This window comes from Oleiphilus sp. HI0066, assembly GCF_001635725.1.
Window position 1 is genome coordinate 1 of the sequence record NZ_LWFH01001333.1, and the last position, 46,843, is coordinate 46,843.

Annotated in this window: 50 protein-coding genes and 2 pseudogenes; 28 read left to right on the forward strand and 24 right to left on the reverse strand. The window is 43.5% G+C overall.

Annotated elements, in window-relative coordinates; translation table 11 throughout:
- The first annotated feature begins 198 nt into the window (after window positions 1–198).
- From mnmG to glmS, 15 genes are all read left to right on the forward strand, one after another.
- Window positions 199–2,097, forward strand: a complete 1,899-nt coding sequence (gene mnmG / locus A3738_RS19670) for a tRNA uridine-5-carboxymethylaminomethyl(34) synthesis enzyme MnmG (protein ID WP_068482998.1) — start codon at window positions 199–201, stop codon at window positions 2,095–2,097.
- Between the two features lie 2 nt (window positions 2,098–2,099).
- Window positions 2,100–2,753: a 16S rRNA (guanine(527)-N(7))-methyltransferase RsmG gene (gene rsmG / locus A3738_RS19675; protein WP_197472271.1), complete on the forward strand. Its 654-nt coding sequence runs from the start codon at window positions 2,100–2,102 to the stop codon at window positions 2,751–2,753.
- A gap of 19 nt (window positions 2,754–2,772) precedes the next feature.
- Complete coding sequence (locus A3738_RS19680; protein WP_068482994.1) at window positions 2,773–3,567, forward strand: ParA family protein; 795 nt, start codon at window positions 2,773–2,775, stop codon at window positions 3,565–3,567.
- Window positions 3,568–3,578: 11 nt separating this feature from the next.
- Window positions 3,579–4,448, forward strand: a complete 870-nt coding sequence (locus A3738_RS19685; protein WP_068482990.1) for a ParB/RepB/Spo0J family partition protein — start codon at window positions 3,579–3,581, stop codon at window positions 4,446–4,448.
- Between the two features lie 91 nt (window positions 4,449–4,539).
- Window positions 4,540–5,010 carry an ATP synthase subunit I gene (locus A3738_RS19690; RefSeq protein WP_082878361.1) on the forward strand — a complete coding sequence of 157 codons (471 nt, stop codon included), beginning with the start codon at window positions 4,540–4,542 and terminating at the stop codon, window positions 5,008–5,010.
- A gap of 42 nt (window positions 5,011–5,052) precedes the next feature.
- On the forward strand, window positions 5,053–5,931 hold the full coding sequence (gene atpB / locus A3738_RS19695; RefSeq protein WP_068482987.1) for a F0F1 ATP synthase subunit A: 879 nt from the start codon (window positions 5,053–5,055) through the stop codon (window positions 5,929–5,931).
- 54 nt (window positions 5,932–5,985) lie between these two features.
- Window positions 5,986–6,225 carry a F0F1 ATP synthase subunit C gene (gene atpE, locus A3738_RS19700; protein WP_068453646.1) on the forward strand — a complete coding sequence of 80 codons (240 nt, stop codon included), beginning with the start codon at window positions 5,986–5,988 and terminating at the stop codon, window positions 6,223–6,225.
- A gap of 59 nt (window positions 6,226–6,284) precedes the next feature.
- Window positions 6,285–6,755, forward strand: a complete 471-nt coding sequence (locus A3738_RS19705) for a F0F1 ATP synthase subunit B (protein WP_068482983.1) — start codon at window positions 6,285–6,287, stop codon at window positions 6,753–6,755.
- Window positions 6,756–6,771: 16 nt separating this feature from the next.
- On the forward strand, window positions 6,772–7,308 hold the full coding sequence (locus A3738_RS19710) for a F0F1 ATP synthase subunit delta (RefSeq protein WP_068481440.1): 537 nt from the start codon (window positions 6,772–6,774) through the stop codon (window positions 7,306–7,308).
- Between the two features lie 31 nt (window positions 7,309–7,339).
- Window positions 7,340–8,884, forward strand: a complete 1,545-nt coding sequence (gene atpA / locus A3738_RS19715) for a F0F1 ATP synthase subunit alpha (protein ID WP_068482980.1) — start codon at window positions 7,340–7,342, stop codon at window positions 8,882–8,884.
- A 58-nt stretch (window positions 8,885–8,942) separates the two neighbouring features.
- Window positions 8,943–9,803 carry a F0F1 ATP synthase subunit gamma gene (atpG, locus tag A3738_RS19720; protein ID WP_068482977.1) on the forward strand — a complete coding sequence of 287 codons (861 nt, stop codon included), beginning with the start codon at window positions 8,943–8,945 and terminating at the stop codon, window positions 9,801–9,803.
- 53 nt (window positions 9,804–9,856) lie between these two features.
- On the forward strand, window positions 9,857–11,254 hold the full coding sequence (atpD, locus tag A3738_RS19725) for a F0F1 ATP synthase subunit beta (RefSeq protein ID WP_068482973.1): 1,398 nt from the start codon (window positions 9,857–9,859) through the stop codon (window positions 11,252–11,254).
- Between the two features lie 58 nt (window positions 11,255–11,312).
- Window positions 11,313–11,729, forward strand: coding sequence for a F0F1 ATP synthase subunit epsilon (locus tag A3738_RS19730; protein WP_068475520.1), 417 nt, complete (start codon window positions 11,313–11,315; stop codon window positions 11,727–11,729).
- 131 nt (window positions 11,730–11,860) lie between these two features.
- Entirely contained in the window at window positions 11,861–13,228 is a 1,368-nt protein-coding gene (gene glmU / locus A3738_RS19735; RefSeq protein ID WP_068483020.1) for a bifunctional UDP-N-acetylglucosamine diphosphorylase/glucosamine-1-phosphate N-acetyltransferase GlmU, read from the forward strand.
- Between the two features lie 38 nt (window positions 13,229–13,266).
- Entirely contained in the window at window positions 13,267–15,099 is a 1,833-nt protein-coding gene (gene glmS, locus A3738_RS19740; protein WP_068482970.1) for a glutamine--fructose-6-phosphate transaminase (isomerizing), read from the forward strand.
- On the opposite strand, the gene A3738_RS19745 is transcribed toward glmS, so the two are convergent.
- From A3738_RS19745 to A3738_RS19760, 4 genes are all read right to left on the reverse strand, one after another.
- Window positions 15,100–16,176: a diguanylate cyclase gene (locus tag A3738_RS19745; RefSeq protein ID WP_082878362.1), complete on the reverse strand. Its 1,077-nt coding sequence runs from the start codon at window positions 16,174–16,176 to the stop codon at window positions 15,100–15,102.
- On the reverse strand, window positions 16,094–16,570 hold the full coding sequence (locus A3738_RS19750) for a PAS domain S-box protein (protein ID WP_068474684.1): 477 nt from the start codon (window positions 16,568–16,570) through the stop codon (window positions 16,094–16,096). Before A3738_RS19750 ends, A3738_RS19745 begins: the two co-directional genes overlap by 83 nt.
- A gap of 85 nt (window positions 16,571–16,655) precedes the next feature.
- Window positions 16,656–17,258, reverse strand: a complete 603-nt coding sequence (locus A3738_RS19755; RefSeq protein WP_068482967.1) for a DUF938 domain-containing protein — start codon at window positions 17,256–17,258, stop codon at window positions 16,656–16,658.
- A complete protein-coding gene (locus A3738_RS19760; protein WP_068482965.1) occupies window positions 17,258–17,707 on the reverse strand; it encodes a hypothetical protein in 450 nt (149 codons plus the stop codon). Before A3738_RS19760 ends, A3738_RS19755 begins: the two co-directional genes overlap by 1 nt.
- Window positions 17,708–17,881: 174 nt before the next feature.
- On the opposite strand from A3738_RS19760, the gene A3738_RS19765 reads away from it, so the two are divergent.
- Window positions 17,882–18,505 carry a FlgO family outer membrane protein gene (locus tag A3738_RS19765; RefSeq protein WP_082878363.1) on the forward strand — a complete coding sequence of 208 codons (624 nt, stop codon included), beginning with the start codon at window positions 17,882–17,884 and terminating at the stop codon, window positions 18,503–18,505.
- Window positions 18,506–18,547: 42 nt separating this feature from the next.
- On the opposite strand, the gene A3738_RS19770 is transcribed toward A3738_RS19765, so the two are convergent.
- Window positions 18,548–19,258 (reverse strand): FlgO family outer membrane protein, encoded by a 711-nt coding sequence (locus A3738_RS19770; RefSeq protein ID WP_068482960.1) that lies wholly within the window; start codon window positions 19,256–19,258, stop codon window positions 18,548–18,550.
- A gap of 12 nt (window positions 19,259–19,270) precedes the next feature.
- Window positions 19,271–19,867, reverse strand: a complete 597-nt coding sequence (locus A3738_RS19775; RefSeq protein ID WP_082878364.1) for a FlgO family outer membrane protein — start codon at window positions 19,865–19,867, stop codon at window positions 19,271–19,273.
- Window positions 19,868–19,977: 110 nt separating this feature from the next.
- Here A3738_RS19775 and greB point away from each other — a divergent pair, with 110 nt between their 5' ends.
- The 3 genes and pseudogenes from greB to A3738_RS32685 all read left to right on the forward strand — a co-directional run.
- Complete coding sequence (gene greB / locus A3738_RS19780) at window positions 19,978–20,451, forward strand: transcription elongation factor GreB (protein ID WP_068482957.1); 474 nt, start codon at window positions 19,978–19,980, stop codon at window positions 20,449–20,451.
- Window positions 20,452–20,556: 105 nt separating this feature from the next.
- On the forward strand, window positions 20,557–21,087 hold the full coding sequence (locus tag A3738_RS29490; protein ID WP_197472272.1) for a lipid A-modifier LpxR family protein: 531 nt from the start codon (window positions 20,557–20,559) through the stop codon (window positions 21,085–21,087).
- A 221-nt stretch (window positions 21,088–21,308) separates the two neighbouring features.
- A pseudogene (locus A3738_RS32685) lies at window positions 21,309–21,569 on the forward strand (lipid A-modifier LpxR family protein); the annotation flags it as partial.
- A gap of 24 nt (window positions 21,570–21,593) precedes the next feature.
- On the opposite strand, the gene A3738_RS19790 reads toward A3738_RS32685, so the two are convergent.
- Window positions 21,594–22,214: a hypothetical protein gene (locus A3738_RS19790; protein WP_156493610.1), complete on the reverse strand. Its 621-nt coding sequence runs from the start codon at window positions 22,212–22,214 to the stop codon at window positions 21,594–21,596.
- A gap of 228 nt (window positions 22,215–22,442) precedes the next feature.
- On the opposite strand from A3738_RS19790, the gene A3738_RS19795 reads away from it, so the two are divergent.
- A complete protein-coding gene (locus A3738_RS19795; RefSeq protein WP_156502539.1) occupies window positions 22,443–22,742 on the forward strand; it encodes a hypothetical protein in 300 nt (99 codons plus the stop codon).
- An 18-nt stretch (window positions 22,743–22,760) separates the two neighbouring features.
- Here A3738_RS19795 and A3738_RS19800 read toward each other — a convergent pair whose 3' ends face one another.
- The 9 genes from A3738_RS19800 to ftsY all read right to left on the reverse strand — a co-directional run bounded on the left by A3738_RS19800 (window position 22,761) and on the right by ftsY (window position 31,322).
- Window positions 22,761–24,143 carry a HAMP domain-containing sensor histidine kinase gene (locus tag A3738_RS19800; protein ID WP_068501310.1) on the reverse strand — a complete coding sequence of 461 codons (1,383 nt, stop codon included), beginning with the start codon at window positions 24,141–24,143 and terminating at the stop codon, window positions 22,761–22,763.
- 40 nt (window positions 24,144–24,183) lie between these two features.
- Window positions 24,184–24,867, reverse strand: a complete 684-nt coding sequence (locus tag A3738_RS19805) for a response regulator transcription factor (protein WP_068501313.1) — start codon at window positions 24,865–24,867, stop codon at window positions 24,184–24,186.
- A gap of 9 nt (window positions 24,868–24,876) precedes the next feature.
- Window positions 24,877–25,680, reverse strand: coding sequence for a co-chaperone DjlA (djlA, locus tag A3738_RS19810; RefSeq protein WP_068501315.1), 804 nt, complete (start codon window positions 25,678–25,680; stop codon window positions 24,877–24,879).
- A 75-nt stretch (window positions 25,681–25,755) separates the two neighbouring features.
- The gene (gene hyi, locus A3738_RS19815) at window positions 25,756–26,535 is read right to left on the reverse strand and encodes a hydroxypyruvate isomerase (RefSeq protein ID WP_068501318.1); all 780 of its coding nucleotides are present in this window, start codon (window positions 26,533–26,535) and stop codon (window positions 25,756–25,758) included.
- On the reverse strand, window positions 26,528–27,421 hold the full coding sequence (locus A3738_RS19820; RefSeq protein ID WP_068501322.1) for an NAD(P)-dependent oxidoreductase: 894 nt from the start codon (window positions 27,419–27,421) through the stop codon (window positions 26,528–26,530). Before A3738_RS19820 ends, hyi begins: the two co-directional genes overlap by 8 nt.
- Window positions 27,422–27,489: 68 nt before the next feature.
- The gene (gene rpoH, locus A3738_RS19825; RefSeq protein ID WP_068482772.1) at window positions 27,490–28,344 is read right to left on the reverse strand and encodes an RNA polymerase sigma factor RpoH; all 855 of its coding nucleotides are present in this window, start codon (window positions 28,342–28,344) and stop codon (window positions 27,490–27,492) included.
- A gap of 122 nt (window positions 28,345–28,466) precedes the next feature.
- A complete protein-coding gene (ftsX, locus tag A3738_RS19830) occupies window positions 28,467–29,432 on the reverse strand; it encodes a permease-like cell division protein FtsX (protein ID WP_082878368.1) in 966 nt (321 codons plus the stop codon).
- Window positions 29,425–30,099 carry a cell division ATP-binding protein FtsE gene (gene ftsE / locus A3738_RS19835; RefSeq protein WP_068480398.1) on the reverse strand — a complete coding sequence of 225 codons (675 nt, stop codon included), beginning with the start codon at window positions 30,097–30,099 and terminating at the stop codon, window positions 29,425–29,427. Before ftsE ends, ftsX begins: the two co-directional genes overlap by 8 nt.
- Before the next feature lie 11 nt (window positions 30,100–30,110).
- Complete coding sequence (gene ftsY, locus A3738_RS19840) at window positions 30,111–31,322, reverse strand: signal recognition particle-docking protein FtsY (RefSeq protein WP_156493586.1); 1,212 nt, start codon at window positions 31,320–31,322, stop codon at window positions 30,111–30,113.
- 134 nt (window positions 31,323–31,456) lie between these two features.
- On the opposite strand from ftsY, the gene rsmD reads away from it, so the two are divergent.
- Window positions 31,457–32,053: a 16S rRNA (guanine(966)-N(2))-methyltransferase RsmD gene (gene rsmD / locus A3738_RS19845; protein WP_068501325.1), complete on the forward strand. Its 597-nt coding sequence runs from the start codon at window positions 31,457–31,459 to the stop codon at window positions 32,051–32,053.
- Here rsmD and A3738_RS19850 read toward each other — a convergent pair.
- A complete protein-coding gene (locus A3738_RS19850) occupies window positions 32,050–34,011 on the reverse strand; it encodes a hydantoinase/oxoprolinase family protein (RefSeq protein WP_197472275.1) in 1,962 nt (653 codons plus the stop codon). The two genes, rsmD and A3738_RS19850, sit on opposite strands and share 4 nt — an antisense overlap.
- Before the next feature lie 31 nt (window positions 34,012–34,042).
- Between A3738_RS19850 and mutM the strand changes: the two genes are divergently transcribed.
- Window positions 34,043–34,849, forward strand: a complete 807-nt coding sequence (gene mutM / locus A3738_RS19855) for a bifunctional DNA-formamidopyrimidine glycosylase/DNA-(apurinic or apyrimidinic site) lyase (RefSeq protein WP_068482933.1) — start codon at window positions 34,043–34,045, stop codon at window positions 34,847–34,849.
- A gap of 130 nt (window positions 34,850–34,979) precedes the next feature.
- Entirely contained in the window at window positions 34,980–35,312 is a 333-nt protein-coding gene (locus A3738_RS19860) for a hypothetical protein (RefSeq protein WP_068482930.1), read from the forward strand.
- Window positions 35,313–35,397: 85 nt separating this feature from the next.
- On the opposite strand, the gene cysQ is transcribed toward A3738_RS19860, so the two are convergent.
- Entirely contained in the window at window positions 35,398–36,210 is an 813-nt protein-coding gene (cysQ, locus tag A3738_RS19865; protein WP_068501328.1) for a 3'(2'),5'-bisphosphate nucleotidase CysQ, read from the reverse strand.
- Between the two features lie 58 nt (window positions 36,211–36,268).
- Here cysQ and yrfG point away from each other — a divergent pair, with 58 nt between their 5' ends.
- The 4 genes from yrfG (at window position 36,269) to A3738_RS19885 (ending at window position 39,879) form a co-directional block, all read left to right on the forward strand.
- The gene (gene yrfG, locus A3738_RS19870; RefSeq protein WP_068476024.1) at window positions 36,269–36,925 is read left to right on the forward strand and encodes a GMP/IMP nucleotidase; all 657 of its coding nucleotides are present in this window, start codon (window positions 36,269–36,271) and stop codon (window positions 36,923–36,925) included.
- On the forward strand, window positions 36,922–37,323 hold the full coding sequence (locus A3738_RS19875) for an RNA-binding S4 domain-containing protein (RefSeq protein WP_068476025.1): 402 nt from the start codon (window positions 36,922–36,924) through the stop codon (window positions 37,321–37,323). Before yrfG ends, A3738_RS19875 begins: the two co-directional genes overlap by 4 nt.
- A gap of 16 nt (window positions 37,324–37,339) precedes the next feature.
- Complete coding sequence (gene hslO, locus A3738_RS19880; RefSeq protein WP_068482924.1) at window positions 37,340–38,197, forward strand: Hsp33 family molecular chaperone HslO; 858 nt, start codon at window positions 37,340–37,342, stop codon at window positions 38,195–38,197.
- 149 nt (window positions 38,198–38,346) lie between these two features.
- The gene (locus A3738_RS19885) at window positions 38,347–39,879 is read left to right on the forward strand and encodes a phosphoenolpyruvate carboxykinase (RefSeq protein WP_068483010.1); all 1,533 of its coding nucleotides are present in this window, start codon (window positions 38,347–38,349) and stop codon (window positions 39,877–39,879) included.
- Between the two features lie 427 nt (window positions 39,880–40,306).
- On the opposite strand, the gene A3738_RS19895 is transcribed toward A3738_RS19885, so the two are convergent.
- Both A3738_RS19895 and A3738_RS19900 read right to left on the reverse strand, forming a co-directional pair.
- Entirely contained in the window at window positions 40,307–42,394 is a 2,088-nt protein-coding gene (locus tag A3738_RS19895) for a TRAP transporter large permease subunit (RefSeq protein WP_068482921.1), read from the reverse strand.
- A 186-nt stretch (window positions 42,395–42,580) separates the two neighbouring features.
- Window positions 42,581–43,660, reverse strand: coding sequence for a hypothetical protein (locus A3738_RS19900; RefSeq protein ID WP_068482917.1), 1,080 nt, complete (start codon window positions 43,658–43,660; stop codon window positions 42,581–42,583).
- Between the two features lie 262 nt (window positions 43,661–43,922).
- Here A3738_RS19900 and A3738_RS19905 point away from each other — a divergent pair.
- Window positions 43,923–44,198, forward strand: a pseudogene (locus tag A3738_RS19905) (HU family DNA-binding protein); the annotation flags it as partial.
- Window positions 44,199–44,273: 75 nt separating this feature from the next.
- Here the strand turns inward: A3738_RS19905 and ruvX are convergent.
- From ruvX to gshB, 4 genes are all read right to left on the reverse strand, one after another.
- Entirely contained in the window at window positions 44,274–44,699 is a 426-nt protein-coding gene (ruvX, locus tag A3738_RS19910) for a Holliday junction resolvase RuvX (RefSeq protein WP_068475544.1), read from the reverse strand.
- On the reverse strand, window positions 44,692–45,252 hold the full coding sequence (locus tag A3738_RS19915) for a YqgE/AlgH family protein (protein ID WP_068482911.1): 561 nt from the start codon (window positions 45,250–45,252) through the stop codon (window positions 44,692–44,694). Before A3738_RS19915 ends, ruvX begins: the two co-directional genes overlap by 8 nt.
- Before the next feature lie 42 nt (window positions 45,253–45,294).
- Window positions 45,295–46,158 carry an energy transducer TonB gene (locus tag A3738_RS19920; RefSeq protein WP_082869120.1) on the reverse strand — a complete coding sequence of 288 codons (864 nt, stop codon included), beginning with the start codon at window positions 46,156–46,158 and terminating at the stop codon, window positions 45,295–45,297.
- 31 nt (window positions 46,159–46,189) lie between these two features.
- Window positions 46,190–46,843: glutathione synthase (gshB, locus tag A3738_RS19925; RefSeq protein WP_068763801.1), on the reverse strand; the 654-nt coding region annotated here is incomplete at its 5' end.

Consider the following 46,843-nt stretch of genomic DNA (forward strand, 5'->3'; position numbering starts at 1 on the left):
TTATGATGTTTATTTTAAGTCTTATCTCTAAAATTCTGTGGATAACTCTTTGGATAAAAAGCGAATATTTGCAAAAAATCATTTAAGTTCATAGCTTTAGTTAAATTTGATCAAAAAATATACATTTCATTCTGTTAAAGCGAAGCGTGACTCATTATAATTGCGCGCCCTTTTTTATTCCGTTTTTAGAGGTTATTTGTGGAATATCCAAAGCTTTACGATGTCATTGTTATAGGTGGTGGTCATGCTGGTACTGAAGCAGCTCTCGCTTCAGCACGGACAGGCGCGCAAACATTATTGTTGACGCACAATATCGAGACGCTTGGACAAATGTCTTGTAACCCGGCTATAGGCGGCATTGGTAAGAGTCATCTAGTAAAAGAAATTGATGCTCTTGATGGCGCTATGGCGAAAGCGACTGATTTGGCGGGAATACAATTTCGCGTATTGAATAGTCGAAAGGGACCTGCAGTTAGAGCGACGCGCGCTCAAGCAGATAGAATTTTATATAAAGCTGCGATCAGGGATATCCTAGAGAATCAGCCAAACTTAGATATATTCCAGCAAGCTGCTGATGATCTCGTTGTTGAAGGTGATTCCGTAAAAGGTGTGATCACCAATATGGGCTTAACGTTTAGAGCGGAATCGGTCGTACTGACTACGGGAACCTTTTTAGGTGGTGTCATTCACGTTGGCCTAGAAAATCATAGTGGCGGACGTGCCGGAGACCCTCCTTCTATTGCGCTAGCCAATCGTTTGAGAGAGCTGCCTTTCCGTGTCGGTAGATTAAAAACGGGAACGCCTCCTCGTATTGATGCACGAAGTGTAGATTTCAGCGTAATGCAACGCCAGCCAGGCGACTCACCTACTCCCGTCATGTCCTACATGGGGAATGTAGCGCAACATCCGCGTCAAATTGAGTGTTTTATTACACATACCAATGAGCGTACCCATGACATCATTCGTTCAGGCTTTGATCGTTCGCCTATGTTCACAGGTGTGATTGAAGGGACGGGGCCTCGTTACTGCCCATCGATTGAAGATAAGATTAATCGTTTTGCAGACAAAGACACACATCAGATTTTTGTTGAACCTGAAGGTTTAACAACGCATGAATTATATCCAAATGGCATTTCGACCAGCTTGCCTTTCGATATACAGCTCGCTGCCGTGCGTTCTATTGCCGGATTCGAAAATGCGCATATCACGCGTCCAGGATATGCAATCGAGTATGATTATTTTAATCCCCAAGATCTTAAACATACCCTTGAGACGCGCTTTATCGACGGTTTGTATTTTGCCGGACAAATCAATGGCACCACAGGATATGAAGAAGCTGGCGCACAAGGTTTGCTTGCTGGATTAAATGCTGCGTTGCGAGCTAATGGCAAAGAGCAATGGTATCCGCGTCGAGACGAAGCATACATCGGTGTTTTGGTTGACGACTTAATTACCTCAGGTACTTCTGAGCCATATCGTATGTTTACCAGTCGTGCCGAATATCGATTGCTGCTTAGAGAAGATAATGCAGATCTCCGATTGACTGAGATTGGTCGCAATCTTGGTGTTGTTGGCGATGAGCGTTGGTCTTTTTTCCAAGAAAAAACAGAAGCAATTGCGAAAGAGCAAGCCCGAATTAAGAGTACTTGGGTTCAGGCAAACTCAGAGCAAGCAAATAAGTTGAACGATTTATTACCAAACCCGATTTCGCGCGAATACAGCTTGGAAGAATTATTACGCAGACCCGAAATTGGATATAAAAACATTTCTGAATTAGATCCTGAGCACGTTACTCGAGAAGATGTCGCTGAGCAGATAGAAGTTCAGACAAAGTACGCAGGATATATCTCACGTCAACAAGATGAGATAGATAAGCTGCGTAAGAATGAAAATACTGTGATTCCAGATGATTTTGATTATGAACAAGTATCGGGCTTGTCGAATGAAGTGAAGCAAAAGTTGATGACTCAGAAGCCTACAACGATTGCTCAAGCTTCGCGCATTCCTGGCGTAACACCTGCTGCTATCTCACTTGTTCTGGTGTTCATGAAAAAAGCGAGTATGAAGCGCGCAATATCCGTGAAAGAGACGAATTAGTTGTGGGCCAGATTAATACCGAAGGGTTTTCTGAATGTCTGTTAAACGCTGCAGGTGAAATCGGCATAGAGCTAAGTGTTCAGAACGCAGATAAGTTAGTTGAGTATGTTTCACTACTGTATCGATGGAACTCCACCTACAACTTAACAGCGATTCGCGATCCGAAAGAAATGTTGGAGCGCCATATTATTGACTCGTTAAGCGTTGTTCCGTTTATCACTGAGTCAGAAATCATGGATGTGGGTACTGGACCTGGTTTACCTGGTATTCCTCTTGCGCTACTGTTTCCCAATAGCCAATTTACCTTGGTCGATAGCAATATCAAAAAAACGCGATTCTTGACGCAAGCAGCGATTACTCTGGGGTTAAAAAATGTCGAGGTGCTGCATACGCGAATAGAAAAACTTGTTGGTAAGCGTTTTTTCCCCGCCATAATTTCCAGAGCATTTACTGCTGCAGAAAATTTTGCCAGTTTATGTGGCCCTTGTTTATCAGAAAATGGAAAGCTTCTTGCTATGAAAGGAAGCGAAGTGGAAAATGAAGCAAGTGCACTATCGTCAGAGTATGTTTATCAAGATGTGATAAAGCTAACTGTCCCTGGTTGTGATGCACAGCGTCATTTACTTATTATAGAAAAAGCAAAAACATCAAACTAAGTAAGAAATAGGTAAGCCTGTGGCTCAAATCTTTGCAGTAACTAATCAAAAAGGCGGTGTAGGAAAAACGACTACCAGCGTTAATTTAGCCGCGTCTTTGGCAGCGACAAAGCGAAAGATCCTTTTGATTGATCTTGATCCCCAAGGCAATGCGACGATGGGGTGCGGCATTATGAAGAATGAATTAGATCGCACTGTCTATGATTTACTAACGAAAAAAGCCAAATTTGAAGAGGTTGTTGTAGAAACGACACATGGGCAATTTGATGTTTTACCAGCAAATGGCGACTTAGTGGCTGCAGAGGTTGAGTTACTAAATGAAATTGGTCGAGAGCACCGTCTCCGCTTGGGTTTAAACGAAGTACGTACTAACTACGACTTTATTGTTATAGACTGCCCTCCATCATTAAATATGTTGACGGTGAATGCCTTATCCGCAAGTGATGGCGTGATCATACCGATGCAATGCGAATATTACGCATTAGAAGGTTTGGCAGCCCTTATGACTACAATTGAGCAGATTCGTGAAACGATAAACCCTGATTTAAAAATTTCAGGGATTCTACGCACCATGTACGACCCTCGTAATAGTCTAACTAAAGATGTATCAGAGGAGTTAGAAGAGTACTTTGGTGACCAAGTCTACAAGGTAGCGATTCCTCGAAATGTGAGACTAGCAGAAGCTCCTAGCCATGGTATGCCAGCACTGTATTATGATAAATCGTCCAGAGGTGCTCTAGCTTATTTAGCTTTAGCTGGCGAAATCGTTCGACGTTCTAAGAAAAAAACACAGCCTAATTTGATGGCTGTATAAGAGGAAGTAAATTGGCTAAGAAGCGGGTAATCGGTGAAAAAGGGCTTGGAGCTCTTTTGAAAGGCTCAAATGTAGAAGCCTTAAAAAAATCGACTCATGACGAAAAGCATCTTCGAGAGATCCCTGTCGAGTTGATCCAGCGAGGTAAGTATCAGCCACGCCGCGACATGGACCAACAAGCGCTTGAAGAGCTAGCGGAATCGATTCGACAGCAAGGTATTATGCAGCCGATTGTTGTTCGTCCTATCTCAGAGAGTAAGTTTGAGATTATCGCAGGCGAGCGCCGCTGGAGAGCCTCACAAATTGCAGGTTTAGATCGCGTTCCTACAATTGTTCGAGATGTGCCAGACGAAGCTGCTGTAGCTATGGCATTGATCGAAAACATTCAACGTGAAAACTTAAATGCGATGGAAGAGGCAATTGCATTGCAACGTTTGCAAGATGAATTCGATCTTACGCAACAAGAAGTCGCTGAGGCTATTGGCAAATCTCGTTCAACGGTTACAAATTTATTGCGACTGATGAATTTGAACGATGATGTGAAATTAATGCTAGAGCATGGCGACTTAGAAATGGGCCACGGTCGGGCATTGTTAGCGTTAGCCGAAGAAGATCAGTTATCTGCCGCGAATCAAGTAAATAGTCGATCGATGTCAGTTAGACAAACCGAAGCGCTCGTGCGAAAAATGTTAGAAGCGCCAGCGACGAAAAAAGCAACAAAAGCAGAGAAAGACCCCAATATCTTGCGCCTTGAAACAGATCTCTCTGAGAAGCTTGGCGCAAGCATTGATATTGCTCATGGTAAAGGTGGAAAAGGTAAGTTAGTGATTTCGTACAACTCTCTCAATGAGTTAGACGGCATCCTTTCCCACATAAAATAATAAGAACATCGGCTAAACCGTTAATGGGCAACGAAAAAACTTTATAACGAAAATTATCAATCTAACTTTAATTCGCACTGCCAAGTGTTGAATGGTAGGGGTATTTACCATACAATTGCCGCGCTTTTTTATAGTGCGGAAAAGAACCGTTTTAGGGCATCGTATTCGCTGTTCGCCCAATAAATATTTGGAGTTGAAAATTAAAAAGCCACCATTGATCCAATATTTTGGAATTCAGTGCTTGGTCATGGCCGTTTCAGTCATCAGTTTTTACCTGATTTCTGGTGAGAATAGTGCCTTGTCAGCCTTTATAGGAAGTGTGGTTTTTATTATTCCTCAGCAATATTTTGCATTTAAGTCCTTCAGATATATGGGGGCAAGAGCAGCGGCCAAAACAGTTCAGAGCTTTTACAGTGCGGAAAGTTCCAAATTGCTATTAATCGCAATGGGATTTGCTCTGGCATTTAGTTTTTATAAAGAAGTAGATGTATTTGCGTTAATGACGACTTTTATTGTGCTCGTCTTAACTAATGGGATCTATCCGCTGTTAACAGCCAAATAGACCTTAAACAAGTTTCTTAAAAGTAAGTGTAGGCCCTTAACTATGGCAGGTGAAAACCCAACAACTACCGAGTATATCCAGCACCACTTAACCAATCTCACGTATGGTAAGTTGCCCGCTGGTTATGAACGTTACGATGGTACTGTTTTAGAAGCAGATACTTGGACAATGGCGCACGGCTCAGCAGAAGCTTCTGCTATGGGCTTTAATGCGTTTCACGTGGACAGTTTGGCATGGTCTTTTGGACTAGGTGTCATTTTCTGCGCGTTGTTCGCTCTCGTAGCAAAATCTGTAACTTCTGGTGTTCCAGGACGTCTTCAAAACTTTGTTGAGATTATCGTTGAATTTATCGACAACAATGTTAAAGACATGTTCCATGGTTGTAATCCTTTGGTTGCTCCGCTTGCTCTAACGATTTTCGTTTGGGTATTCCTCATGAACTTGATGGACCTTGTTCCAGTGGACGTTGTTCCTTCGTTGATGATGGCCTTAGGTGTTGAGTACCACAAAATTGTTCCGTCTACGGACCCTAACATCACGTTAGGCATGGCGGTCGCTGTCTTTATCTTGATGCTGTACTACTCAATCAAGATCAAAGGTCTGGGTGGATTTGTTAAAGAATTGACAATGCATCCATTCAATCACTGGTTATTTATCCCAGTAAACTTGTTCATGGAACTGGTTGGTTTGTTGGCAAAACCTTTCTCTTTAGGTTTGCGACTATTCGGTAACATGTATGCAGGCGAAATGATCTTTATTTTGATCGCCGTTATGTACAGCGCGGGACTATTCTTTGGTCTGTTTGGTGGCTTCTTACAACTAGGTTGGGCGATTTTCCATATTCTAGTTATCACTCTTCAGGCGTTCATATTTATGGTTTTAACCGTGGTTTACTTGAGCATGGCTCACGAAGACCACTAAACGAGTTTTACTCACTTCATTTTTAAATTGAAATCTAAAAGATAGGAGAAAAAAATGGAACTAGTAATCATTGCAGCTGCAATTATGCTTGGTTTGGGTGCACTTGGTGCAGCAGTAGGTATGGGTCTTCTAGGCGGCCGTTTGCTTGAAGGCACAGCGCGTCAGCCAGAGCTTGGCCCAATGCTACAAGGTAAGATGTTCTTACTTGCTGGTTTGATCGATGCTATTCCAATCATCGGTGTTGGTATTGCTATGTACTTGATCTTCGTAGTTGCTCCAGGTGTTGGTGCTTAATCCATTAAGGTTTAAGTATTTCTGACTAAGTAAACCGGCAACAAAGCGAGGTTATTGGTGTGAATCTTAATTACACACTTATAGGACAAATAATCTTCTTCGCTGTTTTCGTGTTGTTCTGCATGAAATATGTATGGCCGCCAATCATGGCTGCCATGCAAGAGCGTGAAAAGAAGATTTCCGATGGTTTAGCTGCAGCTGACCGTGCTTCAAAAGATTTGGAACTTGCTCAACAAAAAGCAGATGAAGAATTGAAAGAAGCAAAAACTAAAGCAGCTGAGCTTATTGAGCAAGCGAACAAGCGTGCTAGCCAAATCGTTGACGAGGCTAAAGAAACTGCAAAAACTGAAGGCGATCGTCTTCTGAATGCAGCGCAAGCAGAAATTGAGCAAGAAAAGAATCGTGTACGTGAAGAACTACGTGCAGAAGTATCAGCAGTTGCATTAGCAGGTGCAGAGAAGATTCTTGGCGCAGAAATCGATGCAAGCAAGCACAGCGCGTTACTAGACCAGCTTGCCTCTGAAATTTAACTATTGAGAGTGGATGATGGCAGAGTCAATCACGATTGCCCGACCTTACGCTAAAGCTTCATTTGAAGCAGCAAAAGCAACTGATAGCCTTGACGTTTGGTCAAGTATGCTAGCTGCAGCTTCTGCGGTAGCGAAGGAAGAGAATATGGTTGTTGTTCTCGATCACCCTGCACTAACTAGCAAAGCGAAAGCCGATACATTTTGTGATGTATGCGGCGATGCTTTGAATCAAGAAGCGCGTAACCTGATTCACGTATTATCAGAAAACAATCGCATTGCATTGTTGCCTGAGATTTCAGAGTTATTCGAAGCTTTTAAAGCGCAACTTGAGCAGTCAGTAGACGTAGAAGTAGAAAGTGCATACGACTTGGGTAGTGAACAACAAGAGAAGCTGGCACAAGCATTGAGCAAGAAACTAGATCGTAAAGTAAACCTATCAACAACGACCAATGAGTCATTGTTAGGTGGCGCAATTATTCGCGCGAACGACCTAGTTATTGATGCATCTGTGAAAGGCAAATTAGCCAAACTTGCAGAAGCAGTAAGTGCTTAGGTAGCGGATTCAGATTTGAGGATTTAAAAGCATGCAACAGCTAAACCCAGCTGAAATCAGCGAAATCATTAAGAAGCGCATCGAGCAGCTCGATGTTTCTTCTGAAGCCCAAAACGAGGGCACGATCGTCAGCGTATCTGACGGTATCGTTCTAGTTCATGGTCTTGCCGAAGTAATGTACGGTGAGATGGTTGAATTTGAAAACGGTGTTTACGGTATGGCGCTTAACCTTGAGCGTGATTCTGTAGGTGTCGTTGTATTAGGTGACTACAATGGCCTAGCAGAAGGTCAGAAAGTACGTTGTACTGGTCGTATTTTGGAAGTGCCAATCGGTGAAGCGCTTCTCGGCCGTGTTGTTGACGCACTTGGTAACCCAATCGATGGCAAAGGTCCTATCGAAACAAACATGACGGCTCCTATCGAAGTCGTTGCACCAGGCGTAATCGCGCGTAAGTCTGTTGACGAGCCAGTTCAAATCGGTCTTAAGTCAATTGACTCAATGGTGCCAATCGGTCGTGGTCAGCGTGAGTTGATTATCGGTGACCGTCAAACAGGTAAAACTGCGATTGCAATTGATGCAATCATCAACCAAAAAGGTACAGGCGTTAAGTGCATCTACGTAGCGGTTGGTCAGAAGCAGTCTTCTATCGCAGCAGTAGTACGTAAGCTTGAAGAGCACGGTGCAATGGATCACACCATCATCGTTGCGGCGGGTGCAGCAGATCCAGCAGCAATGCTTTTCTTAGCGCCATACGCTGGTACTACAATGGGTGAATACTTCCGTGACCGTGGTCAGGATGCATTGATCGTATTTGATGATTTGACTAAGCAAGCTTGGGCATACCGTCAAATTTCATTGCTTCTTCGTCGTCCACCAGGTCGTGAAGCATATCCTGGTGACGTATTCTACTTGCACTCACGTCTTCTAGAGCGTGCATCGCGAGTTAGTGAAGAGTACGTAGAGCAGTTCACTAATGGTGAAGTTAAAGGCCAAACAGGTTCTTTGACAGCGCTACCAGTTATCGAAACACAAGGTGGTGACGTATCTGCATTCGTACCCACTAACGTAATTTCGATCACTGATGGTCAGATCTTCCTAGAAACTAACCTATTTAACGCTGGTATTCGTCCAGCGATGAACGCAGGTATTTCGGTATCTCGTGTAGGTGGTGCAGCTCAGACCAAAATTATTAAGAAACTTGGCGGTAACGTCCGTCTAGCACTTGCTCAATATCGTGAGCTTGCAGCGTTTGCTCAGTTTGCTTCTGACCTTGACGAAGCAACTCGTAAGCAATTGGAGCACGGTCAACGTGTAACAGAGCTCATGAAGCAGAAGCAGTATAGCCCGCAGAGCGTTGCTGAAATGGGTGTTGTACTTTACGCAGCCAATGAAGGTTTCCTTGATGATGTACCAGTGAACAAAGTTGTAGCATTTGAAGAAGCATTGCTTTCTTACATGAACGCTGAACAAGCTGATCTTATGAATAAGATCAATGAGAAAGGCGACTACAACAATGATATCGCAGACGGTATCAAGAGTTCTTTGGAGACATTTAAGTCTACCCAAACTTGGTAATTAGATGGGCTTGCCCGTTTAATCGAGTTTTTTAATCAGACTTTATAGGCAACTAACAATGGCCGTTGGTAAAGAAATACGAAATCAAATCTCTAGCGTTAAAAGTACGCAAAAGATTACTAGTGCAATGCAAATGGTTGCAGCTAGTAAAATGCGTAAAGCGCAAGAGCGTATGAGCCAGGGCAAACCGTACGCTGAGAAAATTCGTGCGGTTGTTAGCCACCTGGCAAATGCAACCCCAGAATATCATCACTTATATCTGAAAGATCGTGATGTTAAACGTGTAGGTTATATCGTTGTATCTACTGACCGCGGTTTATGTGGCGGCTTGAACGTTAATTTGTTCAAGAAAACACTAGCCGATATGAAGACATGGGCTGATCAAGAAGTCGAAGTGGACATTTGTGCCGTCGGCCAAAAGGCAATCTCATTCTTCAAAAGTTACGGCGGAAACGTAGTAGCGGCAGTTAGCGGTTTAGGTGAAGAACCTTCTGCGCATGAGTTGATTGGATCAATTAAAGTGATGCTTGACGCTTATGACGAAGGCAAGATCGACCGTCTTTATGTTGTATACAACGAATTTGTGACCACCATGACGCAGCAAGCTGAGTTACATCAGTTGCTACCTTTGAAGGCTTCTGGAGAAGAAGAGCTTCAACATCATTGGGACTACATTTACGAGCCCGACGCAAAAGCTTTGCTCGACGGATTATTGACTCGTTTTATCGAATCTCAGGTGTATCAGGGCGTTGTGGAAAACGCAGCATGTGAACAAGCAGCACGTATGATTGCAATGAAGGCCGCTACGGATAACGCGGGCGAAATGATCAACGAGTTGCAACTGGTTTACAACAAAGCACGTCAGGCAGCAATCACTCAAGAAATTTCTGAGATTGTTAGCGGTGCAGCTGCAGTTTAGCGCACAGCGATTAAGAGATTGATAAAGAATATATTTTTAACGAGGAACCGAACATGAGTAGCGGAAGTATCGTACAAATCATTGGGGCGGTAATCGACGTCGAATTCGCGCGCGATTCAGTACCTAATGTATATGATGCGTTGACTGTTGACGGTGGCGAAACCACTCTCGAAGTTCAACAGCAACTAGGTGATGGTGTCGTTCGTACCATCGCAATGGGTAGCACAGAAGGTCTTAAGCGTGGCCTTAATGTAGCAAACACTGGCGCTCCAATTTCTGTACCAGTAGGTACTGAAACACTGGGTCGTATCATGGACGTACTTGGTCGACCAATCGATGAGCGCGGTGAAATCGGTGAACAAGAGCGTATGCCTATTCACCGTAAAGCTCCTACTTACGCTGAGCAAGCGGCAAGTGCAGAGCTTCTAGAAACAGGTATCAAAGTAATCGACTTAGTTTGTCCATTCGCTAAGGGTGGTAAAGTTGGTCTGTTTGGTGGTGCCGGTGTTGGTAAGACCGTTAACATGATGGAACTTATCAACAACATCGCACTTAAGCACTCTGGTCTTTCAGTATTCGCAGGTGTTGGTGAGCGTACTCGTGAGGGTAACGACTTCTACCACGAGATGCAGGAAGCGGGCGTTGTTAACTTAGAGACTCCTACAGACTCTAAAGTAGCAATGGTTTACGGCCAGATGAATGAGCCACCAGGAAACCGTCTGCGTGTAGCGCTAACTGGTTTGACGATGGCTGAGAAGTTCCGTGACGAAGGCAAAGACGTTCTACTATTCGTAGACAACATTTACCGTTACACACTTGCAGGTACTGAAGTATCAGCACTTCTAGGTCGTATGCCTTCAGCGGTAGGTTACCAGCCAACACTAGCAGAAGAGATGGGGGTTCTTCAGGAACGTATCACTTCTACTAAGACTGGTTCGATCACTTCTATCCAAGCGGTATACGTACCGGCGGATGACTTGACTGACCCATCACCAGCAACAACGTTCTCTCACTTGGACGCAACGGTTGTATTGAGCCGTGACATCGCTTCTAAGGGTATCTACCCAGCGATTGACCCACTTGACTCAACTTCACGTCAGTTGGATCCATTAGTAATCGGTAACGAGCACTATGAAGTTGCTCGTGGTGTTCAAACAGTTCTTCAGCGTTATGCAGAATTGAAAGACATCATCGCGATTCTTGGTATGGACGAGCTTTCTGAAGAAGATAAGCAAACTGTTGCACGTGCTCGTAAGATTGAGCGTTTCTTGTCGCAGCCTTTCCACGTTGCTGAAGTATTTACTGGTTCTCCTGGTAAGTATGTGTCTCTTGCAGATACTATCCGTGGTTTCCAAGGCATTCTTAACGGTGAGTTCGATGACCTTCCAGAACAGGCGTTCTACATGGTTGGTTCTATCGATGAAGCGATCGAGAAAGCGAAGGACATGTAATCTGAGTTATTAGTGTCGTGATAATTATTACGACACTGATTTCTACCGGAGAAGACCTATGGGTACAACTGTACAATGCGACATCGTAAGCTGCGAAGAACAGCTTTTTTCTGGCTCTGTTGAGCTAGTGATTGCGTCAGGTGAGTCTGGTGATTTAGGTATCGCTCCAGGCCACGCAGCGTTGATGACTAGTCTTAAACCTGGTCCAGTACGCGTCGTTAAAGAAGGCGGTGAAGAAGAGGTTTTCTATGTCACTGGTGGTTACCTTGAGGTACAACCAAACGTAGTAACTGTTCTTTCAGATACTGCTCAACGTGCTGATCACATCGATGAAGCGGCCGCCCTTGAAGCGAAAGCTGAAGCGGAACGTGAATTTGCTAACTTAAAAGGCGACATGGACTATAACCGTGTTGCTTTGCAGCTAGCAGAAGCGACAGCTCGTTTGAGAGCGGTACAATACATTCGTAGAAAGTAATTTTCAGCGAGTGCTAAAAAGGCAGCTATAAGGCTGCCTTTTTTATTTAAGAAAAAATAATTGTGAGCGGATCAAAGTTTAAAGTTCACGCTACACTTAATTTTATTAACTAGAAAATCATGGAAGTGGTTATGGATTTACATGTTGTAGTATTGGCCGCGGGAAAGGGCTCTAGAATGAAGTCTGCAAAACCAAAAGTTTTGCACGAATTGGCCGGAAAGCCGATGCTTGAACACGTTTTAGATACGGCACAACGGTTAAATCCAACAAGTCTTCATGTAGTAATCGGACATGGGGCTGATCAAGTACAGAAAGCATTTTCTAATTCTCCATTTCCAATCAATTGGGTTCAGCAAACCGAGCAACTTGGGACAGGTCACGCCGTGGCTCAGGCTGCTGTTAACATAACTTCCGATTCCAAAGTACTCGTATTGTACGGCGATGTGCCACTAATTGGTGTAGATTCGCTTACTGAGCTAGTAGAGATGGCTGATGAAGAAACGCTTGCGCTACTTACTATCGAGCTAGCCGATCCAACAGGTTATGGTCGAATCGTTCGTAATATCGCGCAAGAAGTAACTGCGATTGTCGAGCAAAAAGATGCAACTGACGAACAGCTAGCGATCCAAGAAGTAAATACAGGATTCATGGCATTCAGTTCGAATAATATGAATGTATGGCTTCCACAACTTAGGGCTGATAATGCACAAGCAGAATACTACCTGACTGACTTTGTTGCTTTAGCGGTTAATCAAGGAAAAGAAGTTGAAGCGTGTTTTCCGAATTCTCCAGAAGAAGTTCAAGGCGTAAATGATCGCTTACAACTGTGTGAACTTGAATGTTGGTATCAATCCCAACTTGGTGAAGCCTTGTTAAGAAACGGCGTGAGCCTATTTGATCCAAACCGTATTGATATCCGTGGTACTTTGGCCTGTGGTCAAGACGTAACAATCGATTTAAATTGTATCTTTGAAGGCAATGTTTCAATAGAAGCCAACGTTTCAATAGGTCCTAATTGCTTGATTAAAAACACTACTATTGCCTCAGGTACGGTTATCAAAGCGAATTCAGTCATCGAGGACTCTATTGTTGGATCGGATTGCGATATTGGCCCCTATGCTCGACTCCGCCCCGGAACTAAGCTTTCTGACAACGCTAAAATCGGTAATTTTGTCGAAACGAAGAAAACAAATATTGGCGAAGGTTCGAAAGTGAATCACTTGAGCTATATCGGAGACGCAGAGATTGGCGCGGGTGTAAATATCGGTGCAGGCACGATCACCTGTAACTATGACGGTGTAAACAAATACCAAACAGAACTTGGCGATGATGTGTTTATTGGTTCGAACTCGTCTCTCGTCGCCCCAGTAAAAATTGAGAAGGGTGCAACGGTAGGTGCAGGTTCTGTCGTGACAAAAAATGTCGATGAGCATCAACTCGCTGTAGCGCGAGGTAAGCAAGTAAATATTTCCAATTGGAAAAAACCAACGAAAGACTAGGTTTTCTCAAGGAACGAGTATAAATAAGGGTTTCAAGTATGTGTGGCATTGTAGGAGCGATTGCTCAGCGTGACGTGGCTAATATCTTAGTCGAGGGTTTACGCCGCTTAGAGTATCGAGGTTATGACTCTGCAGGTGTATCTGTGTTATCTCAAGACGGAGAATTTCAACGTGTACGTCGTGTCGGTAAAGTGAAAGCATTAGCCGACGCGCTAACAGAAACTCCTTGCTTAGGTGGTACTGGCATCGCACATACCCGTTGGGCAACACACGGTGAGCCTAATGAACAAAACGCCCATCCACACACATCAAGTAACGAAATTACCGTCGTACATAACGGGATTATCGAAAACTATTTGGACCTAAAAAAAACGCTCATTGGATTAGGGTATATTTTTACGTCCGATACCGATACCGAAGTAATTGCCCATCTTATTCATCATGAACGCAAAACTAGTTCCACTCTTCTAGAAGCATTCCGTCAAGCCATTCGTCAGCTAGTCGGTGCATATGGAACCGTGGCAATGGAAACAGCAGATCCAGATAGATTGGTCGCAGCGCGTTCTGGTAGCCCACTCGTCATTGGTTATGGCATTGGAGAAAATTTCTTAGCGTCCGATCAGCTAGCATTACTTCCCGTTACGAATAGATTTGCCTTTCTTGAAGAAGGAGACATTGCTGAGCTAACTCGCCACAGCGTAACAATTTTTGATCTCAACGATGAACAAGTTGAGCGGGAAGTAAGCGAATCAGATATAACGCATGACGCTGGAGATAAGGGTAAATTCAAACACTACATGCTGAAGGAAATTTATGAGCAGCCTGTCGCTTTGAAGAATACTTTAAATGGACGCGTTGAAAACGGTGCAGTGTTAGCGAGTGCTTTCGGTAACAATGCTAAAGAAATTTTAAAGGATATTGATCACGTTCAGATCATTGCATGTGGCACGAGCTACCATAGTGGTATGGTCGCACGATATTGGTTTGAGCAATACGCTGGCGTGTCTTGTAATGTCGAAATCGCTTCTGAGTTCCGTTACCGCAAATCGTTTGTTTATAACAATGCTTTAATCGTAACTATCTCTCAGTCTGGAGAAACAGCAGATACGCTAGCGGCCCTGCGTTTAGCGAAAGAACTCGGTTATAAATCGAGTCTCACTATCTGTAATGTTCCTGGTTCATCTCTAGTACGTGAATCAGATCTTGCTTACATGATGGAGGCCGGTGTTGAAATCGGTGTCGCTTCTACAAAAGCATTTACAGTTCAATTAGCTGGTTTACTTCTGTTAGTCGCAGCGATTGGAAAACATAAAGCGCTTAACCCAGACCAAGAAAAAGAGATCGTATCGGCACTACAATCGTTACCGAGTAAAATTGACCAAGCTTTAGAGATGGATGCGCAGATTAAACTGCTCGCTGAAGATTTCGCAGATAAACATCATAGTCTGTTCTTGGGTCGTGGAGATCAATATCCGATTGCAATGGAAGGTGCGTTAAAGCTTAAAGAGATCTCGTATATCCATGCAGAGGCCTACGCTGCAGGAGAGTTAAAACACGGTCCATTAGCACTTATTGATGCCGATATGCCGGTGATTGTGGTGTCACCTGATAACGATCTTATGGAAAAGCTTCATTCAAACGTGGAAGAGGTACGTGCTCGCGGTGGCTTGATGTATGTCTTCGCAGATAAGGCATCTAAGTTTGAAAGTGATGCAACAATGAAAGTATTAGATGTACCGCATTGTGACGACACAATCGCTCCGATTCTCTACAGTGTGCCTTTGCAACTACTAAGTTATTATGTCGCAGTGATTAAAGGTACGGATGTAGATCAGCCGAGAAATTTGGCGAAGTCTGTAACGGTAGAATAGTTATGTTAGGTGGGCTGATTTGTCCTCACTTAGATTAGTTACCGCATCAAAAACATGAATAATTGATTGCTCATCGATCATATGAATGTCTTGCGTTTGAACATCCGATACTAGCTTATCAAAGGCATCGGATGTGCCATTAAGTGTGACGATTGGCATCTGTGACCAGTCTTTAAAATACCGATCCGTGATCTTATCAAGATACAGTAACTGTATATTTTGATGCCTGTTGTCTTTTTTGACTCGCTCGAAGCATTTCTCTAAATGCACTTTTTCCCCTTCTAGACGCTGAAGAAAGTGTTCTCCTTTTAGCAGCAATTTACCTGTAATGTGTTGCTTTGAATTATTGATTTCAGATTTTTCTTTAATCTGATTAAGGACATCCAATATGCCTTCTTTAGACACTAATGATTCACTGATATACGTCAGTGAATATAGTTGTTTACAGGTTTTGTCCGCTTCATTGGGTTCGAGTGTGTGAGATATATCAGATCGACCGTTAGCATCACGTAACTTTTCTCTATACATCGCACGGTCTGCATGCTGTATTAGAGACGTGTAGTCTTTCCCGTCAGCAGGAAATGTTGTTGCACTGATCGAAATAGAGTAATCTTCATAAGCAATATTTTTACTTAGCTCACTCGCATACCTTGCGGTAATGAATTTTAGTTTTGAGTTGTTTTTCAACTCAGATATGACAACCACGAACTCATCACCACCGATTCGAGCACATAAGTCTTCTTGACGAGTTAAAGCACTGATTCGTTTTGCGATGCTCTTGAGTACTGCTTCCCCTGCCTCATGCCCGTGTAGATCATTAATTGGTTTGAAGTTGTTCAGGTCAATAAACAAGATTGCGAACAAACGGTTTGATCTATGTGAACTACTGATGAGCATGTTCACGAATTCTTCGAGTTTGCGTCTTGTAGATAAGCCCGTTAACTGATCATGCGTCGCTTCCTTGACCAGCTTTTCGCACAGCGAAACTTCTTTGCTAATGTCGCGCTTTGACTTCCCGGCCGATACCAATGATTTTAGTATCCCCTGTATCAAGGTAATTTTGAATATATTGATCATGATGTTTAGCTAAGTTGTCAGCCATGAGCATGCTGACATTCTTATCTAAAAGTTCTTCTTCGCTATACCCCAATAATCGAGAGCAGCTTGGGTTTATTTGCGTAATTTTTCCTCGTTCATCAATGATGATCAATGCGTCTACGATCGTTTGTAAGATCGCTTGTTGTTCACGTTTATACTTAGTGAGTTCTGCGCCTTGCTCAGTTGATTTTGTAAGAGAGCCCTTCGTAAAGGAACGCTTGACAAGAAAGAATAAAATGAGATGGCAAATGACCACGCTAGCGATAGCCACGTATAACAAGTTCGTGCCTAAAACGTGATGAGCTGCAACAAGCAGGCAAGTAACCGCGACGGTACTAAGAATGAGTAAATGCTTGATGCGTTTCAAAAACATATAACAGTTTTTCTGAGGATGAAGTCCTACTAGCGTAGTCGATAATTACTAATCTATTGTTCTACTGAGCCGAATAATAATGCAGTTAATCTCGAGCTTTCCAAACTAATAAACGGTTGTTGGCTGGCATGGCATAATCTGCTAAGAGACTTAAATCATGGTCTTCAGCAAGTTGGTTGATCGTTTCAAAATCTCGAATTCCCATATGTTCACCCTGCTCTTTCAACCACACATCAAATTGAGCATTGCTATCACTGGTGTAACTGCCGTTGTAATTAAAAGGGCCGTAAACAAATACCATTCCTTTGTCATTAAGAAGTGATGGCAACAAGCTGAAAAATGCTTCAACTTCACTCCCGCTCATTATATGCAGTGTATTTGCAGTAAATACATAATCGTAGCGGTCGACCAATAGTTTTGGGTTAAATGAATTAACGTCTAGCTCGAATGGCGGAAGGAAGTTTTCGTGTTTGGACTCACTGACCCACTCTTCAATACCATCGTGGTACTCAACGCGGTCACTTGTTTGCCAAATTAGTGACGAAAACTTGCCTGACATATAAGCGCCGTGTTGCCCAGTGCCAGAGCCAATTTCGAGTAGATGGCCGCCTTGATCAACATAGGCTGATAGTGTGTCGCTAATGACGGCTTTGTTGTTTTCGCAAGACTGGGAAAAAGGTTTTGGCATTAAGGTCGCTCTACGGTCGTGGTTTTAATCTCAAGAGTCCGGCCCGTGTCATATACAAATTGCTCTTCTATAAAAGGGCTCGGTGTTTCGGGGAATGCATTCTGTTCTGCGTCTTGCCCTTTTCGGGTTTCTGTTTCTTCTCGTTCGATTTTCTTTTGTGATTCCTCGCGTTCTGCTACGCGTTCATATGCAGGTTTATCAGTCCCCTCACCGGAAAACTCGACACTCGTTTTGAGCGCACCAGCGATGGCTGCATCGGAGAGTTCTGGATTGTCGATAGACTCAAGCGACACGGTATCGATTGTTGATTTGGGTGTGAAGGTGAAGTCAAAATCGAACTCTTCATCGAAGCTTTCGTTGAAGTCGTCAAAACTGCCGAACTCACTATCCTCTGACAAGGCAACATTTTGTATGCTAAGGATGATCAAAAAGCAGAATAAACGAGTCATTATGTTCAATTCTATCTGTAGCTAGAAAATTTCAATCATAACAATTGTTGTCACGAGATGTTGAGGTACTCTCATGTTATTGGGTAGTGATATGGCGTATTACTTGCTTTTTGTGAAGACGATATATTATCGCGGAAGTATTTTTCCGTTCAAAAATTACATGGCATAGAAATTATGAAACCGTCTTACTTATTACCCGTTTTGCTTGTGACCGTATTAACGGCGTGTAGTTCAACTAATAATAGTGCACAAAACAATGAAGGCTTATGCGAAAGTAGTACCGGCGACTCCTATCCATGTGATGATTTAGAGATTCCTCAAACGGGCGCGAGTGATGGCGATTTTAGCTATGACACTGGTGGTGCTAATTTCAGGTTGTTACATGAGTATACTGAGCAAATGGCTGGTAATTTGTACGATGATTTAGAGGGAGCTAAATTAAACGGCCTTATTTTGGTTGCGTCATTTGTATACTTTGATACGACTTTGCAAAAGACGAGTTATCTAGGAAATCAGCTTGCGGAATATTTTATTAATGATCTTCAGGCACTTGGGCTTCCTGTTAGTGATCATAAACTGAGAGCAACGATTCAAGTGAATGAGCTTGGAGATTTCGCATTGTCGCGTGATTTAGATGAGTTGAATCCAAACTTAGTGATTGAATATGTTCTTACCGGCACACTCGTGCAAAGTGAGCGAGGCGTTGTGGTGAATGCACGTATTACGCATCACAAGACGAATAAGGTCGTTGCATCGACATCAAAGTTTTTGCCAAATATTGTTGTAGCGAATCTATAAGATCATTAATACTTGTCGAAGAATTTTCGGTGAGCGCAAAACTTAACCGCCTGTAACATGAATCGTTGGAGCTTGATGCCCTCGGGCATTATCCAATATGGCTTGACTTGCTTCTCTAGAAATAAATGCTTGAGCTGAAGAAACAACGGCTTTTGAACTAACGCCGATAATGCGTGCATTTACTATATATCCGCCTTGTTGTTGGGCTAAGGTGCCTGCGATAACAAACTGAATTGGAAGATTTTCAGCAAGTTTGTTCGGATCTTTACTGAAGAAAAAATCACCTGAGTTGGTTACCTGAATATCACTGGTAGATTTGAAATCAATGACAGGAATACCAAATTTGTTCACTTCATGTATGAGTGATTCTGATATTTGTAAGCCAAGTAAATTTGTTTCTTGATAGTTGCTGTCGAGCAATACAAAGGAACTAACTGCGATGGGGGTTTTGTCATTGACGAAACTTAGATTAGCCATCAAATCTTGCATTAAGCCGCGAACAAAATAGTTTACGTCTTTATGTAAAAGCTTGATTGGATGAGGTGTGCCTTCTGTAGCTTTGGTTCGCTGCCCTAAATGTTCTTGTTGCTCTTCACTAAATGAAACGCTGGCTTGTGTTGATGGCGATAATGTTGAGGTCTCTTCATCTTTTGTTTCTACTTCATCAGTATTTGCAATGGCTACAGATTGGCTGAGAGTGAGTAAACCAACACATAAGTGCTTTGAAAGAAAGCGTGGAAGAATGAGTCGCATATCTGTTATCCCTTAGTAAATACCTTGGTAAAGACTGCCAGCTTGATTAGAGGTGCTTGGTGTTGAGCCTGCCCACATCATTCCGATAGGAATGGTATCTGTGGCAGCGGCTACAACTTTTCGACTTGAGACATCAATAAGACGAATATTTACAACGACCGATTGGCCTTGGCTATAGTACGTTCCTGTCAGAAAGTAGTTAGCATCCAAGGTGAGATCTAAATCTTTAAGCGTTCTGGTTAACATGACATCTTGATCATCTGTCATATGAATCGTTTTGGATGTCTTAAATTCAATAACATCTAAACCAGACTGCGCGGCAAGAGTAACTAAGCTTTCTTGAAGTTGTTGCCCTAAGACACTGGCTGGTGGGCGGTTTTTGCCACTTAATTCAGTGATGGGCAAGATAGTGCCGACAGCTACACTTTGACCAAGTGTTAATTCGTCTGATGATGTTAGCAATAATTGGCGAGTTAATTGTTCGACGTGATGATGCAAAGAGCGCTGCGTTTGCTCTAAATCGCTTGTAAATAGACTGTTTTGCGATGTATTCGCGCATGCACTGAGAAGCAAAGTGAAGATTGCTGCAATATAGGCATATAAGGGCATAATGAAGTGCCTGTATGATCAAGTCGGTTTTTATAAAATAACGAGTTAGTGAAAAAGCAAAGCTAATGCCAAGTTAGTTTTTGCAATATTTAAACAAGAGAGAGTTCTGTTTGGCGACTAATTTAATAACAAAAGAAGGGTATTTGGCTTTAAAAGAAGAGCTAGATTATTTATGGCGAGAAGAAAGACCTGAAGTCACCAAAAAAGTTAATTGGGCGGCTTCTCTGGGCGATCGATCGGAGAATGCAGACTATCAATATAATAAAAAACGTTTGCGTGAGATTGATCGTCGCGTTCGATTTTTGCGAAAGCGCATCGAGGCGCTTCGAGTTGTCGAATACGCTCCAGAACAAGAAGGTAAGGTTTTTTTTGGCGCATGGGTTGTTGTAGATAATGATGACGGGGAAGAAAAAAAGTTTCGCATCGTTGGTGTCGATGAAATTTATGATCGACATGACTATATCTCGATTGATTCTCCAATGGCTCGCGCACTGCTTTCAAAACAAGTTGATGATGAGGTTGACGTACGCACTCCTACTGGCACCAATACTTGGTATGTTGTATCCATTTCTTATCCTAGTTAAGCGTTGACCTCTTATTCTTCCTGACTATTCTTATTGCCGTTGGCCTATATCGAATTTAGGTCTGAGACGTCAGTTCTTATTGATAACTAAATAGAGATGATCTCCATGAGGCGTGGTCTAGGCAAGGTTTCTTTCCCATTTTTGTTTGTATTGATGATGCAACTGTCTTGCGTTGCCGTAGCTGAGCAGGATGATGATTTCGATTGGATTGCTGTGACGCTAGATAATGATCTTTTTGTCAGCAATGACAATGGGTATACAAATGGTTTTTATGTCACAGCACTAGATTTATCTGATAACAAAGAATATATGCCCACGAACGATTTTTGGGTGTGGCCGCTGTTATGGACTCTAGATGACTCAGAGGTTGAAGGGGCTGTAAATGTTTATTCTATTGGCCAAACTTTGTTATCTCCGAGTGATATTATGATCGAAGTTTCTGCAGAAAATGAATTGCCCTATGCAGAGCTTTTAACATTTTTCAATACGTATTTAACTGCAAATGTGAATACTGCTGATCGTATTTCGACAACCATAGGCATTATTGGTCCTTGGGCTTTAGGTGAAGAAACACAAAAAACTGTGCATAAAGCTATTGGAGCAGATGAACCTCAGGGTTGGGATACTCAGTTATAAAATGAATTGGTATTTCAGTTTCATCGCTCCAGAGCATGGAGGCAGTTGCACTTCAATGATGGCCGTACCGATATTATTACGGCTGCTTCGATATAAGCTGGGACTATAAGTAGCTCTGTCGAGGGCATGATTGCACTGCGATTCGGGCAAGAGTTAGAGAGATCTTTTCCGACAACATTGTTATCGAGTTCAAGACTCTCTAATCCAGTCGCAGCCAATCAAGGTTGGTTTTTTATCTCGCATTGAATACGGGATATTTGTTTAATCGAATTTTTACCGACGGCAATACCTTTCGAAACAGTCGTTCTATCCCATATGACAAAGAATACTTGGGTGCGTCGGCTGGGCTTACTTTGGAGTATCAGAATTGGGCATTTACGATGGCGTTTTCCGATTCAAATATAATTGCCAATAGTAGAGATAATGAGGCTCTTGAGAATCTAACGAGATTCGGAACCTTCACTATTGCATGGCGTATTTAAATCTCGATCAGATTTAAGGGCGTTTTAATCGCCTACATATTTCCATGTTGCGTCACCTTCATTGCAAAACCGATATTTTCCGCTCAGCATTGCGCTTTTATCATCCAAGATAGAAAGTGATAATACGCGACACCTTGTATTTTGATCAGAGGGTGAGTCGAAAGGAACTGCGACAAGATCAAGCGATGCGTCAGAATAATGAAAGTTCGCTGGCTCCCCGTCTGCTTTGTTATCTAGCGTATCGAATATGTCGTTAGCAATCGCACTGCGTTGTGATGTTGATAGCTCAGCTAATGGAGCTTTAGAAAGTTGCCAGCGATTTCCATTCTGACATAAGGTCCAAAGCATTGTTTGGAAGCGACTATGTTTTGCAGATTTTACGGCAAATTTGACGCGACGACAGGATGTGTCACCTTGTTTGTAGTCCGCAATAATCTTGAATAGAGCTCTAGAACCTTTTTTGCTTTTCCATTCTGCTTTTTCTAATTGTTTGTAGTTGTTAAGGCCGTTCACAACGAATGCTTTCAAAGAGTCTTGCTCTTCGTCATTGAGAGAGCCAATCTCAGTGCTGGATAGAAAATTAATGTTTGACGCTGCGCCCGTCATTGAGAACAGTAAAGAGATAATAAAGATATAAGTACGCATAGGTATGGCTTCCATTTCATCAAACATTGGCTTTGAGGTTTGTAGTAAGCAGTATAGCTTGAAGAATAATCACGGGCAGTAGTTATGCGTGATATTTTTGAGTGAGGCAAATTAGGTTGAAGCGCCTAGGGAAAACTCGTATCGTTCCGGCCATCAGTGCAAACATACCTTTATTTGTTAAACGTATGTGATTTGCACAGTTCAGACGACTTTACACGAGAAAACATCATGAACAGAAAGCTACAACAAATAGGCGAGTTAGTATTTAAACAAGTAGATAACTTAGGCTTTCAGCTTGATAGCATGGGAGTTGAAAATCAGATCAATCGACATACACTGATTGCTGCGATTTTTGCAGGACAAAAACGTGTTGAAGGCGAAGTAGATAGCTTAAAAGCACGCGCGGAAAGCACGAAAGCAAACGTTGAAGAGACATTTTCTGTTGCTGAAAAGCTAGCAAAAAGTGGCTTCGAATTAGTTACCTTTCCCGCGACTTACGCGTTTAAGCGAGTAAAACGCGCGGCATAATTAGCATTTTTCAAATGTTTAAGCAGGTGTAGAAACTTCTATTCCTGCTTGTTCATTTTTAATCTCATTCCCTTCTACGATATCAATTTCAGGCAACTCAAGGGTCACAATCAAACCTGGTTCATTATCGCTAAGTTTAATTTCTCCTTGATGCAGTTCGACAACCGCTTGTACAAGACTCAAGCCTAAGCCATTCCCCGGTTGAGAGCGGCTTTTAGCAACACGATAAAAGCGATCAAAGACTTTGGATCGTTCTTCTTCAGGAATACCAATACCAGAATCTGCAATAGACAACCTTACTAGCTTATCGTGGAGATCGAGCTCAATGGATATATCTCCATCATTGGGCGTGTATTTGATTGCGTTATCGATCAAGTTGCTGACAGTTTGAAAGATTAGGTCTTTGTCACCGTGGATTTCGATATCTTTTTGAACCCTTATGCGAAGCGTTTGTTGTTTATCTTCAGCAACCAATTCATAAAGCTCTGCCGAATCTAACAGTAGGTTGGATAGATTAAAGCGTTTAAAGTTATCAGTACGACCACCCATTTCTAGGCGTGCAATGCGCAGCAGTGCATTGAAGGTGGCAAGTAACTGGTCTGCTTCGGCAACAGCACTCGCGACGAGCTCTCTTTGAACTTCGTTTTCTACTTTTAATAGAGTGTTTTCTAACTTATTTCTAAGTCGGGTAAGAGGTGTTCGAAGGTCGTGCGCAATATTATCTGAGACGTGCTTAATACCTTCCATCAATTGAAAAATGCGATCCAGCATTTCGTTCAGGTTACGCGCGAGTTGGTCAAAATCATCATTGGTTCCGCGATCGGGTATGCGCAATGATAAGTTGCCCTTCATAATTTTCTGGCTGGTTTGGTTGATAATTTCAACGCGACGAGCCGTACTTCGGCTCATCATAACGCCGCCGATCATTGCCAGCATAAAGGTGATCGCCATGCCCAAGTTTATCGCGCGTTCAACAAGCTCTTTAACAGCCATGAACTCGTTGACATCACGGCCTACTAGTAAGCGCAAGCCTCCAGGCACAATGAACACACGTGCTCGAGCTGGCCGATCAAGCTCATTGTGCCAGCCTAACTCTTCATTAAGTGTAAAGTTGAGCCAGCCCTCTTGAACTTCGCCTTCTTCTGGCCACTTATCTATATTGCCTGCGAGTTTGATGAAATCACGCGCAGTAAATAAATAGATCGCTTTGCCGTTAGGATCACGTGCTACACGCTCTCGAATGACACTGATTAAGCCATTCAAACCTTGGCGTTGATATTGTTCTGCCAGACCGACTATTTCAGCTTCGATGGTTTCGTCTGTTTGGCTCGACATATACCCAGCGGTTGCCCAGTAAATAAAGCCCATTAGAATAAAAACAGACGTGGCGAAAAGTACCATGTACATAATCGCCAGCTGAAATGTAGGGGTTCTTAGTAGACTAAGAATCTTCACTCAAAATGTATCCCGCACCACGAACGGTTTGAAGTAGCTGCTTAGGAAAATCTTTGTCGATTTTTGAGCGTAAGCGGCTGATATGAACATCGATGACGTTTGTTTGTGGATCGAAGTGGTAATCCCACACTTGCTCAAGAAGCATTGTGCGCGTTACGACTTGCCCAGCATGCTTCATTAAGTATTCAAGTAAACGGAATTCACGTGGTTGGAGATCTATTTTCTGGCCAGCACGTTTAACAGTACGTGCGAGTAGATCCATTTCTAGATCAGCCACTTGTAGATGGGTGACTTGTTCAGAACCTGAGCTAGCACCACGACGCTCAAGTGCTTCAAGTCGTGCTAGTAATTCAGTGAAGGAGAATGGTTTTGTTAGGTAGTCATCACCGCCGCCACGAAGTCCTTCAACGCGATCATCAACATCGCCTAGCGCGCTCAAAATCAGAACAGGGGTTTTGTTACCTGTTGCACGGATCGTTTTGATGATTGATAAACCATCCATGCCCGGAAGCATTCGATCGATAATCATTACGTCGTAGCTTTCGCTTGCTGCTAATAGCAAGCCCTCTTTTCCGTCGGCGCAGTGGTCGACTACATTGTCACTTTCTTTAAGGCCATTGACCAAATAGGAGGCAACGTCTTTATCGTCTTCGATTACTAGAACGCGCATTACTTACCTCTACTTTAGATTTCTGTTTTGCTTAACGAGCTCGTAAGCTTCTTTTATTTGTTGTGTTTTTTCTGTTGCAAGCTTCATCATTTCTTCGGGTAAGCCTTTCGCTACCAACTTGTCCGGATGATGTTGGCTCATTAATCGCCGATATGCTCGCTTAAGTTCTTGGTCAGAGCAGTCTTGGTTTACACCAAGTACCTCATATGCTTCATCAATTTTGGAAGCATGAACTTCGGTTTCAAAGCCTTGATTACTATGGTGGAAGCGTTGTTGAGCCACGGCCATAGCAAGAAGGTGTTCGAACTGTTGACGGTTAAAGCCGAGAATCTCAGCAAGCTCCATTAAAATCGCTTGCTCGTTTGCGTGAAGTTCACCGTCAGCGAGTGCCGTAGCAATCTGAATTTCGATGAACATCTGCAGTAAGTTTCTTCGACGTCCGCATTCTTGTTTAAGCTGCTCTGCAACCGCTTTGTAGTCGAAGCTGGTTGACTTTCCTTGAGTAAACAATGATTGTGCTGCTTTTTGCTGCTCATTGTTTAATTGCATTCGAGACATGGTGTTCTGAGCAACACTTATCTCATCTTGACTTACAATTCCATCTGCTTTGGCAACGTGCCCCATAATTGAGAATGTTGCGCCAAAGAATGCTGCTTGGATATCTTCTGTTGAAAGGTCATCAGGGGCAAAGTTTTCAATGCCGGCTAAGCCTTTGTCAAAGCTATGCCCAATTGCTGCGCCGAGTACTGCTCCAATGGGACCTGATACGGCGAAACCAAGTGCCCCGCCTATTAGTTTTCCCCACCAACTCATTTGCAAACCTATTTAAACTGCATTAACTGAAAATCCCGAACTTACATGGTTTTAACACAAGCGTAATTTTACACGTTAATTAAAGCTTCGTAACCACGCCAGAGAGCTAACTGTGTCTGTTTTTGGCAGATATTCTGCACTAACAAATCCTGTGTACTCATTCTGGTCTAGAAAATTGAATGCTTTTTCAAAATCAATGTCGCCAGTGCCTGGTTCGTGTCGGCCAGTGCTGTCGGCAAATTGTACGTGTTGAATGTGTGGCCAGATAGATTTCAAACTTCTTTCTAAATCGCCGTGCATGATGTGCATATGATAGAGGTCGAATTGAAAGTAAACGTTTGTGTGTTGAACTTGATCAATTAATGACTGGCTCTTTTCGAGGGTATCGAGGTAGAAACCAGGCATATCGACTTTAGAGTTAATTGCTTCGACTAGTAGTTTTATTCCGGCTGATTCGAGCGCACTTGCTGCGTAGTGAATATTTTCCAGCCAGCATGATTCAGCTTCTTCTTCACTCAAATCGTTTGGTTTTAAGCCTGACAGGCAATTGAGTTGTTTGACGTTTAATTGTTCGGCGTAATGAATGGCTTGATCAACATCTCGTCGAAATTCGTCTTTACGATCAGGTAGGCATGCGATGCCTCGCTCCCCTTTTGACCAGTCGCCGGGAGGCAAGTTGAACAAGACTTGTTCTAGATTGTTATCTTGCAATCTTGAGACAAGATCTTGAGCGGAATAATCATAAGGAAACAAATACTCTATGTAGCGAAAGCCATTGTCTTTCGCTGCTTTAAAACGATCAAGAAAGTCATGTTCTTGAAATAGCATGGTGATATTGGCCGCGAATTTAGGCATTTTCTTTGTTCTCAGCAAAGTGCGATGTATTGTTGAGGCGTTCGAGTTCTACCATTAATCCGCTATGGTCGATGTTCTCTTTGCCATGAGCGATTAGCGACAGATAGCCGTCATGCGTGCGTTGTGACAGGGGTAGGGTCAAACCTTGTAATCGAGCTTCATCGAGTATGGTGCGCATGTCTTTTAATTGAACACGGCTACGCGCCCCAGGTTCATAATTGCCATCAATGATTCGTTGACCGTGTAATTCTAATATGCGGCTAGCAGCGAAACCGCCACCCAAAGCCTTACGAACTGCCACAGGGTCTGCTCCACCCTCTGCAGCAAGCAATAAAGCTTCTGAGACTGCTCCAATCGTAATACCTACAATAGCTTGATTAGCCAGTTTAGCGACTTGTCCCGTACCATGCGGGCCGATGTGTGTGGCGGAACCCATTGCATTGAAAATAGGGAGAGCTTTATCGAAGTCATTTTTATTTCCGCCGGCCATAATCGACAGAGTCGCTTGTTCAGCACCTACGGTACCTCCAGACACTGGGGCATCTAAATACGAAATACCATAATTCTTAAGTAGCTGAGCATGTGCACGCGCTTGTTCCGGCGGTATTGAACTCATATCAACGACCATGCTTCCAGACTTTATCGCCTGAAGAACATCGCCTTGCATGAGTGTTTGCTCAACGATATCTCCGGTCTCTAGCATAGTGATGATAATGTCTGCGTGAGCAACTGCCTCGCTGATAGCTGTATATGTATTCGCGTTTTTCTGAAATGGGTCGAGTTTTGATTGGGTGCGGTTCCATAGGTGTAGAGAGAAACCTGCACGAATCAGGTTAGTAACCATGGGAGCGCCCATGAGGCCTACACCAATAAAAGCAATATGCATGACATAACTCCGAATTTTAATGGCATAAAAAAACCGCCTGTTGGCGGTTTTTAGTAGAAGAAAGAGGCCTAACTATCCATTAAGCCTTTTACTTTCTTCATCGCATTTTTTTCTAATTGACGAATTCGTTCAGCTGAAACGCCGTATTCATCTGCCAGCTCATGAAGCGTGGCTTTTTTCTCATTTAACCAGCGTTTGGTGATGATATCTAAACTACGCTCATCGAGAGTACGTAAGGCTTCAGTTAAACGATGACGCGTATCGCTCGATGTATCAGCCAGCTCTACAGCACGTGCAGGGTCTGCTGAATGATCTTCTAGATAGTTCGCTGGAGCTAAGAACGCGCTGTCATCATCTTCATCAGAGCTAGCATCGAATGCTGTATCTTGAGCGCTCAAGCGACCTTCCATTTCGCGAACGACGCGAGGTTCTACACCAAGGTCTTTAGCTACTGAATCAACTTCATCTGCGGTAAACCAAGCAAGACGCTTTTTAGAGCTGCGAAGATTGAAGAACATTTTACGTTGCGCTTTGGTCGTCGCAATTTTGACAATGCGCCAATTACGTAAAATGAATTCGTGAATTTCAGCTTTGATCCAATGTACAGCAAAAGACACCAAGCGAACGCCGAATGTCGGATCGAAACGTTTAACGGCTTTCATTAGGCCGACGTTTCCTTCCTGAATAAGATCAGCTTGAGCTAAACCATATCCAGAGTAACTTTTAGCGATATGAACAACAAAACGTAGATGCGACATAATCAAGTGTCGCGCAGCCACAAGGTCGTTTTCGTCATGTAAGCGCGCAGTTAAATCTCGCTCTTCTTCAATTGACAAAATCGGGATGCTGTTGACCGTTTGGATGTAAGACTCAAGGTTGCCACCAGGAGTTAACATGTCGACGGGTTGTAAGCTTGTGCCCATTAATATTCCTCTATTCGTTATCCTTGCATCATAGCATCTCGGCGCTTTTGTGCTCAAGTGTGCTAATGTTGAGTGGTTGGACTACTTAAGCCTTAAAAAGTTCCGAATTTCGTAGATAGGTATTAGCTTGGTTCAATTGCGCTTATATGTTGTTTCACAGAAATTTTGGCAGCGCACCAACCTAAAAATGTTCCAACTAACAGAATAAAAAGTGTAGTTTCAATGTTCAAACCTGACAAACTAAAATCGCTTTGATATGAAGCTTTCAGTGCTTCAATAGGTTGCGCTAGAATGGCTAACACCACGCTGCATAAAATAATGGAAAATATTCCTCCGCCTATGCCATAGAAAATACCTAAGTACAGAAACGGTCTACAAACAAACGCGTCCGTTCCTCCTACCAGCTTAAGTACGGCAATTTCGTCTTTTCGGTTTTCGATTGCTAATCGAATCGTATTTCCGAGAATTAAAATGACAGCAATACTTAGCATTAGCCCAAGAATCCAGGTGCTTAAACTAAGAAAGTTGGTAATAGAGTTGAGTCGCTGAACCCACATTAAATCAAGCTGAACCAGATCAATTTCAGGCTTTCCTAGTAGGCTAGTGCGAAGTTTTTGCGCTTGTTCTATCGTATTAGCAGAATCACTCAGGGTTACGATAATACTGTGAGGAAGGGGATTGTCGCTCAAGTGCTCAAGTGTCGACTCGAGTTCAAATGTTGCTTTAAATTCCTCAAGAGCATCATCTTGATGGATGAACTTGGCTGACTCTATGCCTTCGATTTTTGTTAGTTCTTGCGCAAATGTTGCCCCTTTAATCGGCGATAATGTTTTGCTTAGCATCACCGTCATTTGAGTCGTATTATCAAAGCTCAATTGAGAGCGCTCGAGATTGCTTAAGAACACGCCTAGTAAAGTGGGCAATAAGATAGCAATACCAATAACGGCGCACGTAAGGATTGATGCTAATGGTTTTTTCTTTTGCTCATTAAGGGTATGAGAAAGAGCTTTTTTGTGATTACCAAAGTAACTGCCAAGCATCGGTTTTGATGCAGAAACTTGAGCGCCTTGTGAATTTGACTTAGCCATTTACGAATGCCTCTTCGTTTCTGATGTGGCCATGATCAAGTTCGATTACTCGGTAAGGTAGGCGTGAAATAAGCTCTAAGTCATGCGTTGCAATCAACACCGTGACACCCACTTGGTTAAAGTCGCTAAACAGCTTCATGATTTCTGCCGATAGCTCTGGATCAAGATTACCTGTAGGTTCGTCAGCTAACAGAATAGGTGGCTTGTTGACGACAGCACGAGCAATACCAACACGTTGTTGTTCACCTCCAGAAAGTTGAATGGGCGTGAGCTTCTCTTTGCTCAGTAGCCCAACTTTATCGAGTGCAGCCCGTACGCGTTTAGCAATTTCCTTTGGTGGCGTTCCTGCAACTTCCATCGCAATCGCGACATTATCAAAGACTGTGCGATCAAACAGAAGTTTGTGGTCTTGGAATACAACACCTGCATGGCGACGATAATAAGGAACTTGTCGCGGAGGAATACGTGCAAGGTTTTGATTGCCAACCGTGATTTGACCTTTGCTGGCTCGTTCCATCAGCATGATTAGTTTAAGTAGTGTGCTTTTTCCTGCGCCGGAATGTCCTGTTAGAAATGCCATTTCACCTCTCGCGAGCTCGAATGAAACATTTTTCAGGGCTTCGTGCCCATCAGGGTAACGTTTTCCGACGTTAATAAACTGAATCATGCTTTAACAACTTAAGCGTCTGTTTGTTTTTCAAAAAGTGCTTCAATGAATTCATCCGCATCGAAGGGACGTAAGTCATCGATTTGTTCGCCGACGCCAATAAAACGAATCGGTAAACCGAGCTGTTTTGCAATGGCGAAAATAATACCGCCTTTTGCAGTACCATCTAATTTCGTCAGACTGATTCCTGTAACGCCCACGGCTTGTTGGAATATTTGCGCTTGGCTAAGTGCGTTTTGTCCTGTGCCAGCATCAAGTACCAACATCACCTCGTGTGGTGCTTGTGCATCAACCTTCTTCATCACTCGAACAACTTTTTCGAGTTCTGACATCAAGTTGTCTTTGTTTTGAAGACGACCTGCTGTATCGGCGATGATGACATCAATGCCTTTAGATTTTGCGGATTCAACGGCATCAAAGATCACTGATGCACTGTCTGCGCCCGTGTGTTGCGCAACGACTGGAACATCATTGCGTTCGCCCCATACTTGCAGTTGCTCCACGGCTGCTGCGCGGAATGTATCACCTGCAGCCAGCATGACAGAGTGACCTTGGCTTTGAAAACGCTTGGCCATCTTGCCTATGGTTGTCGTTTTGCCTACGCCGTTTACACCAACTACCAATATGACAAAAGGTGTATCGCTTTTGGGGATCTCAAGCGGCGCTTGCTTGTCGGCAAGAAGAGCAGCTAGTTCGGTTTTGAGTAGCTGATAAATAGCTTCAGAATCTTTAAGCTCTTTGCGCTCAGAGCGCTCTGTGATTGTTTGAATAACTTGAGAGCACGCTTCAACACCGATGTCTGCCATCAGGAGTTGTGTTTCGATTTCTTCAAGAAGGTCTTCATCAATCTCTTTTTTACCAAGAAGAAGTTGGCCCAAGCCATCACTGAGTTGGCCTCTTGTTCTATTTAAGCCAGATACAATACGAGAGAAGAAGTTCGTTGAGGGTTCTTCAGTAATCTCTTCGACTTTTTCTTCAGCAGCCGGTTCAATGTCAGTAACTTCTGCGATTTCTGCTGTTGGAGTCGGTTCAACGCTAGAAGTATCTAGTGTTTCGCTAATTGGTTTTGGCTGTTCGGTGACTTGCTCTCGAGGCGGTAAGCTTTGTTTCTTAGCAAACGGAGGAAGTTGCTTGTGAGTAACTTTTCTGGTTTTGATATCGATAACGAAGGCGATCGCGATGAGCGCGATAATTGCGAAACCGATAAGCATTTGGTTATCCATGAGTCGTCCAAAGAAAGAATGTCATCCTGTATATCGACAGGTGATAATTAGATTGATAGAAACTGTGTCCGCACTACAATAAGCGGCGAGCATTTATGCCGACCGAGATCAACGCGATTATGAGCTAAATTCTAATGCCAGCACGAGCTAAAAAAAACCGTAAGCCAGAAAAAAAAAGTGAAGGTTCTTTTCGCATTATTGCTGGAGAGCATCGAAGTCGTCGTTTGAGTTTTCCTGAAGTAGAAGGTTTGCGTCCCACAACAGATCGCGTTCGTGAGACAGTATTTAATTGGATGCGCCATGAAGTCATTGGTGCGAACGTACTAGATTTGTTTGCGGGCAGTGGCGCGCTTGGTTTTGAGGCTGCATCACGCGGCGCGAAACATGTGCAGTTTATCGAAAAAAATACACAAGCATTTCGCTACCTAGAACAAAACAAAGCGCTGTTAAATGTGCCGGCATCAGTGAGTCATGTCGATGCCCTCAGTTTTCTTCAAAGCTATTCTGGAGAGCCTTTAGATATCGTATTGATTGACCCGCCGTTCAGAAAAGATTTAGTTAATCAGGTTCTAGCGCTTCTTGATAACCGGCAAGTCTTAGCGCCAGAGGGGCTTGTTTACATCGAAACAGAGGCGGAATTGTCACAGCTAGACATTCCTAGCGTATGGCAAGAGCTGAAATCCAAAAAGGCAGGTCAGGTTATCTCTAGGCTTTACGAAATCAAATCTTAAGGCCTCGATAGCAGTAAATTTCCAAACCTATCTAATTCACATTGCCAGGCTTTTGGTATCCAGGTGGTCGATATTTTTTCTGTGATAATAGCTGGACCAGTCACTATATCGCCCAGTTGAATATGATCTCGTTCGATCACTGCGATTTCATTGTTTAGCAATGATGTTGAAGAAGAACTTGTATGCATTGGTTTCGATAAAGAATTAATTGCTGGAACACCTTCGATACTCAACTTCAGATTAACGAGCTCGATTTTTTTATTTAAACGATGACCGAAGCGTTGTTCATGTGCGGCTTCAAACTCCTCGACAGAGCGCTCAGAGTAAGGTACCTCAATCGTGTAGCTTTGCCCCAAGTATCTTAAATCTAGGTGTTGTTTAATCTTCCCTGTTTGCGCAAGCTCTGGGCTGTCTTCAGCTATCTCCGCTTTCATTTTGTCAAATAAGTCAGCAAGTGTTTCTTTGCTAACGTCTTGATAAGGGTGAATGTAGGAGTGTGTTGCATTACGCATAGGCGCTGCGGTGAGCATGCCGAACGCAGACAAGACGCCAGAATTGCGTGGGATAATAGCGCGTTTGATATTGAGTTTTTCTGCAAGAGAGCAAACATGCATCCCGCCTGCGCCACCAAAGCAACATAAACTGAAGTCTTTAGGCGAATGCCCTTGTTTGACTGAGATATTATGCAGCGCTGCTGACATTTGTTGTTCTGCAAGTTGAACGATGCCTTGCGCCGTTTCTTCAATGCTCAAAGATAGTTGTTGCGCTAGTTTTTCGATTGCTTGTATTGCTTTATCGAAGTCTAAGCTTAATGAACCACCCAGTTTGGCAGATCTAGGGATGTGACCAAGAATCAAGTTAGCATCCGTCACGGTTGCCCTATCTCCGTCTTGGCCATAGCAGGCCGGCCCTGGATTAGAACCTGCAGATTCAGGCCCAACATGTAGCATGCCCGCTTCATCTATCCAGGCAATAGAGCCGCCGCCTGCCCCGATAGTATCCATATCTAGCATAGGGATAGCTACTGGCCAGTCAGCGATGGAGTTTTCGCTGCTTAACAAGAAATCTCCATCCATTAAACTCACATCGGTGCTTGTGCCTCCCATATCAAAGCTGAGTATTTTCGTTTGATTGAGTGACTTTCCGAGTAATCGGACGGCTGATAGCCCCCCAGCAGGTCCAGAGAGAAGAAGATTAACGGCGCGTTTTTTGGCCTCATCCAGTGTCAGTAGGCCGCCAGACGATTGCATGATTTGAACATGATTGTTCTTGAGTTTGTCTTGAAGCATGCTCAGGTAGTTATTGACCTTTGGGCCCAATGACGCGTTAAGCCATGTAGCGATGCCGCGTTCATATTCTTTATAAACCGGCAATACAAAAGACGAACGGGAGACGAAAAAGTCTTTGTTCAAGGCGCTCTCAATGCGTTGTTCTTCCTCACTATTCAAAAACGAGAATAAAAGGTTGATAGCGATCGCTTCGGCACCGCTCTCTTTTACATCTTCAACTAGCTGAGAGATCGCTTCATCACTTAAGGGAGTAATGATGTTGCCTTGTGCATCGCGTCGACAGTCAACTTCGAAGCATAATTCTGGCGGTACTGGCGGGTCAGTTTTGACCGGTTTTAGATTGTATAGTTCTTTGCGATTTTGACGGCCAATGCTGAGTACATCTTTGAAGCCTTTGTTGGCGATGTAAGCGGTGCGTGCGCCTTTACCTTCTAGCGCGGCATTTGTCGCAACTGTACTGCCATGAATAATGTTCAGGGAACCAGATAGCAAGTCATCTTCAAGACCGAGTTCCAGGATGCCTTGAATAATCGCTTTCGCCGGATTGCTTGACGTAGAGAGAACTTTATGTGTTTGCATCTGGTCTGACTCAATCAGAACAAAGTCGGTGAATGTGCCACCAGCATCAACGCCCAAGTGTTTGATTTGCTTACCCTGCTTCGTAGACAATGATCAACCTTTCAATCTGAGTGAATAAATAGTGCCTGAACTACCAGAAGTAGAAACAACGCGACGCGGTATTTTGCCTTACAGCGAAGGGAAAGTCCTGCAAGGTATGACAATTCGTAATAGCCGATTACGCTGGCCTGTCTCTACGGAGTTAGAAATTTGGTCGCCTAATCTCGTAAAAAGCGTGACTCGACGCGGCAAGTATATTGTCATGAGTTTTGATCAAGGAAGTATCTTAATTCATTTGGGAATGTCAGGGAGTTTGCGGGTTGTGTCTGCAGATACTGAAGTACAGAAGCATGATCATGTGGATTTTTGCTTTGCAGATCATGTATTGCGTTTTAACGATCCTAGACGCTTTGGCTCTATTTTGTGGACAGAGGATTGGAGTAAGCATGAGTTAATCAACAAGTTAGGACCAGAGCCTTTGTCGGATGCGTTCGATGTTGATTACCTGCATCAAAAATCAAAGAGTCGATCTATTGCTGTGAAGCAATTCATTATGGATAGCCATGTCGTTGTAGGGGTTGGAAATATATACGCTAATGAGGCTTTGTTTCTGTCAGGCATTCACCCTTCACGTGCCGCAGGGCGAATTTCAAAAAAGCGTTATGCTGAATTGCTTAAAAATATAAAGCTTGTATTGAGTCGAGCGATTGAGCAAGGCGGGACAACCTTGCGGGATTTCGTCGGTGGGGATGGCAAGCCGGGCTACTTTCAGCAGCAGTTGTTCGTATATGGTCGCCAAGGTGAGCCGTGTAAAAACTGTGGTGAGACCCTTAAAGAAATCAGGCACTCGGGTAGAAGCACGGTATTTTGTTCAGTGTGTCAAAAGTGATCACAAGAAATAAGGTAATCGGGATGAAACATTAGACAGTGAGCAAACAGCAGCTATAGTTAAATCATTCACTTAACGTGCATTCTTAGAAGTCTCTTTAATAAAATTCGGCTCTGGTGGAGGAGTTTCGATGTACCATAAAATTAAACAAATATTATGCAGTGTGGCGCTGTGTGTGAGTCTTGTTCTTCCAACTATTGCCCATGCAAATCCTGTTAATGAAACCCCAAGTGCAATGGCGATGACTGGCGACGCATTGTTTGTGCGTCCATTAATGTTTGTCACGACTATTCTTGGTGCGGGCGTATTTATTGTTTCATCACCATTTTCTGCGCTTGGTGGTAACATTGGAGAGTCATTCGAAGTATTAGTCGAAGGTCCTTTTGAAACGACATTTGTACGTTGCTTGGGTTGTACCTTAAACGGCCGAAAAGCGAATGATGTGGTAGAGCAAGAAGATTAAGCTGCCATAGCTTTGAAGGTTTTATAAGAGCGCGATCTTGAAAAAGGTCGCGCTTTTTTCGTTTTGAATAGCTGATAATTTCCGCTTATAGAAATTTTTTCCAATCAAAGCTCGTGTCACCTACGGCATGGAAGAAAGGGTTCAACATTTCTTCTTTTGTGTTGTAACGCAATGGTGTGAGTTCCGGAGTATAGATTTCACCGCCGGCGCCTTTCAGAACAGCGTGCGCCGCAGCGGTGTCCCATTCACAAGTGAGTGCTAAGCGTGGATACCAATCAGCGGATCCTTCAGCGCAGGCGCAAATTTTGAGGGAGCTACCCATATCTACACGATCGATATTCGAGAACGTATCTGAAACTTTCTCTAACAAGCTATCTAGCGCTTCTGCACCGTGTCGACGACTTCCTACAACCGTTAATGTGGTGCCGAGATTAACGGGCTTGATCGCAATTTGTTCGTGTAATCCTGCTGAGTTTTTGAAGCTTCCGAATGCTAGGCCGCCCAAGTATAAGGTATCTGTTACCGGAACATAAACGAGTCCAAGCGCTGGCTCGTGGTTTTCAATGAAGGCGATATTAACGGTGAATTCGCCATTCTTATTAATGAATTCTTTTGTGCCGTCTAATGGATCAACAAGCCAGTAGCGTTGCCAATGCTTTCGCTCTGTATACTCTGGTAGACCACCCTCTTCTGACAAAAAAGGGATATCTGGAGTTAGGGCTCGTAGACCCTTTTCAATGATTTTGTGTGCCGCTAAGTCGGCTTTGGTAACAGGGGAATCGTCGCTTTTAGTATCTATCTCGATGGGAAAATCTGAGTTATATACTTCTAAAATTGCCTTGCCGGCATCCTTGGCAATAACTGAAAGTGGTTCAAAAAACGCGCTTAAATCTGACATAGCTACCCTGCTTCGTTAAAATGCATCGAATCAATTGCCATAAAGTATAGAGAGTTTGATGCTCAACTGGAATCAAATCGATACCGTCTTCCTTGATATGGACGGCACCTTGTTAGACCTGCATTTCGATAATTATTTTTGGATGCAACATCTTCCAAAGCGCTTCGCTGATACGCGAGGAATGACGCTTGAAGAATCGAATACATTTCTGAGCAAGTATTTTCGAGATCTTAAAGGAACCTTAAATTGGTATTGTTTTGATTATTGGTCTGACTTACTTGATATGGATTTGATCCAATTAAAACATGAAGTGAAAGACAAAATAGCCTACCGGCCATTTGCTGAAGAATTCCTGAGTGCAATATCCGCTGGACCTTATCGCGTATTGCTTGTGACAAATTCTCACAGAGCAGGTGTTGAAATTAAGATGCAATGCACCAATCTAGGCGATTATATTGATGAAGTGCATACATCTCATGATTTTGGCTTACCGAAAGAAGATCCAGAGTTTTGGACAGCTTTGCGCAACAAAGTACATTTTGATCCACGCTCAACAGTATTTTTTGATGATAATGAAGATGTCCTTCATTCTGCTAAAAAAGCGGGACTCGTGCATTTGATCAATATCGTAAAACCAGATAGCCGCGGACCTATGAGAGTGAAAAGTGACTATCCTTTGTTGTCTTCATTTATGGATGTAATGCCTTCGTCATGACAGAAAGTTCTGAGCAAAAAGTTCGTATCGATAAATGGTTGTGGGCAGCAAGATTTTTTAAGACCCGGTCTATGGCTAAAGAAGCTGTAGAGGGCGGCAAAGTGCAATACAACGGTCAGCGTTGCAAACCAGGTAAGACGGTCGATTTGGGCGCTACTTTGCAAATTCGACAAGGCTGGGTGGATAAAGTCGTGACAGTGGCTAGCTTGTCAGATCGTCGTCAAAACGCAACCTTAGCTCAACAGCTATACGAAGAAACGGAAGAAAGTCGAATAGAGCGTGAAAAGAAAGTGGCGGAGCGTCGTGCGGAACGCGAAAGTCAGCCAGTACCGTTTAGAAGACCGAATAAACGGGATCGTCGTTTAATTCATCGTTTCAAAGATCAACGAAACGATTAGAGACAGAGAGATAATTATGCTTGAAGGAGATTCCTTCCAAAAATTCCTCCTTGATGAATGCCATATTCGAGGTGAAATTGTTCGCTTGTCAAAAAGCTTTCAAGAAGTTACTGCAAACAAAGACTATCCCCAAATACCTAGAGCGTTGTTAGCACAAGCAACCTGTGCATCTGTATTGATGACAGGAACACTCAAGTTTGAAGGTAGACTAGCTGTACATGCTCGAGGTGAAGGCCCCGTCAGTTTGTTAATGGCAGAAGCGACAGATCAAAAGTCTTTTCGAAGTATCGTGCATTATGAGGACGCTTTGCCGGACTCTAATGATTTAGGCGATTTGTTGGGGAAAGCACAACTAGCGATCACCATAGAGCCTGATAAGGGACAGCGTTATCAAGGGATTGTGCCTTTAGAGCGATCGACGTTGGCTGAATGTTTGGCGCATTACTTTGATTTATCAGAGCAGCTAGATACGCATTTCATGTTTGCGAGTGATGACGAGTACTGTTATGGCTTGATGCTTCAAAAGCTTCCTGATTACAAATATATCGATGATCAAGATGCTTGGGATCGTGTTAGGCAGCTCGCTGAGACATTGAGCTTTGAAGAGGTCAAACAGAATGACAATGCGACTATCTTGCATCGTCTTTATCATGAAGAAAGTGTGCAAGTGTATGAGTCAGAGCCTGTGCGTTTTGAATGCACATGTTCCGAGGAGCGGTCTTTAAATTCTCTTTATTCTTTAGGGAAAGATGAGGCGCTGTCGATTCTTGATGAAGAGCCTGTGATAGGAATCGATTGTCAATTTTGTGGTGCGCATTACGAATTTGATCGCGAGCGTGTCAATGAGTTATTTAATGTCGGTAAGCCGCACTAATTGGTTATTCATTGAACACATAAAGCGCATAATGCTTGGCGTCTATTTTACTGTCGTTTTTTAATTGGCGATTTGTCATAATAGCGCCCCAATTTTATAAGGGTTTGGATTTTTCCAAGCCAGTTAGTTTTATTTTAGGTGAGGTCAAAGTGAGTAACACTTTTGTTGATCTAAGTTCAGCATTACTAGTTGAACATGCACTGGAGCGTAAAGAAGGCAGTTTAGCTGCTAACGGTTCTTTAGTTGTTACAACTGGTAAGAGAACTGGTCGCTCTCCAATGGACCGTTATATTGTTGAAGAGCCAAGCACGTCTGATGCTATTGGCTGGGGTCCGATCAACCGCCCTTTTGATGCGGATAAATTCGATGCATTGTGGGAGCGTGTTGAAGCGTATCTTGCTGAAAAAGACAGCTATGTATCTCACCTTCACGTTGGTTCTGATCCTGAGCACTATCTTGCTGTTAAAGTGACAACAGAAACTGCTTGGCAAAATCTGTTTGGTCGCAACTTGTTTATCCGTCCTGAGACATTTAATCCTGCTGACAAGCAAGAATGGCAAATTTTGAACGTTGCTAGTTTTGAATGTGTACCAGAGCGTGACGGAACAAATAGTGATGGCACTGTTATGATCAACTTCGCGCAACGCAAAGTACTTCTTGCAGGCATGCGTTACGCTGGTGAAATGAAGAAAGCGATGTTCTCTGTTCAGAACTTCCTTCTTCCTGAAAAAGATGTTTTGCCAATGCACTGTTCCGCGAATGTCGGTGAAGATGGCGAAACAACTTTGTTCTTTGGTCTATCTGGAACAGGTAAGACAACGCTTTCAGCAGATCCAGAGCGTTATTTGATTGGTGATGACGAACACGGTTGGGGTAAAGGCACGGTCTTTAACCTTGAAGGTGGTTGTTACGCGAAGACAATTGATCTTAGCCAAAAGAATGAGCCAATTATTTGGGACGCTATTAAGTTTGGCGCGATCGTTGAGAATGTAAAAATCGATGATGATGCTCGTACTCCTGATTACACTGACACCTCTCTTACTGAGAATGGTCGTTGTGCATATCCGCTAGAGCACGTTGAAAAACGTGTACTAGAGAATCTTGCTGGCGAGCCAAATGCAATCGTTTTCCTAACATGTGATATGACAGGTGTCTTGCCTCCAGTATCATTGCTGAGCAAAGAAGCAGCAGCGTATCACTTCCTAAGTGGTTACACGGCTTTGGTTGGTTCTACTGAGATGGGCTCAGACTCTAAGCTTAAGTCAACATTCTCAACATGTTTTGGTGCGCCGTTCTTCCCTCGCCCAGCGGGTGAATATGCTGAATTGCTAATGAAGCGTATGGAAGAATTCGGTTCCAAAGTTTACCTAGTTAACACTGGTTGGACTGGTGGTTCATACGGTGTGGGCCAGCGCTTTAGCATCCCAACAACTCGTGGAATCATTTCTGCAATTCAGAGCGGTGCTTTGGCTGATGCGGAAACAACACATTTAGAACAGCTTAACTTGGATATCCCAGTAGCTGTACCAGGCGTTGATTCTGGCCTACTTAACCCTCGTGATACATGGGCAGACAAAGATGCTTATGATGCGAAAGCGGCTGATTTGATTTCTCAATTCGTTGAGAATTTTAAGAAGTTTGATGTATCAGAGTCTATCGTTGCTGCAGGGCCTAAGGCTTAGTAGCTTGGCCTGAAGTTTAAAAAGCCGGTGTCTGGAAACAGTCACCGGTTTTTTTATGCCTATTTGATTATTCCGTGTTTTCTGCAATTCAATTTATAAGCCTTATCGCTTAGTGCATTTCGCTTTTTTCGCCACTTGTCCATTTGTGCGGAGCTGCCTCCTGCACGTCTTTTATCATTGATCATATCGATCTTTGTCGCGATCCTTTTGCACTGCTCTTTGGAGCCTTGCAGGTTCTTTGCTTCTAATTTTGATGAATGAACTATTAAGAGTGTCGTAATGACTATGCTAAGCAGTAATGCAGCAGTGCGATTGAGTTGCATAGGAATCCTTTTCTATGTGATTTTTCATGTGAATTGAGTAAGTAGAAAAAAGCCCCGCGTGATAGATCAGGCAGGGCTTTTACTATTGGTTTACCAAGGTGTCACTAAGACATCATTTGATAAAACAGTGGTGTGAACGCAACGATAAGAAGTACTGTACCCATCGTAATAAGAGGGAGAAGTATTTTCTCATAACGCTGGTAGAAGGTTCCTTCTGTTAGCACAGCAGCCAGAGCTTCTTTCTCACCTACAACCTGGCGTGCAAGTAAGTGGTTAAGTGCAACCGGTGGGCTCAGATAACCAAGCTCAAACGCTACCAGTGTCAGCATCCAGAAGTGAATTGGATCTATACCTGCGCTGTAAGCGATTGGAGCAATTGTCTGACTTACTAAAATAACTGCGCCAAACGGTTCCATGATCATACCCATGACGATCAATACGCAAACAAGTAAGCCCATTGCCGCCCAAACGCTTGAGAATTCAGCAGGGAATGTCTCTACGATGCCGGAGCGCTCGATGGTTCCACCAAGACAGATAGTACAGCCGATTAATAACAATAATGCGCCGATTTCTGCTGTTGTCTGATTCGTTGCGGTACGAATGTTGGTTTCGATGCCTTTGTGAGGAATCTTCGTTTTACCATCTTCGCTAACTGCTTCTTTCTTCGTCACGTGCTCATAAATCAAAATCACAAGCATCATAACTGGAAGAATACGTGCTGCTGAGAATTCGTCTAAGCGAACGTTTACCGCATAGCGATAGAACAATACAACGGCAACAGACAAGATGATGTAAGGAATCAATGGACGGAAAGCTTGAAGCATTTCAGGGAAAGCTTGCCCTGGAGATGCAAGTTCAAACTTGCTCTGACGGTTAAGCGTCAATGCAAAGAAGCCAAACATCACCGCGCTCAGCATGAATACGTATACACCCCAACCAAATAACTGGTCAGTTGTGACTTCACGGTTCATAAATGCGATAACAACCACAAGCAAGCAAGGACGTAATACAACACCCATTGAGCCGGACATCGCTGTCGCTGCTAGTGCCAATTGACGACGCGTACCTGCAGCGCGTAACTCGTGATAAATCACGGCACCTGCCGCAATAACGAAAATACCTGAACCGCCAGTGTAGGCTGTTGGAATAGCCGCAAGAATTACGACAAGAACAACTAATAGCTCTGGTGGTAGTTTCCATGGCTTGAACAAAGAAAGCACGAGCGATGCAAAGCGCGTTTGCTTAAGCATCATACCTATCCAGACGTACAAGCCGACGTTCAAGAACATGTCACTGAGATCAAGAAGCTTGTCTAGGTGAATACCTAGTGCTGCTGGGTTAGGCTTGTTGCCTTCACCTAGGCCAAAGAAGAAGAACGCCGCAGCAATGATTGTCATGGTTGCGTACAATGGAATAGCTAGACCAGCTCGACCAATGTTGCCGCCTGGTGTGAGATCTGCCGCAGGTCGGAATATGTTGATGGCACTCATGATGGTGAGTACGCCGAAGCCATAGACCCAGAGTTCATGAATGAAGGCCACGTCAGCGGTTATTTTGGATCCATCTGAATGTGCTAGATCTCTAAATGCTACAGCAGACGCCAGTAGTAAGCCATTAGCAGCTAACTGAGCTGTGCTCGCCACGTAGTGATCTAAGCGAGACATCACCGGACGCATAGCAATGTGGTGACGTGTGAATGTAGCAGTTGTAGCGCATAGTAAGATTAGACCAACCAGAATAAATTTCTGGGACATGATGCCTACAGCAATCACTTCAGAAACGAATAACTCAACAGCTCTGAAAGTTTCCAATGCAGGAGTGATTCGTTGTTTAGTTTCTTCGTACGACTCAAAGGCAGCAACACAATCTGCTTTTGAGTTTATTATTGATTGGCGAATGAGCTCAGGATCAGCTGGTTCGGCATCGAAAAGACCGAAGTCGTCTTCTTCCGCGCTTTCAGCTAGTCGCTCTTGTACGGCAGCCTCAACATCAAGTTGAGCATCACAGCTTGGTAGCTCGGGATCTGTACGTAGTTTGTAATAACCCTCCCAATAATGTTCGCCTACTTGCAGTATTTGGTTATGGACATCACTACTTGTACTAAAGATGACAACCATCAAAAGCAAGATACAAGCAGGAAGGGACGATAGCCACTCAATGGGTGAGCGACTTTTTAAAGTATTGGAAACCACGAAATTCCTACCCCCTAGTTTAAATTTATATTTAGGTAATTCGTTGTTATATCGAATAAAAAAGCCGATAGATTATATCGGCTCTTAGGAAGGGTAACTAGGTGTGAATAGCGCTAATTCGTTCCAATTAGTCACTATTAATTCTCGTTATAGCAATAATGACGTGCGCTAGTTCACAAAAGGGTTTTAGAAGAGGTCGTCGAGTGAAACTTCCTCGATATCGTCTGCTGCGTTTTCGTCCCAGAAAGTGCCTAGACCACCAAGTGGTGTTCGCTTGCCAGTTGCTTCTGTCCACATTTTATCTGAGAGTCGCGTTAAGACTTCTGTCGCGGTTGCATCGAATAAACGATATTGCTCATTTGCAGGAAATTCATTTATCTGCTCAGCATGACGTTTCATGATCGCACGTAAACGCTCGTCGTCGCCTTTAGAGTAAGCGGCTACAGCATGGAAAACATGTGACAAGCGTACGCGTGCTTTTTCACCAATAAGGTCAGCCTGCTCTAAGCGAGCCCACGGGTCTTCCCCTTCTGGTGTCGCACCTGGTAGCAAGCTCCATACTGTTGCTTTAAGTGCGAGCGGTGCGCCGAACCATTTCTTATTATCTAGACAGCCAGCTGCACGTTCTGCTTGAGCGGCGATATTTTTAGGAACGCCGATATAAGAGCCCGACATGATGTCGTTGTTAAGGGCAAGTAATCCGCCAGCAAGGCCAGCTAGCCAAACAATTTGGTCAAAGTCTTGTGTCAACTCGGGACACTCAACACCACCATTCTCGAGAGGACGGCCGATTTCGTTGTCGTCATTGAACTTGATCAGTTCATCCCAGGCGACGAGATAGCGTTTTGCAGCTTTTAAGTGGTGGCGTTTTTGTGCGATCAATGCATCTTCAGCGAAGTCAGGCTGAAGTGCACGGATGTAGCGAAGATATTCTAGTTCTTTCTCTGCTGCTCTTGCCTCTTCACAGCCGCCTGCACCAAGGTGAAGAAGAATTGCAAGTTCGTGAGGTTCTTCAGTAATTCGACCTAGCGCCATAACCATAGATGTAAGCGCTTCAGCACCAGCACAACCTGCTTCGGTATCATCTGTTGTTAATAGATAAGGAACGATGTGTGCTTCACCAAGAAGCGTTACTGTATCACCGGTTGGCTTGATGAATGGCTTTACCAAAAATTGGTTAATCGCTTTACAGCCACCGAAAATCGTCGCTAGACCAATACACAATACAAGCCAGCGGATTTTGCGCAACGCTAAATTGACGTTCACTGAATACTCCTGCAAAACCCCATCAAGATCCTGAGATGGGTAAAAAATAAAATCTATTTATTAGCGAGATTATCTATTAAGTAGTTTGTTATTTGTGAGATTTATGCCACAAAGAGGTCAATGTATGTCGAATTCGATGTCAAATATTATGAAATCTGGCAATTATTGATTTTTTGATTGCTTAGCTACTTAAGTTCGCTATCTTAAAGGGCAGCAAAGTTAAGCCTTCGCCGTTTTCAAAGCAAATAATAAAAGAGGAAATGTTATGAAAAAACCTGAACTTGCAGCAGCTATCGCCGAAAAAACAGGATTAACTAAAGATAAAGCGGGTGAAGTCATCAATGCATTAACCGATGAAGTCACTAATGCTATGACCAGAAACGATCCAGTTAGTTTGATTGGTTTCGGAACTTTTTCTCAAAGAGAGCGTAGTGCACGTACCGGCAAGAACCCTCAAACGGGAAAAACAATTCAGATACCAGCGAGTAAAAGCGTTGGTTTTAAGCCTGGCAAAGCGCTTAAAGATGCTGTGAACTAGTTTGTCTCGCACTGGTTTAATTCTGAGGGTTTAATCAGTGCACCTTCCTTTGATTCTTATCTTAATCTTTTCGAGTTAGTTCTCGTCTTGCTTCTGCGCAAACCAACTTTCTAAGATGAGGCAGGCCGCAAGGCCGTCTACTGAATGTTCACCAAAGTCTCTATGCCCCTGTTCAGACAATACAATTCCTTTTGCTTCGTAACTTGATAAACGTTCGTCTTGCATGTGCGTTGCTAGGTGATAGCGACCATGTATTCTATTTGCGAATTTTCGTGCCCGAGCACTGAGCTCACTCTCACTTCCATCCATGTTAAGCGGTAGGCCAATAACGGCTGCTGTTGGCTGCCACTCTTTTAGGTGTGCCTCAAGTTGTTGCCAATTGGGAATGCCGTCTTTCGCTTTTATTGGTGATAGTTCTTTGGCTGTTGCAATGAAGTCATTACCAACAGCAACACCAATGCGTTTTAGACCGAAATCGAAGCAGATATAATTTTTAGGCATGGCCTGCTTGCCATGTGAGTTGGCTTGCATCTAGCCCGATGCTTGCTAATGCTCTGTCATAGCGGCTTTTGGTGTCGGTATAAAAGATCACTTCTTCACTAGATACGCAGGTTAGCCAAGAGTTTTGAGCGATCTCTTCTTCCAATTGTCCTGGGCCCCAGCCGGCATAGCCTAGAGCGACAAGATAATTTTCTGGACCATTACCTTTTGAAATCGCAGCTAAAATATCTTGAGACGTACTTAATTGAATTGATTTGGTTACGGCAAAGGAGCTGTCCCAAGATGAACCATCGTTATGCAGAACGAAGCCTCGATCGACTTGAACCGGACCGCCTTGCATGACTTCAATTGGCGACTCAGTTTCTAAAAGAGGAAGCTCGAGTTGCTCGAATATTTCATTTAGATCGAGATAAGCGGCTTTATTGACCACGATACCCATGGCTCCTTCTTCATTATGTTGGCAAACGTATGTGATCGTGCCATTGAAGTGCGGATCTTCTAAACGCGGCATCGCAATTAAAAAATGGTTTTGTAGGTTGATTGAATCAGTCAACTTGGCTCTCTCAAATATTGCGCTGGCCGTAGTTTAGTCGCGCTAAAAGCTATATACACCTTTTCCTGTGTAAGAAAATGTACGGATGAGTTCAAGTACATCGCGTTCTTTTCTTACTTCACTTGGGAAGGGAGCAAAGGGCGCGGCGCGGCTGACGATATCTTTGGTTTTTGCATCTAATACTAGGTCACCAGAACTTGAACGAATTTCAACATCTCTAAGACTGCCATCTGAATAGATGGAGATTAAAACGCGAGGCTTTCCGTACAGTTTACGTCCACGATCTGTAGGGAAAAATTGACGCCCTACCCGCTCAATTTTAGCAACGACTTGTTCAACGTAACGTGCATCAACAGCCTTCATTGTAGAAGCCGCTGCTAGACGAGTAACACGAGGTTTTTTGGCATATTGCTGAAGCTGTTCTTCGTAGCTTGCTTCTAATTCTGCAATTTGCAAGCTGCGCTCAATCAGAGAGCGTAATTCAGGCTGCTCAGAATCAGGGACATACTCTTGATCGGGAGCGAACAACGCACTGAAAGAATCATCTGCGACACGCGTTACCACAGCGCTTCGTTTTTCAGTTTCTTGTTGTTGTGGTTTGGCCGGAGATGCTGATTCTTGAATTAGCATACTTTCATCGATCGACTTAGTTGGAGAACTTTGTCTTACTTTTTCCTCGACGTTTCCACTGCCTTGCTGATTAGTTTGAGCTAAAAAATCTGCTTGGTCAGGCCGTTTTTCGTCATCAAATCGTGCCAAGGTAATTTCCATGGTTTTGGCGACGGGTTTGGGGTCATCTTGAATAAAATCGGTGAGTACCATGAGTACATGGAGTGCAATGGCGACAAAAATGGTGAAGCTCAAGCGGTCACTAGCTTTTATATTTGCTTGAGGTATTGCTGCCACGACTTCATGCTCTCCGGTCTATTTAGATGAATTATTGATTTAACTTCTGTTCGATAACGCACATTAGATCGCCTGCAATATCAAGATCATAGGCGCGATTAATTTCTTGAATGCACGTAGGGCTAGTGACATTAATTTCGGTGAGGTAATCACCAATGACATCGATGCCAACGAAGAGCAGACCGCGGGCTTTTAAATCATCAGCAATCTGAGACACTATCCAACGATCACGATCTGTAAGCGGTTGTGCCTCCCCTCTTCCGCCTGCGGCTAAGTTACCACGATGCTCGCCTTTACTGGGAATTCTTGCTAAAGCGTAATCGATGGGCTTTCCATCAATGATGAGTATGCGCTTATCTCCTTTTGATATTTCGGGGATATAGCGTTGAGCCATCACTTGCGTTTCACCAAAATTATTAAGCGTTTCTAATATGACACCAATATTTGGGTCGCCAGCTTTTACGTTAAATATAGAGGTGCCACCCATTCCATCTAATGGCTTGAAAATGACGTGCTGGTGCTCATCAACGAAGGCTCTCAACTGTTTTGGGTTGCGACTGATTAATACGGGAGGGCAACACTGTGGATAAGCCGTAGCGAAAACCTTCTCATTACAGTCTCTAAGGCTCTGAGGTTTGTTGACCACTAGTAAGCCTTGCTGCTCAGCTCGTTCTGCAATATAGGT

Coding starts and splice junctions, on each gene's coding strand:
- A3738_RS19690 (WP_082878361.1), top strand. CDS start 4,540: ATGGTAGGGGTATTTACCATACAATTGCCGCGCTTTTTTATAGTGCGG.
- atpB (WP_068482987.1), top strand. CDS start 5,053: ATGGCAGGTGAAAACCCAACAACTACCGAGTATATCCAGCACCACTTA.
- atpE (WP_068453646.1), top strand. CDS start 5,986: ATGGAACTAGTAATCATTGCAGCTGCAATTATGCTTGGTTTGGGTGCA.
- A3738_RS19710 (WP_068481440.1), top strand. CDS start 6,772: ATGGCAGAGTCAATCACGATTGCCCGACCTTACGCTAAAGCTTCATTT.
- atpA (WP_068482980.1), top strand. CDS start 7,340: ATGCAACAGCTAAACCCAGCTGAAATCAGCGAAATCATTAAGAAGCGC.
- atpG (WP_068482977.1), top strand. CDS start 8,943: ATGGCCGTTGGTAAAGAAATACGAAATCAAATCTCTAGCGTTAAAAGT.
- atpD (WP_068482973.1), top strand. CDS start 9,857: ATGAGTAGCGGAAGTATCGTACAAATCATTGGGGCGGTAATCGACGTC.
- A3738_RS19730 (WP_068475520.1), top strand. CDS start 11,313: ATGGGTACAACTGTACAATGCGACATCGTAAGCTGCGAAGAACAGCTT.
- glmU (WP_068483020.1), top strand. CDS start 11,861: ATGGATTTACATGTTGTAGTATTGGCCGCGGGAAAGGGCTCTAGAATG.
- glmS (WP_068482970.1), top strand. CDS start 13,267: ATGTGTGGCATTGTAGGAGCGATTGCTCAGCGTGACGTGGCTAATATC.
- A3738_RS19745 (WP_082878362.1), bottom strand. CDS start 16,176: ATGATCAATATATTCAAAATTACCTTGATACAGGGGATACTAAAATCA.
- A3738_RS19750 (WP_068474684.1), bottom strand. CDS start 16,570: ATGTTTTTGAAACGCATCAAGCATTTACTCATTCTTAGTACCGTCGCG.
- A3738_RS19755 (WP_068482967.1), bottom strand. CDS start 17,258: ATGCCAAAACCTTTTTCCCAGTCTTGCGAAAACAACAAAGCCGTCATT.
- A3738_RS19760 (WP_068482965.1), bottom strand. CDS start 17,707: ATGACTCGTTTATTCTGCTTTTTGATCATCCTTAGCATACAAAATGTT.
- A3738_RS19765 (WP_082878363.1), top strand. CDS start 17,882: ATGAAACCGTCTTACTTATTACCCGTTTTGCTTGTGACCGTATTAACG.
- A3738_RS19770 (WP_068482960.1), bottom strand. CDS start 19,258: ATGCGACTCATTCTTCCACGCTTTCTTTCAAAGCACTTATGTGTTGGT.
- A3738_RS19775 (WP_082878364.1), bottom strand. CDS start 19,867: ATGCCCTTATATGCCTATATTGCAGCAATCTTCACTTTGCTTCTCAGT.
- A3738_RS29490 (WP_197472272.1), top strand. CDS start 20,557: ATGAGGCGTGGTCTAGGCAAGGTTTCTTTCCCATTTTTGTTTGTATTG.
- A3738_RS19790 (WP_156493610.1), bottom strand. CDS start 22,214: ATGCGTACTTATATCTTTATTATCTCTTTACTGTTCTCAATGACGGGC.
- A3738_RS19795 (WP_156502539.1), top strand. CDS start 22,443: ATGAACAGAAAGCTACAACAAATAGGCGAGTTAGTATTTAAACAAGTA.
- A3738_RS19800 (WP_068501310.1), bottom strand. CDS start 24,143: ATGGTACTTTTCGCCACGTCTGTTTTTATTCTAATGGGCTTTATTTAC.
- A3738_RS19805 (WP_068501313.1), bottom strand. CDS start 24,867: ATGCGCGTTCTAGTAATCGAAGACGATAAAGACGTTGCCTCCTATTTG.
- djlA (WP_068501315.1), bottom strand. CDS start 25,680: ATGAGTTGGTGGGGAAAACTAATAGGCGGGGCACTTGGTTTCGCCGTA.
- hyi (WP_068501318.1), bottom strand. CDS start 26,535: ATGCCTAAATTCGCGGCCAATATCACCATGCTATTTCAAGAACATGAC.
- A3738_RS19820 (WP_068501322.1), bottom strand. CDS start 27,421: ATGCATATTGCTTTTATTGGTGTAGGCCTCATGGGCGCTCCCATGGTT.
- rpoH (WP_068482772.1), bottom strand. CDS start 28,344: ATGGGCACAAGCTTACAACCCGTCGACATGTTAACTCCTGGTGGCAAC.
- ftsX (WP_082878368.1), bottom strand. CDS start 29,432: ATGGCTAAGTCAAATTCACAAGGCGCTCAAGTTTCTGCATCAAAACCG.
- ftsE (WP_068480398.1), bottom strand. CDS start 30,099: ATGATTCAGTTTATTAACGTCGGAAAACGTTACCCTGATGGGCACGAA.
- ftsY (WP_156493586.1), bottom strand. CDS start 31,322: ATGGATAACCAAATGCTTATCGGTTTCGCAATTATCGCGCTCATCGCG.
- rsmD (WP_068501325.1), top strand. CDS start 31,457: ATGCCAGCACGAGCTAAAAAAAACCGTAAGCCAGAAAAAAAAAGTGAA.
- A3738_RS19860 (WP_068482930.1), top strand. CDS start 34,980: ATGTACCATAAAATTAAACAAATATTATGCAGTGTGGCGCTGTGTGTG.
- cysQ (WP_068501328.1), bottom strand. CDS start 36,210: ATGTCAGATTTAAGCGCGTTTTTTGAACCACTTTCAGTTATTGCCAAG.
- yrfG (WP_068476024.1), top strand. CDS start 36,269: ATGCTCAACTGGAATCAAATCGATACCGTCTTCCTTGATATGGACGGC.
- A3738_RS19875 (WP_068476025.1), top strand. CDS start 36,922: ATGACAGAAAGTTCTGAGCAAAAAGTTCGTATCGATAAATGGTTGTGG.
- hslO (WP_068482924.1), top strand. CDS start 37,340: ATGCTTGAAGGAGATTCCTTCCAAAAATTCCTCCTTGATGAATGCCAT.
- ruvX (WP_068475544.1), bottom strand. CDS start 44,699: ATGCCTAAAAATTATATCTGCTTCGATTTCGGTCTAAAACGCATTGGT.